Genomic DNA, 57,671 nt, shown 5'->3' with positions numbered 1-57,671 from the left:
TCCAACAGCAGCCCCAACCACCTTGACATTGGCTCCGGGTATTGGTTGACCGTCAGGGTCGATCACCGTTCCGGTTAGTACCGTCTGAGCCGAGAGTGTAGCCCCGATCAGAAAAGCACATACAATAAGTAATGTTCTCATCATTAAAATTTAGATTTTGTCGGGTAATATACAGAAAAAAATAAATCCCCGAGCATTTTTCTTACACTCGGGGACTATCAATTCTATAATATATTGAGCACTAATTCGCTACTCCACTGTAACAGATTTCGCGAGATTTCGTGGTTGATCTACATTGCATCCTCTCATAACCGCTATATGGTATGAGAGTAATTGCAGAGGAATAGTAGTTAACAATGGAGTGAGGAGCTCATGAGTTTCAGGAACCTCAATAACGTGGTCTGCCAATTTACTCACATCCTTATCGCCCTGAGTAACCACAGCGATGATCTTACCCTTTCTGGATTTGATCTCCTGCACATTACTAACCACCTTTTCATAATGTCCTTTTTTTGTAGCGATCACCACAACAGGCATCTGTTCATCAATAAGAGCAATAGGTCCGTGCTTCATCTCTGCAGCGGGATACCCCTCGGCGTGAATATAGGAGATCTCCTTTAGTTTAAGAGCGCCTTCAAGCGCCACCGGGAAGTTATACCCCCTACCCAGATAAAGACAGTTGGTTGCATCCTTATAAATGTCGGCAATAGTGGCTACATGAGCATCGGTCTTTAGCGTCTCCTGAACTTTAACGGGGATGGTTTCCAATTCCGCCAGGTAGTTATGGAATTCAGAATGCGTGATCTTCCCTGTACTTTTGGCAAGCTTAAGAGCAATAAGCGTGAGCACTGTGATCTGTGTAGTGAAAGCCTTGGTAGAAGCCACTCCGATCTCGGGACCGGCATGAGTATACGCCCCCGCATGTGTCTCCCTTGAAATAGAAGACCCTACTACATTACACACCCCAAATACAAAAGCTCCCTTTTCTTTGGAAAGTTTTATTGCGGCCAGGGTATCTGCGGTCTCTCCGGATTGAGAAATTGCTATAACAACATCATCCTGTGTTATTACAGGATTCCTGTATCTGAACTCAGAGGCATATTCCACCTCGACAGGGATCCTCATCAGTTCTTCAAAAATGTATTCGGCTACCAAACCTGCATGCCAAGAAGTTCCGCACGCTACGATAATGATTCGCTTGGCATTAAGAAATTTCCCAAGGTTATCTTCTACTCCGGCCATTTTTACAATACCGTCATTGATCCTCAGACGACCGCGGTAAGTATCCTTAATGGCCTCGGGCTGTTCATAGATTTCTTTGAGCATGAAGTGATCATACCCTCCCTTTTCAATCTGCTCCAGGTTCATTTTTAATTCCTGAACATAAGGGTTTACGGGTTTATCACTACGCACCTGTCTAACGCGAACATCACGGCCTCGCTTAACAATAGCCATCTGTTCATCCTCAAGATAGATCGCGTTGTTGGTATATTCTATAAAAGGAGAAGCATCACTGGCAATAAAGAACTCATCTTCCCCAACACCTATAGCCAGAGGACTACCTAACTTCGCCACAACGATTTCATCCGGTTTGGTCCTGTCAAAAACGGCAATGGCATAGGCTCCAACCACCTGGTTCAGGGCTATTTGAACAGCCTTCCCCAGTTTAACATTTTCATTTGTTTTGACATCCTCTATGAGGTTAACCAGTACTTCAGTATCTGTATCAGAATGAAACTCATAGCCTCTGTTTATCAAGGCTTCCTTAATAGAAGCGTAATTTTCAATAATACCATTATGGATAATTGCGAGGTCTCCGCTGTTCGAATAATGCGGATGCGCATTCTGATCATTGGGTTCCCCGTGAGTTGCCCATCGGGTATGACCAATACCAATACTTCCGTTTACAACACCTTCTTTATCTGCTTTTGCCCGAAGGTCTGCAACCTTCCCTTTGGTTTTACACAACTCAATGATTCCTTTGTTGTACAAGGCAATCCCGGCACTGTCATAACCGCGGTATTCGAGACGCTCCAATCCTTTTAAGATCACAGGGAAGGCCTCCCTGGCTCCTATATACCCAACAATTCCACACATAACTTCCTTCTTAAATCCTTTTAATTAGTCTACTTACTTTTTTGGCTCCGTGTAGATCAACTCAAGTTTAACTCGTTTTGCCTGATCTTCGGCTGAAACATTTGCTCCATAAAGCACCACACTATAAGGGTAGGCAGCTGCTCCCTGGGGCACAGAGACCTTACTACCATCCTGGTCAAAGGCGGATACTACGAATGAGTTAAAAATATTGGAAGTAACAGACAATCCAAGGTTCACATTGGTAGAATCATTACTTATAATATTCTTAATATGTTCCGTAACACGAAACTTGTACTTGGGAGTTCCATCTTCATCATCAAGCAGTCCTCCATAATACAAATAACTTGAGTTTGGAAAGGTAGTTACTGGACCAACAGCATCCGTTCTATAATCGACCAAAACTTCACTATTCTCGAAGTCATACAAAAATAATCTGTCAGGAAGGTTCTGATTACCAGTTAGTTGATCGTCTGCGTAAAAAATCAGATTAGCTTCATTGATCAACCATTCATTTGCACGGGCCTCATTAAGAAAAGCTTCCATATCCTGGCCGGCACTAAGGTCCACCTTGGCAATGGTTCCAGACTCACCTTTTAGGTAAAGGCGGTCTGCACCCACCCCTGCAGTAACGGCATCCATGACCTCCATAGGATAGGGCTCTTCCTCGTAAATATTAAAATTCTTGGTCTGGAAATTAAGGGAGAAACTATCACGGGCTACTTCAACAGCCTCGGTTTCCGCATTATAGGTATCATAATCGTATTTTATAGTAATATTTCCATCGTTGGTTCTAAGCAACATCTTCAGATTGTCTGAAGGGTGATCGATACCAATGTATATCCCCCGAAGGTAATCCCGGAACAACTCCTGATTACTCAAGACATCATCACCTTCTTTATCCAGAATACGCTCCTGGAAAAACTGAGAGTCTAATTCCAATCGAATACGGGGAGAAAATCTCGAAGATACATTCTGGGATTCATCCTCCTCGGTATCCGGATCATCCTCATTGTCGAAAAATATCAATTCCTCAAAGTTCAAACGGTAATCTCCCGAAAACAAAACAGTAGAAAGGAAAGGCTGCGCATCCTCATCCGAGAAATACTCCTGGATACGCTGGAAATTTGACTGGGGATCCCGGTCACGAAGGTATTTAGTATACTCCTGTACAGTTACTGTAAAAGGAGTTTGCACATCTCCAAAAACTGAGTCCACATCATAAGGTCTGGGTAAATTATCATCATCCAGGGTATCACTCACCGTGCTAAAAAATGGAATATCGAGATATACTTTTGTCACCCTTTCATTCTCATTGATCACAGCCGGGTCATCACCGGCTCCTGCATTAGCCTCATCCGCGGCAGAGAGATTCCCGAAGGTGGGAGGCGTAAGCTCTAATGACAACTGGGTAATAAAAGAAGCCTTTGACTTCCCAAATACCGCATCGGTATAGTCCGATAATTGATAGGTAGGAACAAGATTCAGGGTATTGGGATCGTTCGGCATAAAATCTGTGCGAACAGAAGCCAGGTTCACATTAGAGGCATTCACCTCATAAACCTGCTTTTTCACATCAAAATTAGCATCCTCAACCAGGTCTACTCCCAGGGTATTAAAATCCTTTTCACAGGAAGTAAAAAAAATAACACCACTCAATATGAGCAGTGTCTTCAACACATAACTCTTCTTAAAAATCATATTTCCTCGGTAGGTTAACTTAGCACTTCATTCTCATAAAACTCATTATAAGCTTCTTCAAACTCATAAATGGATTTATGCGGCAAGACTGGTTTGGAAAGCGAAGACAGATATTCCTGAAGGTCATCATCCAGGCTTTCAGAGGCAATTATAGCTGCATCAGAATTCTCTACAGCAACTTTGATAAGATTGGTATAGGTAGGGTTTTCCAAGGCACTAACAGAAGCTTCGTCAATACCATCAAATTTCACCTTGTTTATCATTTCTGGATCCAGAGTTCCTTCAAAGCCCTTACCGTACACAGAAGTGACAATCTTGCTTTCTGCAAACAGAGGCTCGTCGGCATAATACTGCCTTAGATATAGCGGCAACAGAGACGCCATCCACCCGTGAACGTGAATAATATCAGGATTCCAATTCAGTTTTTTAACGGTTTCCACCACTCCTTTAGCAAAGAATATGGCCCGCTCATCATTATCCGGAAAGAGATTCCCGTCTTCATCAGTAAATGTCGCTTTCCTCTTGAAATACTCTTCATTGTCAATGAAGTACACCTGAATTCTTTCTTTTGGAATGGAAGCTACTTTTATAATAAGGGGCATATCCATATCGTTCACCACCAGGTTCATACCCGACAAGCGTATCACTTCATGCAATTGGTGTCTGCGTTCATTGATATTCCCGAAACGAGGCATAAAGATTCGTATCTGCCCGCCTCTGTCATTCACCATCCGGGGACTTTCATAAGCCAGGGATGAAACTTCATTCTCCGGAAGGTATGGTATCATTTCAGAAGCGACAAATAATACTCTTTTGTCTGTCATATAATCACGTTGTTTCTTTTACACATTAGGTCTTAGGCATGCAAAATTACAAAAAATATGCCTAATTTATTTAAAATGCATAGTTTTGCACGCTGTTAATTTTTTCTCAAATGCTTGTTTTCAAACATAAAGCAGACCTAAAAAGACACCTTCTTAACAAAAGGGAAGAGGGCAACCGGATCGGATTGGTCCCAACCATGGGAGCCCTTCACGAAGGACACCTGTCATTAGTCATAAATTCGGCCAGCGAAAATGACCTGACAGTGGTATCGATCTTTGTGAATCCCACCCAGTTTGACCGAAAGGAGGATCTGGAGAATTACCCCTCCACCCTTGAGCGCGACCTGGAGCTGCTGGAAGGAACAGGCAGAAACATCGCAGTTTTCACCCCCAGCGTCCAGGAAATGTATTCGGAAAATATTCAGGCGGAGAGTTTTGACTTCGACGGACTGGAACATCAGATGGAAGGCAAATTCAGGGCTGGCCATTTTGACGGAGTCGGAACCATTGTTAAGTCGTTGCTGCAATTGGTGGAGGCAGACAATGCCTACTTCGGGGAAAAGGATTTCCAACAACTGCAGATCATAAAAAAACTCGTAGAAAAAGAAGGCATTCCTACACAGGTCATAGGGTGCCCTATCCTGAGAGAATCGAACGGACTTGCAATGAGTTCAAGAAATGAACGACTAAGTCCGGAAATGAGAAAGGAGGCAGCATTTATATATCAAACCATTTCCAAAGCAAAAACCCTCTTCCAGACGAAATCGCCAGAAGAAATCACGAAATGGACTGAAAATCAATTCGATAACCACCATTCCTTAACATTGGAATACGTGGAAATTGCTAATGAGTCTACATTAGAACCCGTTAAATCATTTAATAAAAAAGATCGTTACCGGCTGTTTATTGCGGTATTCGCAAATTCTATCCGGCTGATCGACAATATTGCTCTAAATTAATACCTTTGTGCCATGCAGATTGAAGTTGTAAAGTCTAAGATTCACCGCGTTACAGTAACCGGTGCCGACTTAAATTACATTGGAAGTATTACCATTGACGAAGCTTTAATGGAGGCTTCTAATATCATTGAAGGAGAAAAGGTGCAGATCGTTAACATTAACAATGGTGAGCGCCTTGAGACTTATGCTATTAAAGGAGAGAAGAACAGCGGAGAAATCACTCTGAACGGACCGGCAGCCAGAAAAGTGCAGCGCGGGGACGTGATCATCATTATCTCCTATGCCCTATTGGATTTTGAGGAAGCAAAGCAATTTAAACCTTCTCTGGTATTCCCTAACGAGAAAGACAACTCCTTAACCTAAGATTGAAAAAAAGGTTAAAAAATAAACTCAAGATCATACTCCCGCTCGTTGTGGGAGTTTTTCTTGTTTGGTATTCTTACCAGCAAACTACAGCAGAGGAGCGGCAACTGATCCTAAGCAATATCAGGGAAGCCAACTACCTTTGGGTAGGCCTGTCACTTCTTGCCGGCTTAATAAGCCACCTGATGAGAGCCTGGCGCTGGAATCTTTTGCTGGAACCCATGGGGTACAAACCCCGGTTTGGCAACAATGTTATGGCCATACTTATAGCCTATCTTGCCAATCTCGGCATCCCCCGATCCGGAGAGATCTTCAGAGCCACCACCATAAGCAGCTACGAGAAAATACCTTTTGAGAAAGGCTTTGGAACCATTGTGGCAGAACGCATTATAGATCTTATCATGCTACTTGTTGTAGTGGTTATTGCCGCATTATTTCAGACAGAGGTTATCGTCGATTATTTTGAAGCGAAAGGCATTAAACCCATTAACACCATACTGGTTCTTATTGCAGCCGGCCTGGCAGGCATTGTTTTCCTGAGGTTCCTTAACCGCACCCGAATCGGATTCCTGCAACGTATCAAAGGACTTATAAGGGGCTTAACAGAGGGGCTTACCAGTATTTTCCGCATGAAATACAAGACCGCCTTCCTGCTTTACACTCTTGGGATCTGGTTCCTCTACGTAGCGATGTTCTGGTTAATCAAATACAGCATCCCTGAAACCACAGATCTTTCCTTACCCGTTATCCTCGTGGCATTTGTTGCAGGAGCCTTCGCCATGAGCACCACCAACGGAGGCATTGGGTTATACCCACTTGCCGTAAGCAAGATCCTGGTGTTTTACGGGATATCCAAAGTATCGGCAGATGCATTCGGATGGATCATGTGGACCTCACAGACCCTGATGGTAATCCTTTTTGGAGCCCTGTCATTCCTGTACCTGCCTTTTTACAATAAAAGCAAATAATTTCTTATCTTCCTCTTCCAAATCGATCAACCATGAAAAACATTATCTACCTGTTTCTCATCAGCTTACTTTATGTAACACCCATGTCAGGCCAAACCTCGTTAGGGTCTATTGACTCATATAAGTTAGGTGAAAAGAGAGGTTATCGTCTTTACATCCCTGAAGACTACGACCCTGAAAAAAAATATCCGCTTCTTGTAGTGCTTGATGGAGACTACCTCTTTGATTTAACCGTTTCTACTGTAAAATTCTACAGGTACCGAGATGAAATGCCTTCCTGCATTGTTCTCGGAATAAATCAAAAAAACAGCCGCAACCAGGATATCATGTACAATCCCACCTCCGGACTACCGGAAAAATCCGGTGCTGATTTTTTTGAATTCCTGGGCATGGAGCTCATTCCAAAAATTGAAAAGGAGTATGAGATCGCTCCATTTAAAGGAATACTGGGATACGGCCTTACCGCGAATTACCTGAATTATTACCTGTTCAAGGAAAATCCTTTGTTTGACGCCTACATCAGCATCTCACCCACCCTGCCGGTGCAGATGGAACAGTACATCCCGGAACGGCTTTCTGCCGCCACGAGCCACCTGTACTACTTCCTCGCTACGGCAGAGAACGACACCAGGGAGAACCGGGAAGCTTCAATCAGGTTAAATGCCGCCCTGAAAAACATCAACAATGAAAATATTGAGTTTCATTATCGCTCATACGATCATGCAGATCATCACGCCGTGGCTTCCTATGCCATCCCGGAGGCTATTGATAAGATCTTCGAACTTTACAACCCGATAAGCGTCGTGGAATACAGGACCAAACTCATGACTTACGTCGGAGAACCCTATGAGTATCTGGAGAACAAATACAACACCATAGAAGAGCTCTACGGTTTTCGCAAGCAAACCATTCTCAACGATTTCATGGCTGTATACGCTGTTAGCAAGAAAAAGGAAAACCTGGAATCTTTAAAATCCCTGAGTGATCTCGCTAAAAAGGATTTCCCGGATACCATGCTCGGATTTTTCATTGAAGCCGAGTACCTGGAACTTTCCGGAGAACCCAAAAAAGCGATGAGGACCTATGAAAAAGCATTCAGCATGCCTGAAATCGATTTTCTCACAAAGGATCTCGCCTTGGAACGGATCGACAAGATCAAGGAAGATTTTGGCTGGTAAAAAAACCAAAATCACGAATTAAAGTTTATCACCCCGTTCCTGCGGGGTATTTTTGTACCCGGACAAACCCAGTATCACATCATGGCTAAAGTAAAAACCACATTTTTTTGTCAGAACTGCGGAACCCAATTCGCAAAGTGGCAGGGACAGTGTACCTCCTGCAAGGAATGGAATACCATTGTGGAAGAATTGGTTCAAAAAGAGGAAAAAAGAACCTGGAACCAGGAGAGTCATAGTCCTTCGCGAAGCAACAAACCGCTAAGAATACACGAAATAGACGGTGCCAGTGAAATGAGGATTCCATCGGGAAATGGCGAACTGGATCGTGTTTTGGGCGGGGGTATTGTACCCGGATCTGTCACCCTTCTAGGCGGAGAGCCCGGTATAGGGAAAAGCACCCTTTTACTCCAGATCACCCTCAGGCTCCCTATAAAATCGCTTTATGTTTCAGGAGAAGAAAGCCAGAAACAGATTAAGATGCGGGCAGAACGTATTGATCCCGGTAATAATAACTGCTATGTCCTTACGGAAACAAAAACCCAGAACATTTTTAAACACATCTCAAAAGTTGAACCGGAGATCGTAATCATCGATTCCATTCAGACCCTGCAAACGGACCATATTGAATCGTCTGCGGGCAGCATTTCACAGATCAGGGAATGCACCTCGGAACTGATAAAATTCGCAAAAGAAACCAACACCCCCGTGCTGCTTATCGGACATATTACCAAAGACGGGCATATTGCCGGTCCAAAAATCCTTGAACATATGGTAGACACCGTATTGCAGTTCGAAGGTGATCGCAATCACGTTTACCGTATTCTCCGTGCCCTTAAAAACCGTTTCGGATCTACGGCTGACCTCGGGATCTACGAAATGCTGGGGGATGGCCTTAGAGAGGTGACCAACCCATCTGAGATCCTGATCAGCAAAAATGCCGAGGAACTAAGCGGGACTGCCATTTCTGCCACCCTGGAAGGGATGAGGCCGTTAATGATAGAGATACAGGCACTGGTGAGCACCGCGGTTTACGGAACACCTCAGCGCAGCTGCACCGGTTTTAATTCAAAACGGCTGAACATGCTTCTTGCAGTGCTCGAAAAGAGAGCCGGTTTTCGTTTAGGAGCAAAGGATGTTTTTCTCAATATCACCGGAGGTATCAATGTGGATGACCCCTCGATCGACCTCGCCGTGATCGCCGCGGTACTCTCTTCCAATGAAGATATCGCGGTGGGTAAGGATATTTGCTTTGCTGCAGAGGTTGGACTCGCAGGAGAGATCAGACCTGTGCAACGCGTGGATCAAAGGATCCTGGAGGCAGAAAAGTTAGGCTTTTCAACTATTCTGGTTTCCGGTCACAACAAGATCACCCTGAAAAATCACCAAATACAGATCAGAAAGGTCAACCGAATAGAAGATGTGGCCCAATTCCTATTCGGCTAACCATACCGCCCACGGTTTATGGTGCAGGGTTTGGGATCTCGTTATGAATAACTTCAATAGCCTCTATTACTTCGGGGGATAAGCTCACATCAATACTGTCTATATTTTCCTTTAGCTGTTCCAGAGATGTTGCCCCGATAATGTTAGAGGTCACAAAGGGTTGCTGATTCACGAAAGCGAGTGCCAGGTGAGTCAGACTTAAACCATGGCGAGCTGCCAGATCAGCGTATCGCTCCGTAGCCTTGACTCCCTGTGGCTTGCTGTAACGGTTGTAATTAGGAAAGAGCTTAATCCGTGAACCTTCAGGCATCTTCCCTCCCAGGTATTTACCGCTAAGGGTACCAAATCCCAAGGGTGAATAGGCCAGCAATCCTACTCCTTCCCTCATGGAAACCTCAGCATTCCCGGCTTCGAACAACCTGTTCAACAGGTTATAAGGGTTCTGTATGGTCAACATACGAGGCAATCCCGATTTACGGGATTCTTCCAGAAATCGCATTGTTCCGAAGGGATTTTCATTAGAAACCCCAACATGCCTGATCTTCCCCGCCTTGATAAAAGTATCGAGACTTTCCAAAATGGATTTAAAATTATCTTCCCAACGTTCGGTCTCATCGTGCTTATAGCCCCGACTCCCAAAATAATTCGTATTTCTCTCCGGCCAATGCAATTGATACAGGTCGATATAGTCGGTTTGAAGACGCTGCAGACTCTTATCAATTGCATCCTGCAAAGCTGCTCTTGAAAAGCCATCTTCCCGAATGTGACGGGTCATTTCAGCAGGGCCCGCGATCTTGGATGCCAGAATAATCTCCTGCCGCTTGCCTGTTTTCCTGAACCAGGAACCAATAATTCTTTCTGTCTCTCCCTGGGTTTCCTTTCGGGCCGGTACCGGGTACAATTCGGCAGTGTCAAAAAAATTAATCCCCTTTTCTACAGCATAATCCATCTGGGCATGCCCTTCTTCTTCGTTATTCTGCTGCCCCCAGGTCATGGTTCCAAGGCAGATCTTACTTACCCGAATATCGGTGTGTGGTAAAAATGTATATTTCATAGCGCAATTTTATAAAAGTAAAAGTCCCCTGGCTTGATCAGCCAGGGGACTTCAAAATTAACAATTCTATTTCAGGTTTAGATCTGACTGAGCAATTTACTCACTTCATCCAGTTTTGGAGTTAATACCACTTCGATACGCCGGTTTCTGGCCTTTCCTTCGGCGGACGTATTATCTGCCACTGGCACGAACCTGCTTTTCCCTGCCGCAGTAAGGTTGGATGGCTCTATTTCCCTATTCTCCAGCAATAGCTTAACAATAGTAGTGGCCCGTTTCACCGAAAGATCCCAGTTATCTTCAAGCGCACCGTTACCACCATAGGGAACATCGTCTGTATGCCCTTCAATAAGCACCGCTATGTCCGGATTCGACGCCAAAACACCGCCCAGCTGATTCACAGCTCTTCTTCCATCCGCATTCACTGCCCAGCTACCACTGTTAAAGAGCAATTTATTCTCCATGGAGATATATACCTTCCCATTTTTATGCTCCACAGTAAGGCCTTTTCCTTCAAAATCAAGCAATGCTTTAGAAATAGCCTCCTTAAGCGTTCTCATGGCCTGATCTTTAGACGCCAGCACCCCTTCCAGTTCGGCTACTCTTCCTGCCTGCGATTCCATCTTTTGCCTGAGTGCCTCCAGTTCCATTCGCTTCTGATCCAGCACCCGTTCCTGGGCTTCCAGATCTGCCAGCAAGTCCCTGTTGCGCTTTGCATTTTCGGAAATAGCTGCACTGCTTTGCTGTTCCAGGGCGTCATATGAAGCTCTCAATCCGGAGAGGCTCTTTTTTGCAGCAGCGTATTCCTGCTGCAATCGGTCGCGCTCCGCCTTCAATTCATCGAGGGTTTTGTTCAGGCCGATCTTTTCATTGGCCAGCTTATTATTATCCTTCTGCAATTGGTAATTCTCATCGGCCAGCTGCGCGCTTTCTGACTTCAATTCATCATAACGGGATTCCAGGTCTTTGTACACCTTAGATGAAACACAGGAGGTGAGCATCAGCCCGGCTCCCAACAAAGCTAAATAGGTTTTCATACTTTCAGATTAGGTATTAGTTCATAAATTCGAAGCAAGGATCATTCCAATTCCAGCAATACAGGACAATGATCACTGTGTTTTGCCTCCTTTAGCATTACTGCCCGCCTTATTTGATCTTTTAGAGGTTCTGCCACCATATTGTAATCGATACGCCAGCCCTTATTATTAGCCCTGGCATTAGCCCTGTAGGTCCACCAGGAGTATTCGTCCGGCATTTCAGGGTGTAATGCCCGGAAGCTATCTGTAAAACCGCTATTGATAAAATTATCGATCCATGCTCTTTCCACCGGCAAGAACCCGGATACTTTCGCATTTCGAACCGGATCGTGAATATCAATAGCGCGATGACAGATATTATAATCGCCACAGACAATAAGCTTCGGATGTTCCTTCCTCAATTCATCAGCATAACGCTGAAAATCGTCCATATATTGCAGTTTCAGGTCCAGCCTGTCCATATTTGTTCCTGAAGGCAGGTACATACTCATCACCGAAACATCCCCGAAATCGGCCCTTATATTACGTCCCTCATCGTCCATATAGTCTATTCCGGTACCGTACTCCACATGATCAGGCTTTTGTTTGGAAAGAATCGCTGTACCGCTATAGCCTTTCTTTTTGGCACTAAACCAATAATGATGTGCATAACCGGCTTCTTCAAAAAGATGAAGGTCAAGTTGCTCCTTATGAGCTTTGGTCTCCTGGATACAGACCACATCGGGATCTGCGGCCTTTAACCAATCGAAAAACCCTTTACGGATCGCTGCCCGGATTCCGTTTACATTATAGGATATGATTTTCATGTCAGCTTTGGTTTTGGAGCTAAAATAAGGATTATATATGTCTTTTTTTAAAGCCCCTCACTCCCGCTAAATTGTTATCAGATTGCATATTTTATCCTTATTTTCATCCCATGAAAAAGTATGCCCTGTTCCTTTTCCTGAATCTTTTCCTGACCCATGGGTATTCACAGCAAACAGCAGATACGCTCAAGGCTGTGATCTTAGAATCAGAACGCCTGGAAAGACCCCGGCAGCTCATCCCGGAAAGCGAGGTTACCCCTGCCACCCTAAAACGGTATAACCCGGCTGACCTTATTTCTCCGTTAAATGAAACCCCCGGACTGTACATATTCTCAGGGAGCCTGAACACCAACCGGCTAACCATCAGAGGTGTTGGCTCAAGGACTCCTTTCGGCACCAATAAGGTAAAGGCCTATATCAACCAGATCCCCGTTACCAATGGTGTAGGAGAAACATCTTTCGGAATTTTTGACCCGGAAGCCTTAGGATCCATTCAGGTGGTTAAAGGTCCCAAGGCCACCGTATACGGGGCAAACCTGGGAGGCACGCTACTGTTAAACCCACTACTTCCTTCTCAAGGCCAGGGGTATATCAGCACCAGTCAGACCCTGGGCTCTTACAACCAATACAAACAAAGTACCCAGGTAGGAATACATGAAAATGACCTGAGCGTGTTCTTAGGTTACGACCACCTTCAGCAAGACGGATACCGGGAAAACAATGCCTACAACAGAAACGGCTACTTATTGAATATGAAAAAATCGTTTGGGAACGATTTCAACCTCAAATTTCTTTTTAACCATATCAACTACAGTGCTCAAATTCCCAGCTCCCTCAATCGTTCAGATTACCTGAATAATCCGGAAAAAGCAGCCGATAATTGGGCGGCAGCACAGGGTTATGAAGATGATAACGCTACCCTGGCGGGAATTACCGCGGAGACCCGGATATCCGGGAAGCTCCTCAATACCACAAGTATTTTCACCACCTACAACGACCACTACGAACCCCGACCGTTTAATATCCTGGATGAGAACACTTTTGGAGCAGGCTTCAGGAGTTTATTACAATATGCGATTAACGAACATATCCTGGTGAATTCCGGTCTTGAACACCTTCGCGACCGATACAGCTGGAGGACCTACGAGAATCTGTACGAAGAGAACAACGGGATGGGAAGCCTGCAGGGTATTCTCTTAACCGATAACCGGGAAAAACGCAGTTTCACCAATGTTTTCACTGAGATAAAAGTTGAATATGGCGATCTGAGGGTACAGGCCGGCATTAATTATAACAACACCCGATTTCGTTTTACCAACCTCCCGGGCAGCATGGAAGAAATTGAAATTGAGCGCGATTTTAACCCGGTGTGGTCCCCCAATATCACCCTTACCTACCAGGCGGCCCCACAACTCAATATCTTTCTGAATACGGCTCATGGATACGCTTATCCGAGCCTGGAGGAAACGCTGAATCCGGAAGGATTACTCAATCCGGAAATAGCTCCGGAAAAGGGATGGAATTACGAAACAGGCATTTTATATGACAAATCAGGTTTCCGGGTACAAACCTCTGTATATTTTATGCGAATCAGAAATCTTCTGGTGGCCGAACGCACAGCAGAAGACCAGCTTATAGGGCGTAATGCAGGAGTTACCCATCATTTCGGCCTGGAATATTCCATCGAAAAGCAATTACCTGACCTCGCCGGGATTCGGCTCAATTTAACACTTAACGGAACTCACAACTGGCATCGTTTTGAAACTTTTGCCGATGATGGCAACGATTTTGCCGGAAATAAACTTACCGGAGTTCCCGAATACATCCTGGTTCCCGGAATACAGGCACAGTGGTCATCAAAATTCTACACTAATCTCACCGGGCAGTTTATTGGAAGCATTCCGGTTACAGATGCCAATACGCTCTATAGTGATCCTTATGGCATATTTAATTTAAGAGCGGGATACACGCAACCCCTGATTGAAGACCTTGTATTAGAACTTAACGGAGGCATCAACAATGTATTGAACAAGAAATACGCGTCTTCCATACTGATCAATGCTTCGGGCTTCTCGGGTGCGGCACCCCGTTATTATTATCCCGGTTTACCGGTGAATTTCTACCTGAACGTACACCTTCGCATGACGCTATAAAAAAACCCCCATGCTTTGGCAAGGGGGTTGAACTTTAACTAAGCGCAATCAGCTTATGCGTTTCAGCCAATGGCTCATATTGGTTTCTTTTGATATCATGGCATGCAAATCGGATATTGCCACCCGCTTTTGCTCCATACTATCGCGATATCTCAAGGTTACTGTATCATTCTCCAGGGTTTCATGATCCACCGTTACACAGAATGGGGTACCTGCAGCATCCTGCCTTCTGTAGCGTCTTCCTACCGCATCCTTCTCATCATAGTCTACCTGCATATCCCACTTAAGATCGTCAAATATCCTGCGGGCCACCTCGGGAAGGCCATCTTTTTTAATCAGAGGGAGAATTGCCACCTTGGTAGGTGCTAATACTGCAGGAATACGAAGTACGGTCCTGGTTGAACCGTTTTCCAGTTCTTCCTCCTGCAGGGCACTGGAGAACACCGCAAGGAACATCCGGTCTAAACCAATAGAGGTCTCCAGGACGTAAGGGGTGTAGCTCTTATTTTCTTCAGGATCAAAAAACTGAAGTTTTTTACCGCTAAACTCTTCGTGTTTGGCCAGGTCGAAATCTGTTCTGGAATGAATTCCTTCGAGTTCCTTAAATCCAAAGGGAAATCTGAATTCTATATCTGCAGCGGCATCTGCATAGTGTGCCAGCTTCTCATGGTCGTGATAACGGTAGTTCTCTTCTCCCAAACCAAGGGAAAGGTGCCATTTTAGCCTGGCTTCCTTCCAGTACTCATACCATTCCTTTTGAGTACCTGGTTTGATAAAGAACTGCATCTCCATTTGCTCAAATTCGCGCATACGGAAAATAAACTGTCGGGCAACGATCTCATTCCTAAAGGCCTTTCCGGTCTGTGCGATTCCAAACGGGATCTTCATTCTTCCCGTTTTCTGCACATTAAGGAAATTCACAAAGATACCCTGGGCGGTTTCCGGGCGCAGATACAGGTCCATTGCAGTATCGGCGCTGGCTCCTAATTTCGTTCCGAACATCAGGTTAAACTGCTTTACATCCGTCCAGTTCTTGCTTCCCGTTTCCGGGTCTGCAATGCCCAACTCCTCGATAAGTGCCTTAACATCAGCGAGATCTTCCTTCTCCAGGGATCTCCCCAGGCGTTTTAATATGGCTTGAATTTCTTCCTGATACTTCAGGACCCTTGGATTAGTAGCAAGGAATTGCTCCTGATCAAAGTCATCCCCAAAACGCTTGGCGGCCTTTTTCACTTCCTTTTCGATCTTAGCCTCGATCTTGGCAGTATGATCTTCTACCAACACATCTGCCCGGTAGCGTTTTTTAGAATCTTTATTGTCAATTAACGGATCGTTAAAGGCGTCTACGTGTCCTGAAGCCTTCCAGGTAGTGGGATGCATAAAGATCGACGAATCAAGTCCGACGATATTTTCATGCAGCTGTACCATGGCCTTCCACCAATATTCCCGGATGTTTCTTTTGAGTTCGACTCCGTTCTGGCCGTAGTCGTAAACGGCACTTAAGCCATCATAGATCTCACTGGAAGGAAAAATATAGCCGTATTCCTTCGCATGGGAGATCACTTTTTTAAATTGATCTTCTTGTTTTGCCATGGCGCAAAAATATGTTATTTGGAAAAATTTATGCCTATTTCAGGGTAAAAACCGAGGAAGCCAGTAGATTTTCACCATAAAACACGTTCACCCTGTAATTGCCTTCGCGCTGGAGATTCTCAACCACGATATAATCACAAATATTCATGGGACGATTCTCGTAGTCAATCACCAGTTTTTTACTGTATGGGAGTTTTTTGTTATTCACATTATCTGCCGTTCCCTGACCCAGGATCTCATTGGAGGGATCTACAAACTGCAGGTAAAAAACCTTCTCTCCGGGCTGTAAAAGGGTATTGGGAGCAAGGTTAAAGCAAGCCCTTAGGCGCTCGGCACTGCCCAGCCGGGAGGTTTTTACCGCCTTTCCGTTAGATCGCACCTTATAGGCTGATCCTTTCAGAGAGCTCACACTCAGGGCTGCACTCCCCTTCACCTTAGCTGTTAACTGGATATTTTCGTTTATAAGAGAATCTGTGAATTGGGTGAGGTCTTCATTAGCGATCTTTAAAGCTTCAGAATATCGCTCCAATTCAGTATACCGGAGTTTTGCACTGTCTATTTCCTGGGCCAGAAGAAGGTTTTGCAGCCGCACCGAATCCAGGGTTTTATGCAGCGCCCTGTTTTCCAGTCGAATCGAAGCCAACTCCTTGCGGTACCTGCCCAGGATCTGGTAATCTACTTCCATTCTTTTTATGGAGTCCATTAAAAGCGCGATTCGCCTTCTGCTGGATTCGATCTCCTGCGCATAAGCCTCATTCTCCTGTGCCAGACCATCAAGATCAGATTCTATTTCTTCCAGGTCATCCATGATCATGCCCTTGGCATTCTCGAGGAAAGACACCTTCTCTTCGGTTTGAATATAATTGAAATATGAAAATCCTGTTAGGGCTATAATGCAGAGTAGCAGGACTCCCAGGACTATTTTTTGACCGATTTGCTTCTTTTGGGAGCTCATTAAAAATAATTAGCTTTGAGAATAACTTATATGTTTTCCTATTGCAAGGCGCAGTAAAGATACTAAATGATCTCCAAAACCTGTTCTTTCCGGGAGCATGTCTTTGTTGTCGCTCCTTACTTCCTGCTCCCGAGCAATTTATCTGTGTAAAATGCCGGCATCACCTACCCTTAACCGACTTTACCAACCGAAGAGACAATGCCACAGAACGCATCTTTCAGGGACGCTTCAGACTGGAAGAAGCCACCTCCCTGCTCTGGTTCCATAAGAAAGGGCCCGTACAAAATCTGATCCATCAGTTAAAATATCGCGGACATCAAAAAGCCGGGGAATATCTTGGCCATTGGTTAGGAGAAGAAATCCGGTTGTCATCGCGATTTAAGGATATTGATCTCGTTATACCCATGCCCTTGCAACCCAAGAAATTACGAAAGCGGGGATATAATCAAACGGAAAAGTTTGCTTCGGCCCTTGCCGAGCACTTAACCGTTGCTTACAGAAATGACCTGTTGCGAAGAACCGACAGGAGTACTTCCTTTTCTCTTCGGGGAAGGATTAAACGGGTTATGGAGTCTCAACCCCTTTTTGAAGCCAATACCCCCGAATTGCGCCGGTATAAACATGTGCTTTTAACAGATGACGTGATCACTACGGGAATTACCCTGGAAAGCGCTGCCCGTGCCATTCAGGAAAGGTCAGGGATCAAGGTCAGTTTTGCGACGATTGCAATAACAGCTTGATTTTATCTTTAGTAAAAATAATCGTTATTTTGCACCACTAAACAGCTTCGATGAGATCCAGTAAATTTCTTTATTACAGCTTGTTCTTCGGGCTGATGTTTTCTCTTATCAATTGTGCCAAAAGAGGAACGCCAACGGGAGGGCCAAAAGATGAAATGCCTCCAGAGATCATCTCTACCAAACCGGATAATTACTCCGTGAATTTTAAGGGGAATGAAATTACATTGAATTTCAATGAATATGTTACCCTGAAAGACCTCCAGAAACAGCTGGTGGTGTCTCCACCGCTAAAATATCCGCCGGAAGTAAGTCCGCAGGGCGGAGCAAGCCGAAAGATCACCATTGAAATGCTGGATACCCTGAAAGACAACTCCACCTATGTGTTCAATTTCGGGCAGAGTATTGTTGATCACAATGAAGGAAACCCCTACCCCTTCTACCGCTATGTGTTTTCCACCGGAAGTTATATCGATTCCCTGGAACTGGGAGGTACCGTTAGCGATGCCACCCAGAAGGAACCTGATAATTTCATAAGCGTTATGCTTTACGAAATCGACACCGCATTTACCGATTCTATCGTCTACAAATCTCAGCCCACCTATATTAGCAATACCCTCGACAGTTCAGTTACCTTCAGCCTTACCAATCTTAAAAAAGGAAGTTACAGGCTGGTAGCCATAAAGGACGAAGGCAATGACAACCTGTTTACCCCACGGACAGACAAAATTGGTTTCATCGCAGACACCATTGAGATCCCTACGGACACCACTTACCATATTACCCTTTTTAAGGAGGTTCCCGAATTCCGGATCGCCCGCCCTGTAATGCTGAACAAGAACAAGATCGCCTTTGGATACGAAGGGGAGGAAGAGGGAATGAAGATTGAACTTCTGTCGGATATACCCGACACCTTCAGAGCAGCCACCATCAGGGATGCAGCAACCGACTCGATCAACTATTACTTTACCCCCGTTGAAGCAGACTCCCTTTTATTCCGTGTTTCCCGGGAATCGGTGGTAGACACATTCACGGTAAGAATCAGGGACCTGTACAATGACAGTCTTCAAATTACAGAAGCCCCCCAAAGAAGTATGCAGCTTTCTGACACCTTCAGGATCAGGGGTAACATCCCTTTAGTATCATACCGGGCAGAAAACATGCAAATTCTCGACCGGGATTCGTCTGCAGTAGATTTCGATCTGAAGCTGAAGGAGAAGGAAAATGAACTGCTCTTTCTCTGGAACGTTCAACCCGGGAACAAGTATGATATCACCCTTTTACCGGGAGCGGTGACGGATTTCTTCGGAAACGAGAACGACAGCCTGCAATACAGTCTTACAACAAAAGAACTCGGGCAGCTGGGTTCTGTTCGGGTCCGGCTTCAAAATACCGAAACCTTCCCGCTGATCCTGGAACTGACAGACCAAAAAGATAATGTAAAACAATCCCTGTTTATCGATAAACCCGCTTTGAGCTATAATTTTGTCAATATCGATCCGGGAACCTACTACATCAGGGTTATCCATGATACCAACGGAAATGGGAAATGGGATACGGGAGATTACCTGGAAATGCGCCAACCGGAGAAGATCAGTTACTATCCTGACCCCATAGAATTGAGAGCGAACTGGGAGATCGAACAGACTTTTATTTTAGATTAAACAGGTCGCGATCTTCAAGAAACCGGAGCTTTGCTCTGGTTTTTAACATCTGAGACCGGTTCAGGCTCACATAGACCACCTCCTCCCCGCTGGTATGTACCAGGGTTTTTCCAAGCTCATCATAAGCCCCGCTATGCCCGGGATAGGCATAATCATTCCCGTCTTTCCCAATGCGGTTTACACCAACAGAATATGCCATATTTTCTATGGCACGGGCCTTGAGTAAAGTATCCCAGGCATCGATCCGTATCTCCGGCCAGTTGGCCACGTAAATAAGAAGGTCGTATTCCATATCATTTCTGGAAAACACCGGAAACCTCAGATCATAACATACCTGAGGAAAAATTTTCCAGCCCTTATAAAGGATCAGTTTACGGGTATCTCCCCTTTTATATTTCTTATCCTCACCGGCATAGGTAAAACTATGCCGCTTATCATAATAATCCACTTTTCCTTCCGGGTGAACGAACAGGAATCGGTTTCTGAATACTTCTCCTTCCCTGATCACCAGGCTTCCGCAAATAGCAGCTCCATGTTGTTTTGAAAGATCCTTCATCCATTCCAGGGTAGGCCCTTCCATGGTTTCGTAAACCCTTTCGGGATGCATGGTAAAGCCTGACGAGAACATTTCAGGAAGTACAATAAGATCGATATCCCTGTCGATCTCCGAAATACGTTGCTGAAACTGCCTGCGATTGGCATCCACATTTTCCCATATCAGATCTGCCTGTACCAGGGCAAGTTTTAAATTCTCCATAAGTTTTTCAGAAATGAATCTGAATATAATCAATCCTGTTTGCCCTTACAACAATGTCTGCCCTGTTTTCTAATGATGCACCCCGGGATCAAAATCCTGGGGGGCACTTAACAGCTGTTTGTGGGTTCCCAGCTCTCCATGACCGTTAAATACCTCCCATTGCTGTGCATTAAACAACGGGCTTCCCATAATAATCCCTGTTTTCCTGACAGCCCTTCCATCCTGGAAGTCGTGAGAAGTCCCTGTACCGTCCTCTCCGGGCACCCCAAAAACATCCATCAGCTCCCCGGAAGGTCCCACCAGTATCATATTGTCATCGCCATTGCTGTCGGCTGCAGAGGAAGAACCTCCCTGTATAGCAGGTGGGAAGCCATATACCTCTTCAAAATCCATGGCATTGGCTGCAATAACAAGAACTGCATTTCCTTCTAAGCGGATATTGTTAAAAGTGATCACTGTACTTTCCGTATAGGCCTGATTCCCGTTGGTATACCTCCTTAATTCCCAACCGGAAAGATCGACACCCATTTCGCTGTTGTTGTACAACTCTATATACCGTGAATTTAAATCGGATGAGGAATTCAATGGATCTGCAATTTCAGAAATGATGACTCCATGCCCTTCGCCCAATCCGGAACACTGCAGCGCGTCTTCATTAAACCCGATATCCGAGGGCCTTCCGACCACAAAATATCCGTCGTAATAAAAACCCGAAATCGCGCCACTACCTCTCTCTGCGATATAACCGTTCAATGCCGAATCTTCCAAAACACGTAAAGCAACCGAATCAAAGCAGTCTCCAACCAGGGTCCCATCTGAAATAGTCCCGATATCTCCTAACAGGGATACGGGATAGAGATTAAGCCATTGCCCTGCATAATCATTGTTATTTAACTCCGAAACAGAGATCTCCATCGGCCCCGGCAGCACCCCGCTTTCCAACAGGACGATCTGGAGAGGAAGAAGGCCTTCCACCGCCGGTATACCCGCGTGATGCAGCAGGTGCCCACCCATTAATGCCACCCTAACCCTGCTCCCCCTGCTTATCTGGTGCTTACCGGTTAACTTAACCGAAAGACTTCCAGTATCACATTGAATCAGAATTTCATTATTGGGAAAACTACCAAACTCCACATCACTTATTACCACGCCCTCCACAACCGTATTATCCATAATTAAACCGGGGGTATTTATGCTCATCTGTGTCATATCAATTGCCGGAACTCGTTCCGATCCTGAAAAATATAAACAGTGATCACCCTTCGGTTCAAAATAATCGTTTGGGGAAATCGGCTTAAGCTGATACCCATCATTAAAGGTGAGAATCCCGGTAGCACTGCCACTCCCCTGTTCATTATCTCCCGGGGTAATATTCTCAGGGAGAATAACCGAAAGGGAATTTCCGTAACAGTCCGTAAGAAGCCTGTAGCGCAATCCTTCCCGAAGGATTCCGGAACCGGCAAATTGAACGTCTTTTAAGGTAATCAGCTCTCCAACCAGCGCTTCATTAATTTCGACAACAGAGTGAACTTGTGGTTCAACCTCCTCCAAAGGTTCATCTGCCAGATAGATAAAGTAGGGCAAAAGATCTCCGGGTACAGGCTGCCAGGAAGTATCCCCGGGATATGCAAGGACGAACTCTCCGTGATCCCTGATTAAAACCAATCCCCTCAGATCCACAACAATCCTGCTACCTGAGGTATACCCATCCTTGTACAGCTCCTTTTTACCCGTTTGAATACGAATTGCACCGGAGGAATCCCGTATGTAAAGTTCCCCTTTAAAAGGTGCTGAACTATCATCCGCAATGACAACAGCCCCCAGCACCCGGCCCTCAAGCTCCCCTGTCATACTTCCTTCTGAATACATATTCTTTATCTCTGCTATACTGCTGTTGGGATCCGGAGGAGAACAATTATAAGCGTACCCATTGCAACGATCATGGTCAAAAACCAGATCTTCAGCCTTATTAATGAGCAGTTGTGGCTTGCTCCCACGTAATTTCAGCACTCCTGTAGCCCTGCCCATCCCTTCCGGAAGGGACAAATTGTGAAAGTCGGAATACCCACTGGTTAAAAGTTCCACACCGGATTTCCCGCAGCCATCCAGTTTTCTGACCGTACTTTCCTCAAAATCTGCATAGGTCTTACACAGATCTGAAGCGGCCACCTCAACCCCTTCGAACAAGACGTAAAGAAACTGCCAATGGGCATCGAGACTATCAGGATGCACCACTTTTGGATGCATTTTAACCAGGGGGTTACAGGATCGAAAAAGGTGCTTTTCTGTGACCTGCTCGGGGATCCTTGCCAGGGTTGTAACCCCAAAGCTATTTTGTTTAGACCCCACCTGAAGGGCACCATCAATCGACCTTACGAACAACCCTTTCAGATTCAGGTATACCTCAGCCCCCTGGGGATATTTCAAGTGGGCATTTCTAAGGTCGGTCCTTAATTCCACCCCCGTTTCGGGGTTCTCCGGAGCGTCCTGCAAATAGATCGCCCCATAAACATTGCTCTGGCGATCATCCGAGCTCACATACAATCGTATGATCTTTTCTGTACCCACCAATACAGGTTCAGCACCGAATTCCCGGGAAATGGCCGATACGTTTTCAAAACTGTCCGGCATGGCATCACACTCACCAAGGGCTCCGAAATCGTCTCCGGGAATACACCCCCAAAAAACCAGAATCACCATTACCTGCAACAGCATCTTCCACAGTACTTTCATAACAGTCATGAATTAAAAATTAACAGCAAGATTCAGGAAATACGTTCTTCCTGCTCCATACCAGTATTTGGAGCCAAACGAAGGTGAACCGCTTAAAGCGTCATTGTAAAGATCCCTCAGATTGGCATTTCTGTTCTGTTCATACCCACCCGTTTCATAAACCGCATTAAAAAGATTGTTCACACTTAGAAAAACGGATATATACAGATCATGGATAAGCCAGGATTTCCCTCCGTTAAGATCGAGATAATGAATGGGCTGTAATTTCTCCTGGCGCAAAAGCGCATCAGCGGTTTCCATGGATATATCATTTACCTCTTCATTTGTCTGAGGATCTGTAAAGAAACTTTGAGTTCTTCTAACCTTTGACACCCCAACATAATTCCGGTCCAGGTAACTGGCCACTACCCCGATCCACCAGTAATCTGCTGCCCTGTAGTTTAGTCCTGCAGATATGGCAGACTGCGGGCCCTGCGACAAATAAAGCCCCTTCAAGGAGGAGGGTCCCAGTGCATACTGCCCTTCAGCATTGATCACCTCTTCCTCGTTTACAGTATTAAAACTAATGAGGATCTCAGGGTCTGCAGCATACCTGTATACCCCGTGGGCAACAACGAGATCGAATTTCACCTCACTGCTGATATCATATTCCAGGCTGAACTCCCCCCCAAAGTGCATTTTTTGGCCTCCCTGGCTCAGCTCCTGTACAAAAGCATTCCCAACCCCACCATCGTAATAGTAAAAGTTGATCTCATTAAACCGGGAAAATTCTGTAAAAAACAACGATGTCCTGCCTTTTATTCTTGGCAAATCCATCCTGTAACGCAATTCAGCTGCTGCTATACTTTCCGGACGGACCTGATCAACCGTAAGCTGGTTTTCCCTGGGATTAAGGTATATGGATCTCAGATCTGGAATTCGCTCCATATACGATAAGTCCAGTCCAACAATATGCCTTCCTGTAATTCTGTATTCCCCACCACCCTTAAAAGATTTGGCCGCTAGTTTTACCGGGGCTCCCTTCCCTGATGAGTTTTCGGGATAGCGCTCATTGGCAAAAAACCCTGATCGATAAGTATTAAAATAAGATCCGGCAACCGAAGAATAGGCCGATCCTCCCGGAAAATTAATGGTATACCTTAGAAAGCCATCCGTTCGGAACGTGTTCAAGGCATATGAATATGCAAAGACATCTTCTTCATCTTTTAATCCTGAATAACCAAGGTCATTATTAGTTTGTGAGAAGGGATCCATATCCGGGTGGAATTCTGCCCCTAACATGTCCCTTATCGCAGCAAAATATTCCGAGTTGGTAAGCCGCGAATATATCCCGGCAGAAAATACACCTCCGGGTCCAAGCCTGTATGAAGTACTAAGGGAAAATGTTAGATCTTCTGTGCGCTGCACGTCGTCATAAAGCAGATAAGAAGCATTCCCCATGTTGCCCGGAGAAGTATTTACCCGGTACAATTCGTCCCAGTTCAGCTGGGGATTGCTTAGAAATTCATCCTTCGTCAAAAGGGCATTGTCATAATTAACCCGATTTCCGTTAAGATAATACGAGGGAAGATACCGGTAATATACAGGATCTGGGTTGGAAGCATTATAATAACCCAGCCTTCCTGCAGATCGGGTTCCCCGGGAATACAGCAGGCCCAACTGATAACTTCCCTGTGCAGCCTCATGAAAATAATTTAGCAGAAAAAGTGGCCGATTCATTCGCCTGATACGACTGTTTCTTTTCTCCTTCCCGTGATAGCCCCAGAATGGATTGTATCTCGGTCCTGCCAGGGTCGCGACTTCCCTGGTCAAAGCGGCCCTGCTGCCCATCCGCCTTGGAGCATAAAAGGCATTAAACACCAGGGCGTCTTTGGGACCCAGGTTGTATTCAACAGCGGCGAAAAAGGAAATGGCATCGTACAAGGTACCGTCTACATAGCCCTCTGATGCCCATCTTCTTGATGCTGACAAGCTATAGGAAAAATCGGCACCTGTGTCCCCTGAATTATAGGAAGCCATTAACCGCCCTCCGTAAAAACGGTTGGAAGCGGAGGAACTAATTCTCAATCCACGCCGGTTTAAGGAAGGTTTCAACATAAAATTAACCCCGCCTCCTACACTCCCAAAATGGACAGGAAGAGGTGAAAGTCCCGTAGTAACTTCCCGTTCCCTGAACATATCATTCAAACCACCCCAAAGGGCAAACCCAGCCCTCCCATTTTCAGGTTCATTTACAGGTATCCCGTTCAGGGTAATTTCCCTGTATTTGGAGTCGTAACCCCTGACCCGGTAAAAGGCCTGACTAAAATTAAAGGCACTTCGATTCTGATACACATCATCCAGCGCATTCAGTGGCACAAAATCAGTGCTAAGGTCAAAGGCCTCACCGGAAATATCAGGAGTCCCGGGAACCTGGTCAAAAGGTGGCCCCAGACCAATTTCAGGTATAAGGTAAAGCTCCCCCAGCGCTACCTGGGTCCCGGGGGTCAAATGGATCGGATATACTGCACTACGATATCCTTCGAAGGATAACCGAAGATCATAATTGCCGGGAGGAATCTCTTTCAGGGTGAAATCGCCATGACTATCCGTTTCGATCACATAAGAACACGTATCCATACAAACGCGAGCCCCGGACAACTCCTTTCGGGTTCTTTCATCCAGGATCTTACCACTTACAGATGATGGGATTTGGCATTGAAGAGGGCTAAAACAACATAAGCAGGTAAGCCACAAAACGAATCGTAACATACCTAAATTTTAAGAATTAGATTAAATGTATAGATTATTTTCTATATTTAATATAATAAATCGTATAAATTTAAAAATGAGGTACTTAGCTATCTGTTTAATCCTGTTTGTTACGAGGCTGGTCGCCCAGGACGTTTCCTCAAAAAACATTCTTATTGCTTTTTATAACACCGAAAACCTGTTTTTACCGTCCAACGCAGTTTCTGAAGACAGTTCGGGATACCGCTACGACAAACCCGGTTGGAGTGAAGCGAAATATCTCAAAAAACAGGAGAACCTGGCTATGGTAATCCGCCATCTTGGGGAAATTTACAACAAATGCGGACCGGACCTTATCGGACTGGCAGAGGTGCAAAACCTGAAGGTCTTAAAAGACCTGGTGCATCAGCAGTTGCTAATACCCGCAGATTACGGTATTATTCATTTCGACTCTCCGGATTATCGGGGAATAGACGTTGCCTTGCTCTATAAGAAAACAGTTTTTATTCCCATAGCTACAGCCTCGAGAAGGCTTCTCCTGTATAACAGAAAAGGGGGCCGGGATTACACCCGGGATGTTCTTGTTGTTTCCGGGTATTTGAACCAGGAGTTAATACACATTCTCGTGAACCACTGGCCATCCCGAAGAGGAGGCAAGGAAAGGAGTGAAGCGCACAGGATAGCGGCTGGCAAACTTAACAAGCGTATAATTGATTCTTTGCGCTGGCGTTACAGCGAGCCCCTTATACTTTCTATGGGGGATTTTAATGACGATCCTTCAGATCCCAGCATATTCCACCATATCACCGCAAACGTGCCCGGGCAAACCGGGAAACTTGTGAACCCTATGTTAGCGCTTTATAAAAAAGGGTACGGTTCGCTGGCCTACCGGGATCGTTGGCATTTATTTGACCAGATCCTGATATCCGATACCATCCACAACAAAAATCCCCGCTTCATGTCATTTGAAAAAGCGGGGATCTTCATGCCTTCATGGCTTAAAAATAAAAAAGGCAAATACAAGGGTTATCCCCTGCGTACGTATTCCGGAAACCGTTATACCGCGGGTTTCAGCGACCATTTTCCGGTATACGTTGTGTTTAGGGAAAAGTCCTTAAATCCGGAGTCAGGAAAACCAAATATCGTAAGGGATCCTGGAGAGGATAAGCACTAATCCAATTCCATAGAATACGGCGATCTTCATGAATTTACCCTTGGAGGTTTCTTCCTTTTTATGCTTACTCCACCCGATAGTGATCAGGGCAATAGCTATGATATTCACAAAAGGGTGCTCGACAAGTAAAAGTCTGAGCAAGCTATCCCCCATTACACCTCCGGCTTCCCATGCAGAGAACCTCGGGGAGACGAAATAAAGGATAAGTCCAAGAACAAGCTGAATATGGCTGAAAATTAATGCAAACAGCCCTATACGCAGATCTTTAGCCATGGTATACTGCTTATTGGAACTAATTCCCACAACGGCATTAAGCACAGCGACAACAAGGATGAATAGGGTGAAATACGCCCAATAGGAGTGTAATACATTAAGATAGGTATACATTTTCTTTCAGATTATAATTGCTTCTCAAATGTAAGCATTTTACTTATAAAAAAGCCCCGCTTTCCGGCGGGGCTTTTGGCATATCTTTCCGATGAAAGATTAGAAGTTATAACGAACACTCATATTCCAGGTAAGACCGTTTCCGTAGAAATACCCAAAATTATCGCGTTGATTGATATACTCATTATCAAAAAGGTTGTAGATATTACCTCTTAGCGTCAGGTTATTGTCGCCAAGATTAAAGATATAGGTTGCACCAAGATCGAAAAGAGAATAGTTATTCAACTTTTCTGACTCATAGGCTTCTCCATTTCTTGAAGCTTCCACCACATCCTCTACATCTACAAATCCGTAAAGATTCGCATATCCGTTCCAGTCAACATCAACCGTCAGTTTATTTGGAATGAAGCTGTAAGAAGCTCCAATTCCATAGGAAGTTTGAGGAGCCTGCCCCACTTTAGTATCTGTCAGGTTAACTGTTTCCTGTGCAATTTCTTCATTGGTATCGTTGTTAAAGATACGCAGCGGTGTAGTTCCCTCTAATTGCCAGTCACCAGCAGTAAAATAACCTCTTAGCATCAAGTCAACAGATGGCTTATACTTGGCATCGATTTCAAACCCTTTGTGAACCTGCCCGATATTGCTGAACTGGAAGTTTGCAAACACTACATTACCAGCTCCATCTTCGTAATCTCCGCTGGATGCAAGGAACCTGTTATCCCACTTGGTATAATATCCATTCACGTTTAACCTGAAGTCAGAACTCTGAAAACGGTATCCTCCTTCAAATCCGAAGATCTCTTCATTTTCCACCTCAGGATCGGCCAATTCGGTCTGATCATTCCTGTTAGGGAAAATATTATCCAGGAAAGGTTGTCTTGAGTACTTACCTGAGTTCACAAATACGGTATGACCCTCGGTGATATTCCAGGAAGCCCCACCTTTGATATTGTAACCTCCTTTGTTTACTGTAGGAGACGTCTTTGGATTATCTGAATCAAAGTTACCGCGATCCTCTCGCTTATAAGATTGGTTGGATACCGACCCCTGAACGAAGGCAGTAAAGCCTCCGTTGGAATACTCCACCTGTCCAAAACCTCCCTGGTAGTTAATGTTCTCTGAGTAGTCGTAATTGATACGCTCTCCCTCATCGGCATAATCAAACAGTGCCGCCCATGGGTTAGCTTCGAAAGTAGCGCTAACCACATAATCGTCAGGACGTCCTGAAATTGGCTCAATACGCCCGTCTAGTCCTAAAAGATCGACGATCTGACGGAAGTGGTCTCCCTTGTAGAAACGGAAATCGGCTCCTACGTTAAAAGTAAAGTTCTCCAGGGTATCGTAGCTGTAATTAAATACAGATCCATACCAGGCGTGGTTATTTACCGAAGACCTTAAAATTGTTCCATTAAAGCCTTGACTCAGGTTATTGGGTAAATTGGCGTTCGAAGTATTTACGATATAATCCCAATCGATCAATCCGTTCTCAGGATTGTAAGCCCCTCGCTGGATATCCGGATCTCCATCAGGATAATCTATAAATCGGATCCCATTTCCATAATCTCCGGTTCCTCCTCCACGACCAAAGGAAGCATACACTACAGTAGAGAAGTTGGATTTCTCAGAAATATTCCAGTCCCAGTTCAGGTTAAGAACAGGTTTGTGGTAATAATTACGACGAAGCGAGAGGTACTCCCCATTAAGAAAACCGTAGTTGTTGTTGTATTTTAAACCATATCGGTCATACAGGTCAAGACCTTTGGAAAAGTTCTGATCGTGCCACTGAGGCGCACCGGTGATCAAAAAGTTAAAGTTGTGGTCTCCCGCTTGCTTTCCTACAGAAAAGAAGTAGTTCTGTCCTTGTCCTTTGGTACCGTTAGCCCATTTGCTATGTGCCTGCCAATGATCAAAAAGGAAAGAGAATCCCCATCCGTTTTCATTAATCCCGGTATCATAGGATGCTGTTGTCTTAAAATAGCTTCCGTTACCCACCATAAAACGGGCAAAACCTCCCTCGTTCCTGTCGGTAGCCCGGGTTACGATATTCACCGTACCTCCCACAGAGGAGATAGCCAGTTTAGAAGATCCCAGACCCCTTTGGATCTGAATCCCATTAGCGATATCTGACATACCGGACCAATTGGACCAGTACATTCTTCCGTCTTCCATACCGTTAATTGGCTGTCCGTTAAGCAGGAAAGCAGTATTGGTCTGGTCGAATCCTCTCACAAACATCTGAGAATCACCAAAACCACCGGCCTGGTTGGAAACATAAACGTTAGGCGTATTCTTTAGAATTTCAGGGAATTCGACATTCCCCACCGCTTTTTGCTGAATCTCAGCGGCGCTGATCGAAGAAACAGCTATAGGTGTTTGTCGGTCACGTGCCAGGTCAATAACCCCGGATCCAACAACAACCACACCTTCCAATTCCTCTGCATCAGCAGAAAGCCTGATGGTTCCGATATCCAGGGAACTGCCTGTCATGGTAAAGGGCACTTCCTGAGCTACAAAACCTATATAACTAATTACAAGTGTTCCTGAAGAAATTCCTACCTCCAGGCTGAACTTCCCATCGAAGTCGGTAGAAGTTCCTGTACCTGCACCCTTAACGGTCACATTAGCTCCCGGTAAAGGTTCATTTAACTCCTGGTCTGTCACCGTTCCGGTGATAACTCCCTGAGCATAAATTGAACTACTGGTAAGTAAGACCAGCAGTACCATTAAAAAGTTGTAAAATGTTCTCATTAGAATGATATTAGATGAATAGCTGCGTAAAAATCGCATTTTGCGTTACAAAATTTCACTTTGCAATATTAACAAAATTTTAAATAACAAAAGGCTGACAATCAAATTGATAAGATTGTCAGCCCTTTTGTGAGAAAAATTAAATTTAACTTTCCTAAATGTTAATTTTCTATAAATCTTCGTATCAAATTAGCCGTAGAAGCATCGTGATCCGCAACAGCGCCCCCCTGGAAATCTTTTAATATTTCGTTAGCAAGTTGCTTACCAAGCTCCACTCCCCATTGATCATAACTGAAAATGTTCCAGATTACTCCCTGAACAAAGATCTTATGTTCGTACAACGCGATCAGGGCCCCAAGGGACTGTGGGGTAAGCCTGTCAATTAAAAACGTATTCGTAGGTTTATTCCCTTCAAAGATCTTAAACGGCAATAGTTTTTCTATTTCTTCCGAACTCTTCCCCTGGGCCTTTAGCTCTCCGATGACCACCTCTTTATCCTTACCATTCAACAGGGCTTCTGTCTGGGCAAAGAAATTGGACATCAGTTTCCTGTGGTGATCCATATCTCCGTGGAGAGGTTCTGCATACCCGATAAAATCGGATGGTATCAGTTTAGTACCCTGATGAATCAGCTGAAAAAAGGCGTGCTGAGAATTGGTTCCGGGCTCACCCCAGATAATGGTTCCGGTCTGATAGCCGACCCTTTTCCCGGATCTGTCAACACTTTTCCCGTTACTTTCCATGATGCCCTGTTGCAAATACGCAGAAAACCTATGCAGGTATTGGGTATATGGAATAATGGCTTCACTCTCGGCGTCAAAGAAATTGTTATACCAGATATTGAGAAGAGAGAGAATAACGGGTATATTTCTTTCGAATGAGGCTTCCCTGAAATGATTATCCATTGCCCTTGCTCCGTCCAGCAACCTGGAATAGTTCTCATATCCTACGGCAAGTGCAATAGATAGTCCCACCGCACTCCACAGAGAAAATCTTCCCCCAACCCAGTCCCACATAGGGAACACGTTATCGCTATGAATTCCGAATTCTTCAATTTTCTCCAGGTTGGTAGATACAGCCACGAAATGTTTTGCCACATCTTCCCCGGAAGCTGACTTCAGGAACCATTGCTTAGCCGTGTTGGCATTGCTCAGGGTTTCCTGGGTGGTAAAGGTTTTGGAGACGATCACAAACAGGGTAGTTTCAGGATTGAGGCCTTTCAGACTTTCCTGAACATGATCTCCGTCTACATTACTGATAAAACGCACTTCCAGGTGATTCTTGTAATATGCAAGTGCCTCCGTTACCATGGCAGGTCCCAGGTCAGATCCTCCGATCCCAATATTTACCACATGGGTGAACGGTTTGCCGGTATACCCCTTGCGGTTCCCATTTATTACCGAAGCCGAGAATTCACGGATCTTGTTGCGAACCTTATACACCTCGGGAATAACATTTTCCCCGTTTACCTGTACCTCATCAGTCTCAGCAGCCCTCAGCGCCGTATGTAAAACCGCCCTTCCCTCGGTCTCGTTAATCAGATCTCCACCGAAATATTTAGCAATCGCATCTTTTAGCCCCACTTCTTTTGCCAGCTCCAGCAAAAGACTCATGGTTTCACCAGTAATGCGGTTTTTGGAATAATCGATAAAGAAATCATTCCATTCTATTGCCATTTCTTCAGCTCTTTGAGGGTTTTCCCTAAAGAGCTCCATCATATGTGTATCCTTTATCTCATTATAATGAGCTTCAAGCTTTCTCCAGGCACCGGTAGTGGTTGGATCTATCGATTTTAAAGCCATAATTTGCTATTATTCGTTCATTGTTACTAATTCATTCTGTTCACCTTCCCCAGCACGTTCGGCAGGAAAAGCGATCGCATCCAGGCGCTCTTTGATCGGGGAGATATGCTTCAGGTATTCTTCCTTAAGGCTGTCTGTAATAGGTTCTGCATCGGGAAGGTCCTGCCTGAAAGGATCTACCTGTCGGCCATTCTTCCAGAATCGGTAACACACATGAGGTCCCCCGGTATTTCCAGTCATTCCAATGGTTCCGATCACATCACCCTGTTTCACAAAATCCCCCACCTTAACCAGGCGTTTCTGCATGTGCAGGTACTGGGTTGTATAGGTTCCGTTGTGCTTTATTTTTACGTAATTTCCGTTACCGCCCTTACGCGCCGATTCGATAACGGTACCATTGGCTGTTGACAGGATGGGGGTGCCGATAGGCGCAGCGAAATCTGTCCCTTTATGAGGCCTTACTTTATAGCCGTAATAAGCGATTCTTCTTTTTAGGTTGTAGCGGGAAGAGATCCTGCTAAATTGTACGGGAGCGCGGAGAAAGGCTCTTCTCAAATTCTTTGCATCCGCATCGAAATAGTCAACAATATGCTTCACTGAATCTACCTCAAAAGGAAAAGCGTAAACCGGCTCTCCCTTATGCTCAAAATAAGCGGCCTTCACTTCACCTACCCCGACAGAAATACTATCTTCCACAAATTTCTCCGTAAAGATCACCTTAAAACGATCGCCCTCCTGTATTCTGAAGAAATCGATGGTCCAGGCATAGATATCCGACATTTTATAGGCCACCAGCAGATTCACATCGTTTTCAAGAAAACTTTCATACAAGGAACTGTTAATAACTCCGGATACTTCCCGCTCCACTATTTTCACAGGCTTACTTTCCTTTCTAACCCTTGTGGAATCACTGAAATCAATAACCACATAATCTACCCTGTTCGGTTCATAAATAAAACTCACAGGTCGTTGCAGGCTGTCTTCCTTAGAACACAGCAGGGTATAGGGTTTACCTGCCTGTAAACTGGCAACGTTAAATGAATCCTTTGCCCCTTCCACGATGTGGTAGATCTGCGGATATTCAAGCTTATATCTCTGGAGGATCTCCCCAAAACTATCCCCGCTCTTAATGGTATCCCGCACCACTTTAAAATCATTCAGGTTATAACCATATTCGAATTCAGGTTCAGGCAGGGCCTTCACCTCTGCCTTGGCACTCGCTTTAATGGTCTCTCCCTTTTTCTCTTCATTTTTACATGCCACTACTGCCAAAAGCAGCAGGGCTCCAACCATAACATTTTTAAGCATTCTTTTTGATTTGAGGATTAAAAATATGTTCTACCCATTGTTTCCCCCAGTCGTCCTTTTCCTGTTCACTCCAAAAAGCGGGAAAAAAGATGACTTTTTGAAAACTTGGGGGCAGGTATTGCTTCCAATTGGTACCACCGGTAGCTTCAATAGTCATTTTTTCTTTACTCAGGTGGCGGTAAGCCGCGCCCATATGCATCAGGTTCCAGTTGATGTTAGCATTCTGGTCCAGGGTGCGCATGGATCTTATTAGGCGCTCATCCTTTTGCGCCTCCTCCGGTAAGGCGAGGTATTTTTCATAAAGGGTACTCCCTTTCACCTGATTGGCAATCCTTAAAAAGCGGGGTGTATACCGATATTCAAATTGCTTCAGGGTCAGGGTTTTTTCCCCGGTTCTTGAATCAACAGCCCCTTTTTTCCAATAAATATTCTCGTATAAGGTCTCCAGACCGGTATCGGCATCAAATTGACCCTGTACCGAATTATGCAACAGGTTCTCCAGGGGGGTGGCATAAAGTTCTATCATCCGGAACTGTGCACTTTGGAATCCGCTTGCAGGTAATAAAGACATGCGGTACTGCAGGAATTGTTCCCGGTCCATCCCCTTGATCATGATATCGAAAGAGGTGATCAGACTTTTGTAATAATTGTTGATGCGATCGATCTTCCGGATATAGAACTCCACGTCCTGCAGGCGGTCATCAATGATCTGCTTTTGCTCATGGATGATCAATTTAAAATAGAGCTCAGTTATCTGGTGATACATGATAAAGATCTCTTCATCGGGAAAATGGGTTTTGGGAACCTGCAAACTCAGCAGCGTATCCAAATGAATATAATCCCAATAGGTAAGATACCTGTCGTGGAGAAGTCCGTCAAGGTATGAGCCAAGATCCTGACCGGAGTTCCTGTACTTCTCCTCAAGCAACGCTATTCTTTTTTCAATTTCCGGCGAAATGCCCATTCCTACATATCTATTTTAAATTGATATTTCAACCCTTTAAAGGCATCCAGATCAGCCTTAAGCGAACCGATCACCAGGTCAGCCTGTATGCGAACCGGGATCTTATTCATATCATCAGACACCCAAAGGGTGAGACTCTCTTCTTCCTTAAACACGCGTCCGGAGTACACATATGGCCTGAATTTCAGGCATTTGATATCTCCAAACTTCGTTTCTACGATCTCTTTGCCCAAAAATTTAAGCCTGAACTTAAACACCTCATCTTCATCGTACAAAAGATCCAGTTCGATCTCCTGCCCTATTCTTAAATCCTCTGATTCATAATTATTCCTCAGATAATAAAAAGCAGACAAGAGGTCCTGAATGCCCTCGGTGGTCGGGATCACCGATTTTGAACCGTGTTTCCGGTTTACCACAAGGGCTTTATGATCATTATGGTCAAAATCGATCAGGAGGTCTTTGGTATAGCCTCCTTCATCGATCTGGCGAATAAAACGATAGGGTTTCCCGGTTTCTTTATCAAAGTAGGTCTCATAAACATCATCTACTTTAAAAAACCACCTGGCCAACCCGGTTGTTCTCCCTTCGCCAACCACATGAAAAACATCTTGTCCTTTAAACTGCTCCTCTCTTAAGGAAAGGGTGGCGTAACTGGCATTAAATAAGCCGTAATGAATGCGGAAGCGAAACCATTCGCCTGACTTAAAAATATTATCCACATTCCCGTTATCTCCCTGGTTCACAAAAGAGGAGAACAGAAATATCAGAATAGCTAAAGTGCTATATCGCAGGTTTCTGAACATGGTGCAAAAATATAAAATTCGGTAACATACTAGTGCTAACGGATTAATAAACAATTATTATTCCAAAAACCAAAAAAAAAGCCCGGCACAGAGCCAGGCTTTTCCATTAACCAACCAAAAACTTTAAATTATGAAAACTTTACTTAAAGTCAGCAAAAGGGCACCACCCTCTTTTGCGGGTGCAAATATACGTCACCTTTTGAGATTTAAAAGTCCTCACTTACAGTTTAACTATTTTTATAACATCTGTATAATAATAGCTTGGGTTGATTGTGATATTTTTAATAATAAATTGATTTTACAGTGTTCCCCTCATTTCCTGTTCGCGCTCAATGGCTTCGAACAGTGCTTTAAAGTTTCCTTTTCCAAAGGATTTAGCTCCTTTTCGCTGAATAATCTCGAAAAACATGGTTGGCCTGTCCAAAACAGGTTTGGTAAACAGCTGTAAAAGATAGCCTTCGTCATCACGATCGATAAGTATACCCAGTTCTTTTAACGGCTCAAGGTCTTCATCGATTTCCCCAACCCGGTCAAGAACCGTTTCATAATAGGTTTCAGGCACATATAGAAATTCCACTCCTCTTGCCTTAAGGGCCTTTACCGTTTCAATGATATTGTCTGTGGCTACTGCTATGTGCTGCACCCCGGCGCCATTGTAGAAATCAATATACTCTTCAATCTGTGACTTTTTACGCCCTTCTGCAGGTTCATTGATCGGAAACTTGATCCTTCCGTTCCCGTTGCTCATCACCTTACTCATCAGAGCGGTGTATTCGGTAGAGATGTCCTTGTCATCAAAAGATACCAACTGAGCGAATCCCATGACCTTGGCGTAGAACTCACACCATTTATTCATTTCATTCCACCCTACATTTCCCACCATATGGTCTATATATTTTAAACCGAGCGGTTCTGGCTTATATTCCGGATCCCATTTTTTGAATCCGGGCATAAATGGTCCGTTGTAATTCTTGCGCTCTACAAATACGTGTACGGTCTCTCCATAGGTATGAATACCGGACAAAATCACTTCTCCGTTCTCATCCTTAATCGTTTTGGGTTCCATATAACTCTCTGCACCGCGCTTGACCGTTTCCCGGTAACTCTTTGCAGCGTCATCCACCCAGAGGGCTACGGTTTTCACCCCGTCTCCATGTTTGTCGATATGCCGGTTAATATCACCCCCCTCCTGAAGCGGTGATGTTAATACCAATCTTATTTTATCTTGTTGGAGCACGTAAGACACCCTGTCTTTTACCCCGGTCTCCAGTCCGGCATACGCGACCGGTTGAAATCCCCAGGCAGAACGGTAATAATGAGCCGCCTGCTTGGCATTCCCCACATAAAGCTCCACGTAATCGGTGCCGAGAATGGGTAAAAAGTCTTCTGCCTGTTCTATTTCCTTATTCAAATTTAATGATGATGTATCTGTTGCCATTTTCTTCTGTTTTTAGGTTAAAAATTAATTGCTTCAGGTCTAACCTTCCCTCACCACATGGCGCGTAAGTGTGCGGTAATATCCACTCTGTTGTTCAACATATTGCCTGTATTTATTCCAGCCAGGATTTATAGTAATCGTTATCTGCGATCTTCATCGCTTCTTCTGTAACCATTAAGGGCTTAAAGGTATCTACCATAACTGCCAGCTCTTCGGTCTTTTCCTTCCCGATACTTCGCTCTACCGCTCCCGGATGCGGACCATGTGGTATCCCGGCAGGGTGAAGCGAAATATGCCCGGCTTCGATGTCATTTCTGCTCATAAAGTCGCCATCCACATAATACAAGACCTCGTCAGAATCAATATTACTGTGATTGTAAGGCGCAGGAATTGACTCCGGATGGTAATCGTAAAGTCTGGGCACGAAACTACATACCACAAATGCATCGGTCTCGAAGGTCTGATGCACCGGTGGTGGTTGATGGATTCGCCCTGTTATAGGCTCGAAATCATGAATGCTGAAGGCATACGGAAAATTAAATCCATCATACCCCACCACATCAAAAGGATGGGTGGCATAAACCATATCGAAAATCTCGTTCTGCTTTTTAATCTTCATCAGGAATTCTCCCTTTTCGTCTATGGTCTCCAGATGTTCAGGAGCCCTCAGGTCGCGTTCACAGAAAGGAGAATGTTCCAGCAACTGTCCGAACCAGTTCCTGTAGCGCTTAGGGGTATAAATCGGTCGCCGCGATTCAACAATAAACAACCTGTTGTCTTCAGTTTCAAAATCTATCTGATAAATTATTCCGCGGGGCAGCAGCAGGTAATCTCCGTACTTAAATTCCAGGTTTCCCAGCATGGTTCGCAGGGTACCACTTCCCCGGTGAATAAAGATCAATTCATCGGCATCTGCATTTTTAAAAAAGTAATCTTTTACCGATTTCTTAGGCGCAGCCAGGTAGATCGTACAATCGCTGTTGGTGAGTACTGCCTTACGGCTATTGAGGTAATCATCCTCCGGCTTCACCTTAAAGCCGTGAAACCTGAACGATTGCATGTTGTTAGAGACAGCCACCTTTGGAGTTACATCCTTTTTCCCGCGAATTTCCTTCACCTGTGTAGGCCGGTGCAAATGGTACATATTTGTAGCCATGCCGTCGAAACCAATTGTCCCGAACAATTGTTCGTAATACAGGGATCCGTCCGGCTTTTTAAAAATGGTATGTCGCTTGTGTGGGATCTTACCCAACTTATGGTAGAAAGGCATAACTCAATCGTTTGAAATTTTAACAAATATCGGAATAATTGATGTGGATTTCAATAATGAAATCTTAAAACCAGAACCCGATGCTAAACATCCAGAGTCCGTCATTTAATTCCGGTGACCAGGAATACTTCACTTCGGCAGGCCCTATGAATGATTTAAATCCATAACCTACTGCATAGCCTGAATAATCAGGAAGTGTGAACCATTCTCCATTATCAAAGATCCCATCCCCTGCATTGGAATAATTTGCAGTAAAATTCAGGTGATGACTGCCGATAAAGTTCCAGTCGGTCCTTAAGGTTCCCTTAACATAACTATCCCCTCCAAAGCTTATAAAGTCGTAACCCAGAAAATCGGTAAGGTTATTGATATACGCCGCCCCATAACCTCCCAAAACAAAATCCAGAGAGTTCACATCGGCTTCTCCCAGATTAAACCCTCCCTCTGTAAAGAGGTTAAATGCCAGGCCGGAAGTAATTGGAAGTGCAAATCCCATTTTTGCTTTAGCTATCGAAAAACTCCCCAGATCAGACGGGTCAAACTGGGTGGCTATCATATACAGGTGAAAGTCGCCATCGAAGAAAAATCCCCGTGTAGGAAAATACAGGTCATCCAGGGTGTCCAGTTTTAAAAAACCATACGTACTGAGATAGTTGGAGTTATCTATATCCACAAATTCCCCCTGGGCAGTTGTAGCTGTCTCAGATCGCAGTCGCAACCACTTATGTTCCAGCCCAAGCCCGAAAACGAATTCTTCTCCCCAGTTGGTCTGCACATAGACCTGGTTGGTCAGGTCATTCAGTCTGATATCGAGCTTATTCACCTCGGGAAGCTCCACGCGGATATCGCGGCTCGCAAATTCGAAATCGACATCCTTTTGAAAGGTATTGAAACGGGATCGGACTCCAAGACTCCAGTAACTCCCCTTGTCGAGATAATAATCGAAATTGTATCGAATCTGGTCGCCCAAAATAAAATCAAAAGACATCACGTCATCGTGCATCAGCAAATGCTTCCTGGTGAAATTTATTAATCCCCCCGTATTGTATAACCCATCGTAATGCACCCCGAGCTTTAAAAAATTCTTGGTTTTCTCTTCCTTGAGCTGCAACTCCATGTTGTACCTATTCTCTTCCCCGTTGGGTCTTAAAACATATTTTACACTACTGAAATTATTGGTGGCTGCTAGATTGTTAAAACCCTGGTCCAATTCCTCAAAATTTGTAACCTCGTTCAGCTCGTACCTCAGCTTCCCTTTGATATACCTCCTGGAGTAATCGTGATTCCCGGTTATTTTAACGTTGCTGATCACAAAAGGTTCTGCAGGGGGAACTTCAGGACGTACCGGAGGTACTCCTCCCTGTAACAGTCCCAGACTATCCAGAGGTATTCTTTGCCTGAGGGCCGCATCATAGCCGTTTTTAATTATGCGGGCGCCATCGTTAAAAGAGATTACACTGAAATCTGTAATATCGGGCTCGATATAGATGTCGGTTTTCCTGATCTTTTCGTCCATCGACCTTACGGTTCTGTAATTGTTGATCTGCAACAATACCTGAGTAGCAGAACGCAGTTCATCGGCGGTAGCCAGGGCATCCTGAACATCCACCCCGATAATCACATCTGCGCCAAGAGCTCGTACTTCATCTATAGGATAATTGTTGACCACCCCGCCATCCAAAAGGATCCGATCCCCGATACGAACGGGTTCAAAAAGCGAGGGAAATGCACCCGATGCACTGATGGCCAGTGGCAGGTAGCCCTTATCGAGCTTTACAACTTCCCCGGTCTCCACATCGGTGGCTATACAAAAAAAAGGGATCGGCAGTTCATTGAAGTCTTCAACATCACTAACGTGAAAAAGCAATTTCGAGAAAAGGCTGTACACATTCTGGCCACTGGAGATCGAAGAGGGGAAACTAATTCTGAACCTGTCAAAAGGAAGGCTCAGCGCATATTTTTCATTGTTCTGTTTTTCGTAGAAGTTCATGGAACTTCTGGGCACATACCCCTGGATAAGCTTATCGAAATCTACTGCCCTGAAAATGGAATCCAGTTCCTTTGCCGAATACCCACTTGCATAGAGGGCTCCTACAATGGCCCCCATTGAGGTACCTCCAATATAATCGATACGAACGCCGGATTCTTCTATAGCTCTTAAGGCTCCAATATGAGCCAGGCCCTTGGCACCTCCGCCACTGAGCACAAGACCCACCTTGAGATCGCCCTTACCGGAATTCTGAGGAAAAACCAATAATGAGGAACCGATCAATACCAGGATAAGGAACCACCATTTCATAAAATAAAGATACTGCGAATTTTATTGAAAAGCCTTGAATATTTTCGATGCTTTCGAAGATCCAACCACCTCAGACAATTCCTCCAGAGAAGCTTCCCGGATTCGCTTTACAGACCTGAATTTCTTAAGCAGTTCTTCAGCGGTTTTTTTACCTACGCCATCTATAGCTGTAAGTTCGGTATCAATTGCCGCCTTCGAACGCTTCTTTCGATGAAATGTGATTCCAAATCGGTGTGCCTCATTCCGAAGCTGCTGTATGATCTTAAGGGTCTCCGATCGCTTATCTAGATACAGGGGCACGGAGTCTCCTGGGTAGAAAATTTCCTCCAGTCTTTTAGCGATACCGATGATCGCGATCTTACCCCTTAACCCCAAACGGTCAAGGCTCTTCAGGGCTGCATTTAACTGGCCCTTCCCTCCATCGATAACGATTAACTGAGGAAGGTCCTGATCTTCTTCCAGCATTCGCCGGTAACGACGGTGCACCACCTCTTCCATTGAGGCAAAGTCGTCCGGCCCTTCCACGGTCTTTATGTTGAAATGGCGGTATTCCTTCTTACTGGGTTTTCCATCTTTAAATACCACACAGGCTGCCACAGGATTGGTTCCCTGAATGTTCGAATTATCAAAACACTCAATGTGCCTGGGCTCTGCAGAAAGCCGAAGATCCTTCTTCATCTGCTCCATGATACGCTTCACATGACGGTCCGGATCTGTAATCCTGATCTGTTTGAATTTTTCCTGCCTGTATAGTTTCGCATTGCGTTCCGACAACTCGACGATCCTTTTCTTATCCCCGAGTTTAGGCACTGTTACCTTGATATCTTCCCCAACCTCTACCTTAAAGGGGGTATAGATCTCCCGTGATCTCGAGTGAAACTTATTTCGCATATCCGTAATGGCAAGCTCCAGCAATTCCTTGTCAGATTCATCGAGTTTCTTTTTGATCTCCACCGTATGTGCCCGTATAATAGACCCATAAGACAATTGCAAAAAATTGACATAGGCAAAACCCTCGTCAGCAACTATACTAAAAACATCTACATTGCTGATCTTAGGATTTACCACTGTTGATTTTACCTGGTAATTCTGGAGTACTTCCATCTTTTCTTTGATGCGCTGTGCATCTTCGAATCGCATCTCTTCCGCGTAAGAGTTCATAAGCGCACGGAAATGCCGGAGTGAATCCTTAAAATCCCCTTTGATGATCTTCCTGATCTCTTCCACCTGTTGGTTGTAATCGGCTTCTGAGTGCAACCCCTCGCATGGCCCTTTACAATTTCCCAGGTGGTATTCCAGGCAAACCTTATATTTTCCTGAATCCACCTTCTCCGAGGCCAGGTCGTAGTTACACGTTCTCAGGGCATAGAGTCCCTTTATAAGATCCAGCAATGTTCTTATGGTTTTCATACTGGTATACGGCCCGAAGTATTCTGAACCGTCACGTACTACCTTCCGGGTGGGAAATATTCTTGGGAAACGCTCATTTTTTATACAGATCCACGGGTAGGTCTTATCATCTTTAAGCATGACATTATACCGCGGCTGGTATTTCTTAATGAGATTGTTCTCCAACAGCAGGGCATCGGTCTCTGTGGGAACGACAACATGACGGATACCTCTTATCTTTTTAACCAGCACCCTGGTCTTTCCACTGTCATGGGTTTTCTGAAAATAGGAAGCGACCCGCCTTTTAAGGTTCTTTGCCTTACCGACATAGAGCAATTTCTCATCCTTATCATAGAATTGGTATACGCCCGGACTCTCCGGTAAGGTCTTTAATTGTACGTCTAAATTGGCATTTGTCATTTTTACACCTCCTGTTAAACGTCGGGAGCATGTTCCCGGGCAGCATTCCCCGAGGGCAGTAATCCTCATGCTCTTGCAACCCTTTAAAAATAGAACATCAGGATTGATAAATAAAATCAACTTGACACGATCCTCCCTATAATTTCCAACTTCCCTCTGCAGGCTTCTGTACCCTGCACCTATGTATACTCAATATCTTTTCAGGGAGAACCTGTAAAACCTAGATCAATTTCATCCTTAATTTGTACTTTCACCCCATTAAAATGGCGGGATCGCGTTTCTCAACAGATCAGTCATCAGATAATTGTACGCTTTTAACTATGAATAAAACAGCACTGAGAAAACTTTATAAGGAGAAACGTCAGACTCTGGATCAGGACACTCTGGAGGAGTTAAGCATTCACATTGCCAACCAGGCGCTCAGGGCCAAAATATGGCACAATAATACCTTCCACCTGTTTCTTCCTATTGCAAAGCACAGGGAAGTGGACACGACCTTCCTGTTAACTGCCATCCAGGGGAAAGACAAGAATGTCGTGATTTCAAGATCAAATTTCGCTGATGGAAGTATGAAACATTACCTGCTTACCGACAGCACTTCAATAAAGAACAACAGTTTTGGAATTCCGGAACCTGTATCGGGTATCGAAATAGCACCAACAGAGTTGGATGTGGTGTTCGTGCCGCTCCTGGCTTTTGACCGATCTGGAAACCGGGTAGGTTATGGCAAGGGTTTTTACGACAGATTTCTTAATTCTTGCCGTAAGGACACACTTAAAATAGGGGTGTCTTTTTTTGAACCGGTTAAAGAGATAAGTGATCTGGACGAATACGACATCCCACTGGATATGTGTATTACTCCGGACGGGATCTTTGATTTCAGAAATTAATCCTGCTCCCTGTCTTTGGGAAATGCCTTTTTATTGAACACAATCAGGATACCCACTCCAATACTGATCGCAGCATCTGCGATGTTGAAAACCGGCTCGAAGAACCTGAAGTTGTTTCCGCCCACCACAGGCACCCATTCCGGCCAAACAGTATCTATAAGAGGAAAATGCAACATATCCACCACCTTTCCTTTAAGCAGGCTCCCGTAGGGGTCCTCGGCAAAAAAGGTGGCCACCTGACCGTAACTGTCGTTGAAGATCACTCCATAGAACACAGAATCAATAATATTCCCAAGAGCCCCGGCAAAGATGAGGGCAATAGCCAGGATCAGAATCCGGGTTCCCCCTTTTTTAATGGTATCCAGCAGCCAGTATCCAATACCTGCGATCGCAAATATGCGGAATACGGTCAGGATCAGTTTCCCCGTCCCGTCTGAAACCGTGGGAATGATATCACTGAGTTTCGTACCCCAGGCAGCGCCTTCGTTCTCGATAAACAAAATTTTAAACCAGCTGAATACCTCAGTATATTCACCCAGCACATAATTTGTCTTTATGTAAATCTTTGATAACTGGTCTATAAGGATAACCAGAAAAACAATTAACCCAGCTTTTTTTAACGACATCGTTCTTTGATTCAATTTATTGAGAAGCCCCGGAGTAAAGTGTCTGGAAGCGACCCAAAAATAAAAATATTATTCTTCTTTATTTATGTATATATCTCCGTTAACCGATTCCAGGGATATACTTGAATTGCCAGACCTTACTTTTCCCCGATACACCTTTCCATAAGAGGTTGCAGCCTGCACATATCCACTTAGACGGGTTGCCCTGATCTCCGCATTGGCAGTTTTTACTTTAACCAGGCCCTCTACATTTTCCAGGAAAACAGGACCTTTGCGGGTACTTATATCCAGATCGTTGTAGTTCCCTTTAGCCACTACGCGGGTTGACGAACCAAAAAGCTCAACCATCAACTGCCGGGGCACCTTTACCTTAAGACTAACAGAGAGCACCTTATGCGCACTCAGTTTATCATTTGGATTCTCGAAAGAAGGAATAAATACCCCCTCCAGAAACAAGGTACTCCCTTCCTGTCGGGAACTTACAGTTAATTCTGCCTGGTATTCTCCTTCGATAAAAGTCTCTACCCACACCTGATGTCCCACCTCTACAGATTCCAGTTCTACCTGATAGATTTTTTCTGCATCGATCTGAATTTTGGTCAGAAACTCGACATCATATACACGCTCCAGGCGCTTTTGAGCATGAAGGAACACCGAAAAGCAACAGAGGCAACACAACATAAAAAAACGCCCTTGTTGAGGGCGTATTCTTTTATGAAACATACCTTCAGGCATTAACGTTTCTGCAGGTTCTTAGCTTCAATACTTAAGGTTGCATGAGGCACCAGCTTTAAGCGCTCCTTATTGATAAGCTTCCCGGTTACCCTGCAAATGCCGTAGGTTTTATTTTGAATACGCACCAAGGCATTCTTAAGGTCACGGATAAACTTTTCCTGACGCAGGGCCAGCTGCGTATTGGCTTCCCGACTCATGGTCTCCGAACCTTCTTCGAAAGCTTTGAATGTGGGAGACGTATCATCTGTACCATTATTCCCGTCGTTCTTGTAAGAACTCTTGAGCAGGTCCAGATCCTGTTTGGCCTTCTCTATCTTATTTTCAATAAGTACTCTGAATTCCTCCAGGTCCTTATCAGAATATCTTACTTTAATATCTGCATCCATAGTACTAGTGTTTTTGAATCAACAATTTGGTATTTACCTCATCAAATGCAATTTCCGTTCCACGATCAAGTGCTTCCTCAAAACTCAGGTTTGCGGTAAGCGTTTCATTCTTGATGTACTCCAGATTACTCTCAACGGCATTTTCAATAATCCCGTCCTTCTGAAGCAAAACATCTATTTTATCAGTCACTTCAAATCCTGAATCCTTACGTAAATTCTGAATTCTGTTGACCAATTCCCTGGCAACACCTTCCTTGCGTAAATCATCTGTTATAGTAACATCCAGAGCAACGGTAATCGGACCTGAACTGGCTACTAACCAACCTTCAATATCCTGTGATGAGATCTCCACCTCATCGATTCCTAAAGTAATACTTTTTCCATTAATATCAAGAGAAATGGAACCTTCACGCTCAATTTTTTGAATATCATCCTGCGAAAAAGCATTTACTTTACTGACAATCAACTTCATATCCTTCCCGAAACGCGGACCCAACACCTTGAAATTGGGCTTGATCTGCTTCACCAGAATACCGGAAGCATCATCGAGAAGTTCCACTTCCTTTACATTCACCTCAGATCGGATAAGGTCTTCAACAGCCCTGATCTCTTCCTTCTGCTTGTGGTCCAGCACGGGTATCATCACCTTCATCAAAGGTTGTCGTACCTTTATCATTTCCTTCTTCCTTAAGGAAAGGACCAGGGAAGAAATGATCTGCGCCTTCTCCATTCTGCTTTCCAGGTCTTTATCCACAAGTTCCTTGTTGTACTGCGGGAAATCTGCCAGGTGCACACTTTCATGTGCTTCTTTGTTTGTTGCTCCAACAAGATCCTGATACAACCTGTCCATATAGAAGGGCGCTACAGGCGCTCCAAGCTTAGCCACTGTAATCAGGCAGGTATACAGGGTCTGGTAGGCCGAGATCTTATCCTGGCCATAATCTCCCTTCCAGAAACGTCTTCGGCACAACCTCACATACCAGTTACTCAGGTTCTCCTGGACGAAATCTGAAATGGCCCTTGCGGCCTTTGTTGGCTCATAATCTGCATAGGCAGCATCTACCCTGTGTACCAGGGTGTTGAGTTCAGACAGGATCCATCGGTCTATTTCAGGACGGTCTTCCACGGCGATATCTTCTTCTGAATAGTTGAAGCCATCGATATTGGCATAGAGACTAAAGAACGAATAGGTATTGTAGAGCGTTCCGAAGAACTTACGCCTCACTTCTGCCACGCCTTCAAGATCAAACTTCAGGTTGTCCCATGGATTTGCATTGGCTATCATATACCAACGGGTAGCATCAGGTCCGTATTCCCCGATGGTCTCAAAAGGATCAACGGCATTACCCAATCGTTTGGACATCTTCTGACCGTTCTTGTCGAGTACCAATCCGTTAGAAACCACATTCTTGTAGGCAACCGAATCGAACACCATTGTACCGATTGCATGAAGGGTATAAAACCACCCTCTGGTCTGATCGACCCCTTCGGCTATATAATCTGCAGGGAATGCTTCTCCCTGATCTATTTTTTCTTTGTTCTCAAAAGGATAATGCCATTGCGCATATGGCATGGACCCGGAATCAAACCAAACATCGATAAGATCGGCCTCCCGCTTCATAGGTTGTCCGGAGTCGGAAACCAGTACAATGCGATCGACCACATTCTTATGGAGGTCCACCTTTTCGTAGTTTTCCTCGCTCATATCCCCTACCTGGAAATCGGCGAAGATATCCTGTTGCATCAGTCCGGCTTCCACAGATTTGGCCATTTCGGCTTTAAGTTCTTCTACAGAACCGATCACCTTCACTTCCTTTCCGTCTTCGGTTCTCCATATCGGAATAGGAATCCCCCAGAATCTCGATCTCGAGAGGTTCCAATCGTTCGCGTTCTGCAGCCAGTTCCCGAAACGACCTTCCCCGGTAGCCTTAGGCTTCCAGTTAATGGTCTGGTTCAACTCAAACATCCGGTCTTTTACCTCCGTAACTTTGATGAACCAGGAATCAAGAGGGTAGTACAGCACAGGTTTATCGGTTCTCCAACAGTGTGGGTAGCTGTGCACATATTTTTCCACCTTAAAGGCCCTGTTCGTTTCCTTCAGCTTAATTGCGATTTCAACATCTACCGAACGCTCAGGCTCTTCTCCTGCATTATAATATTCATTCTTAACGTACTTACCACCAATTTCAGGTAATTCTTCCCGGAATTTTCCCTGAAGATCCACCAGGGGAACGGGGTTTGCATTTTCATCCAGCACAAGCATTGGCGGAACTTCAGGCTCTGCCTCTCTCGCTACCTTGGCATCATCTGCACCAAAGGTTGGAGCCGTATGCACGATACCCGTACCATCTTCTGTGGTAACAAAATCTCCGGCAATGACCCGGAAAGCATTTTCCGGATGCTGATATGGGCTGGCGTAATCCAGCAACTGCTCGTACCTGCAGCCTACCAGGTCTGCTCCCTTCAGCTCACTCACCACCAGGTAAGGAACCTTTTTGGCTCCGGCCTCATAGGCGTCAAGTTCTTCCTGCTCTTTTACACGAATAAACTTCCCACTGAAAATAGCACCCGTAAGTGCCTTGGCCAGCACTACGGTTATCGGTTCATAGGTATATTGGTTATAGGTCTTAACAACGACATAATCGATGGCTTTCCCAACGGTTAGGGCGGTATTCGAGGGCAGCGTCCATGGCGTGGTGGTCCACGCCAGGAAGTACAGCGTTCCCATTCCCCTCAGGATTTCCGGAAGACTGTCTTCAACGGCTTTAAACTGTGCCACCACCGTTGTATCAGAAACATCTTTGTAGGTTCCGGGCTGATTGAGCTCATGCGAACTCAATCCGGTTCCTGCTTTCGGAGAGTATGGCTGAATGGTGTAGCCTTTATAGATAAGCCCCTTACCATAGATCTGCTTCAGCAGCCACCATACACTTTCCATGTATTTAGACTTATAGGTCACGTAAGGGTCTTCCATATCCACCCAGTACCCTATCTTACGCGTCATATCATTCCAGATATCGGTGTAGCGCATTACGGCAGTTTTACAGGCCGCATTGTACTCTTCCACAGATATTTTTGTCCCGATATCCTCCTTGGTGATCCCAAGCTCCTTTTCCACCCCAAGCTCTACCGGCAGACCATGGGTATCCCATCCGGCCTTGCGCTTTACCTGGTACCCTTTCTGGGTTTTATACCTACAGAATATATCCTTAATGGCACGGGCCATCACGTGATGGATCCCGGGAAGTCCGTTTGCCGATGGCGGGCCCTCGAAGAACACAAAAGGTTCCTTTCCTTCCCTCTCACTTATGCTTTTCTCAAAAATCTTATGCTCTTCCCAGTACTTTAGAATTTCTTCTGCAGTATGTGAAAGATTCATTCCTTTATATTCTGTAAAACTCATTTTAAAATACCTTCTCGTATTAAAGTTGGCAAAATTACTAAATTCCAGTCAATTGAAGCACCTCCCACCAGGATAAATAAACCCGGAGGGTAGTCCTCCCCCTGCAAAGAAGACCCGATCTGCTCTATTCTTAAAAAGTTTGCCTCAGGGCCAGGATCAGATTGATACCCGGAGCGGCAATTCCAGACGAATAGGTCCGGTAGCGCTGGTCTGTGAAATTTTCAAGAGCGAGCTGTAGCCTGGTGTTTTCAAACAGTTCATAAGCTCCCCGGAAATTAAGGGTATACCAGGAAGGAGCAAAAGGGTTTCCATTGGCATCCTCAGCATAAATATAGGCCTTGCCGCGTTCAGATACCGCCAGGTCATCATACGCCACCTCAGCATTGTATTGCATCCCGAGATCCAGCTTTATCCGATCCTTCTTCCATTCCAGGTTAGCGTTGGCAAATAACGGAGCTGCATGCCGCAAAGGCGATTCTGATCCGTCATCCAACTCCTCGACCCCCTTCACATAAGCCACAGATGCCTTCGCATGGAGGGTGTTACTGATCCGCCAGCTGGCGCCTGCTTCAAATCCATAAACCCGGGCCTTCGATGCGTTCTGAATGGCCTGTATATCTGATAGCTCGCCGTTGTATTCTATTTGGGAGCGTCCGTCATAGGTGAAATCTCTTCTCACCATGGCATCCTTTAGCCAGGTTCTGTACACCGAAATATCCAGTTTTAACTTCTCCTGCAGGTTGAGCTGAAACCCAAGGTCCATATTATAAGCATATTCAGGCTTCAGCCCGGGGTTAGGCACCACTACAGATCCAGGTTCCGAATCAAAGATCTTACCAATATCATCAATATTGGGCGCCCGGAAAGCCGTGGATGCCTGCAGCCTGGCCTGGAAGATCCTGCTCGGTCTCCAATGCACCCCTGCACTTCCTGTTAGCGCATCGGTTCTGGTATTGGCTTCCTCAAAAGGGAAGTCATAAAAAACATTATTATCGCGGAAATCGGCATAGATATCAATGTAGTTGTAGCGAATTCCTCCTCTGAAATTTATCCTCCTGTCCGGATGGTAGTCAAAATTTGCATAGGCAGCCAGAGAAGACCACCAGGACCCGTCAGGATACCGGGAAGCGATCGTTTCCCGGACCTCAGTGAAAATATTTTCTGAATACCCTTCAGATGCTATGGCGTTGTAAATGAATTCTGCTCCATAGTGCAGGGTCACATAAGGCCCCAGGTCTTTCTCAAGATCCAGATTAGACGACCAGGCGTGCACTTCCTCCATGGTATTAAAGCGCAGGTCATCGCCAAAATCCCGGTCGTGACGACTCTCATTAAATCGTTGATATGCGTTGGTGAATCGGATATGGTCATACAACCCTCCCGATGCTTTATGTTCAGCCGTAACATTGGCCATCAGCCATTTCTGCGGTCCGTAATACCATTCTGCAGCACGAGGCAAACCGTTCCGGTATCGAATTAGCCTGTCATATCGGTCATAATCGCCCGTAGCGGTATAGATAAGGCTGGCTTTAAGTGTAAAATGTTCCCAGGGCAGAAAGGTGAATTTCTGAAGCAGGTTCACCTGCCCGTATCCGGTGGGCACCTGTTTTCTGGGGTTGGAATTTGACACCACCACATCCTGACCATTTTCCGGACGCACATACTCCGGTCGGAGGTATTCTTCCGGACCATGGCTTCCCATCACCAGATCATCAAAGTCTGAATAACTCACAGCCGTTACCCCACCCCACTTCTTGCCGTTATAATTCAACAGGGTATGTGCCGTTTTTTCAGTATTGGCAGAGGCATACCGAACCAGAGCCCTTCCGTTGATCCCGGGTTTTTCTTCATCGATTTCCGGCGCTACCGTAAAGAAACTCATCACCCCTCCTATAGCATCGCTCCCATAGGTTACCGATCCCGGTCCGAAAATAATCTCGGAGGAACCTATAGCAAGCGGATCGATGGAAATTACATTCTGAAGGTTCCCTCCCCTGAAGATGGCATTGTTCATTCGCACCCCATCCACAACGATCAGCAACCTGTTCGTAGAGAAACCACGGATCATCGGGCTACCACCCCCCAGCTGACTTTTCTGCACAAATACATTTCCGGCAGATTGCAGGAGATCGGCAGAAGTCTGAGCGTTGGAAAATAATACTTCTTCTTTACTGATCACCTCTACCCGCTGCGTAATGCGTTCCGGAGCTTCTTCCCATTTACTGGCAGAAAGTACCACTTCTTCCAATTGTTCAGAAAGCGGTTGCAGTTTGATCCAGCACCTTCCTGCGCATCTCTGCCGCGTTTCCACCACTTACTTTCATACCCTATATGGGTTAAACGAAGCAGATCATTCTCCCCAAAGCCATCGAGACTGAATTTACCATCAGGACCTGTAACCTTATAGTCCTTCCCATTCTGGGCGGTTACGTATACGTTCATTACTGGCTCACCGGTCTCGGCGTCCAACACGGTAATCTCCTGGCTAAAAGAAAGGGTTGTACAGGCTATCAGAAAAAAAAGGGCAAGCAGGTTTTTCATGAATAATCTTAATTAAAGATCTCGTTCAACACGATCAGGGACTTGGGTTCGCGGAACCCCTGCAAATGTAATTGAAAATAGCTAATTAGTGATTTTAACAGGGATCTCCGTTGCATTTTATTCATTTTAACGGTTTCAATTGCATCAAAATTTATGCCTAAAAACGCTTTAAAGCACTCCAATTCTTCCCCTTCGATACACTCGTTAAGGCTATGTGAGGTAAACTCTCCTTCCCGAAGATCAAAAAAGGAGTTTTCCATATTGCTCCCTTCAGGATAGAAACCGAGGTAGCGGGTAAGTTGTATGAGAAAGGCGATATGAAAGTTAGCTACCTTGTCATGGTGATCAAGCCACTCGAAGGCCGCCTGAAGAAAATCGAATAATCCCGGATTTGATTCCTCTTCCTGCAAGGCAGAATTTAAAAGCTCCGAGAGAAACATGACCATGGTGCTTTTTTTGATATCGGTTTGCAGGGTGGTATAGTGCTGCAGTAATTTAACTTCGCGGAGGTATTCCAGCCCCCCTTTATCCTTATGATTGGCAACAATCTCCAGAAGGGTGAGCGGCTGGAAATAGCCGGCCTTAAATTTTCCTTTCCTGGAGCTAAGCACTCCCTTGACCAGATACGAACGCACGCCTGAGCTATGGGTAAGCATTTTAACGATAAGGCTGTTATCTCCATATTTAAGAGCCGAAATCACAATAGCATGTGTTTGCAGGATCATCTGAACCGGTTATTTGTGGAAAGCAGCGCTAAAAATATAAAAAAAAAACTCCCCCATGTAACATGGAGGAGCTATCTCATATAGGATTTAAAGACCGGCGTTAAACAACACCCTGAGCAAGCATTGCATCGGCTACTTTAACGAAACCAGCAATATTTGCACCTTTAACATAGTTCACATAATCTCCTTCTTCCTTACCGTATTCGATACAGGAAGTGTGGATATTCTTCATGATGCCTTTCAAGCGGTCATCCACCTCTTCCCTGGTCCAGCTCACCCTCAGGGAGTTCTGAGACATTTCCAGACCTGAAGTGGCAACACCACCGGCATTAGAGGCTTTTCCGGGAGCAAAAAGGATCTTTTTCGCCTGGAAGGCTTCAACAGCCTCCGGAGTACAAGGCATATTAGCCCCTTCGCTCACACAAATACATCCATTAGCCAGGAGTTTTTTAGCGTCATCACCTTCCAGCTCGTTCTGAGTAGCACATGGAAGCGCTACCTCACAGGCTACACTCCAAGGAGTTTCCCCTTCAAAGAACTCCGCATTAGGATACTCTTTTACATATTCAGAAATACGACCTCTCTTTTCATTCTTAAGGCGCATCACGAATTTGAGTTTATCAGCATCAATTCCTTCCTTATCATAGATGTATCCTGAGGAATCAGACAGGGTAACTACTTTTCCGCCCAGCTGAAGGACTTTCTCTGCAGCATACTGCGCCACATTTCCGGAACCTGAGATCACCACCGTTTTACCTTCGATCTTTTCTCCTCTGGTCTCCAGCATATTCTCAGCAAAGTACACCGTACCATATCCGGTAGCTTCCGGACGTATCAGGGAACCTCCCCAGGACAAACCTTTCCCGGTAAGCACCCCGGTAAATTCATTCCGGATCTTTCTGTACATCCCGAAAAGGAATCCGATCTCACGGGCTCCTACCCCGATATCCCCGGCAGGAACGTCGGTATTAGGACCGATATGACGGAACAACTCTGCCATAAAACTGTGACAGAATCTCATGATCTCATCATCCGACTTTCCTTTAGGATCAAAATCAGAACCTCCTTTACCACCTCCCATAGGAAGTGTAGTCAGACTATTTTTGAACACCTGCTCGAAAGCGAGGAATTTAAGAATACTCATATTTACGGTCGGGTGAAAACGAAGTCCACCTTTGTAAGGGCCGATAGCCGAATTCATCTGGATTCTGTATCCCCTGTTTACATGGATCTCACCTTTATCGTCTACCCAGGGCACGCGGAACATAATTGCTCTTTCGGGCTCCACCATCCTTAGCAGGATATTTTTTCCGTTATAGATCTCTTGTTCAGCGATATACGGAAGTACGGTTTCCGCCACTTCCTGTACCGCCTGGAGAAACTCCGGCTCATGGGCATTACGGAGACGTACCTCGTCCATAAATGCCTCGATTTTTTTGTCCATTGAGTTCATAAAAATCAAATAATGAAAGATTTATAATTCAAGGCCAAAATTATATAAATAATTAATTTTAACACCCTACTTTTTAAGAAATTCTCAAACGTTGTAGTTAAAATGCTCCCAGGGCACTATCAAGGTCTGCAATAAGGTCCTCAACATCTTCTATACCAACACTTAACCGCACCAATGCATCGACCACCCCACTCTTCTCCCGTTCTGTTTTCGGAATGGACGCGTGGGTCATACTTGCAGGGTGTCCTGCAAGCGATTCAACCCCGCCAAGGGATTCGGCCAGGGTAAATACTTTTAAGGCTTCAACAATGGCAATGGCATCCCTGAATTCCCCACCTTTGGGGATAAAGGATATCATCCCTCCGAAATCCTTCATTTGCGCTTTGGCTACCTCGTGATTCGGATGATCTTCAAATCCCGGCCAATACACCTTTCCCACCTTGGGATGCTGTCTTAAAAAACGGGCAACCGCAGCCCCGTTCTCACAATGGCGCTGCATTCTTACATGCAGGGTCTTGATCCCTCGAAGCACCAGAAAACTATCCATAGGTCCCGGAACCGCTCCACTGGCATTCTGAATAAAGAAGAGCCTGTCTGCAAGATCCTTATCATTTACCACAAGCGCACCCATAACCACATCGCTGTGCCCTCCCAGGTATTTGGTGGCCGAATGCATCACGATATCCGCCCCCATATCCAACGGTTGCTGCAGGTAGGGCGTGGCAAAAGTATTATCTACCGCCAGGAGTAACTTGTGCTTCCTTGCTATGGCAACCATTGCCGAAACATCGATCACGTTCATCATCGGATTGGTAGGGGTCTCCACCCAGATCAGCTTTGTATTTTCGTTTACAAGGGCTTCTACCGCTCCGGCATCCTGCATCCCAACAAAATGAAATTTGATACCAAAACCTTCAAATATCCTGGTAAACAAACGGTAACTCCCCCCGTACAGGTCATTGGTGGAGATCACCTCATCCCCGGGCGAAAGCAATTTCATCACCGCGTCAATAGCAGCCAATCCGCTCCCAAAAGCCAGACCGAAACTACCGTTCTCTATACTGGCCAGACTCATCTCCAATGCATGCCTGGTGGGATTCCCGGATCTGGAATACTCATACCCGCGATGTCCCCCGGGAGTTGACTGGGCATAGGTGGAGGTTTGATAAATTGGAGGCATTACCGAACCGTATGCCTTATCAGGTTCTTGTCCGCCGTGAATGGTTTTGGTATTGAAGGCCATTTTTTTATCGCTCATGGTGATCTTTGTTTTTAACAAATGTATATTTTGTTTTTCCCAATACAAAGAAGGATGTATCTTTATCCGCCAACAGTTTAACGCCCCGGATCATGAAGAAGAAACTGCTGATCGCCATACTCTTAAGCGCGGTCATTACTTCCTGCAACAACTCCACCACCCTGGAAATTGTTCCATTCTCCATAACCGACCAACCCTGTGATTCCTGCGCACGGGTAGCATTGAATTACCCCCAGACCCCGGGTAAGAACCGGCAGGAGCGAAAAATCAACGCTGAACTTAATCAATGGGTCATCAGGGCCATTGACCTTTCCGCAGACAACACCCCTGAAACCGTTGAGGAAGCGGTGACCCAATTTAAATCGGCCTATGAACAGATCAAAAATGATTTCCCGGATGAATACAACATGAGTTGGGAGAGCACCGTGGAAGGCACTATTTGCTATGAAGACAACAGACTTTTCGCCGTGTGCATGGAAACCTATTCCTTTACGGGTGGAGCCCATGGATACGGAAGCTCACACTACCTGCTTTTTGACAAAACACAGGGGGAGATTATAAAAAAGGAAGATCTGCTCACGGACGAGGATGGATTCATTTCCCTGGCTGAAAAAAAATTCCGCTCCAGCTTCAATATGGAAGATAACCTGCCTCTTAACGAACAGGGATTCATGTTTGAAGGCGATCGTTTTCATCTTCCAAACACTATTGGCTACACCCAAACAGGACTTAAACTCATCTACAACCCCTATGAGATCGCACCCTACTCTGAGGGACAGATCGTGATCGACATTCCTTACGAGGAGGTCAATAAATACCTCAAATACCAGGGGAAGATGAATTCGAAACAAAACCGTTCCTAATTTAACACCGTAACAAAATGGGATTTTAACACTGCAGGTATTAAATTTGGGCATGAAAAAATTCTACTATCTAGGCACTTGCGACACCTGCAAAAGAATTCTGAAAGAACTGGATCTTCCTGCTGATACAGAAATGACGGACGTCAAAAAATCGCCGCTAACTGCCGGGGATCTTGAGCACCTGTACCAGCTTTCCGGGAGCTACGAGGCCCTTTTAAACAAGAGAAGTCAGCTATACAAGCAACGCGGTCTGAAGGATCAAACGCTTACTGAGGAAGCCATCAGAGATCTTATTCTGGAGCACTATACGTTTCTGAAACGACCCGTACTGGTAGTAGATGACAAGATATTTATAGGTAACGCCAAGAATACCGTTGCAGAAGCAAAAGCCTGCCTTTCCAAATAGTTTTTACAGCATCAGGAATGAATAACAGAACCCTGGCTTTGCTTGCAGCCTTTGGAGCAAGCGCTATCTACGGCATGAACCACACCATTGCAAAAGGTCTCATGCCATTGTATATCAAACCCTTCGGATTGATCCTGCTAAGGGTTACCGGGGCGGCACTTCTTTTCTGGATCTTTAGCTTCTGGGGACCCAAAGAAAAGATCGACCCCAAAGATTGGAAGCGCCTTGTTGCCTGTGCACTTTTCGGTATGGTGATCAATATGCTGATGTTCTTCAAAGGCCTCTCCTTATCCACCCCTATCAACAGTTCGGTGATCATTACCATCTCTCCCATAATCGTTTTCATTCTTTCTGCCATCCTGATCAATGAAAAGATCAACCTGAGGCGAAGTGCAGGAATTATCATGGGCTTTGCCGGAGCCTTATTACTGGTACTTTATGGACAGGAGGTAAGACAGGATGCCCCAAATATCACATTTGGGAACACCCTTTTCATCATTAACGCCACCAGTTACGCGATATACCTGATCCTTGTGAAACCCCTGACGGCAAAATATCACGCCATTACCCTAATGAAATGGTTATTCCTGATCGCCATCTTTATAAACCTTCCGGTAACCATAGGTGAATTCATGGAAGTGCAATGGGCCAGCCTTCCCTTTGAGGCTGTCTGGAAAATGACCTTTGTGGTGATCGGAACCACCTTCCTGACCTATCTCCTTAATATCTTTGCCCTGAAAGAACTCAAGGCATCCACCATAGGGGCCTTTATCTACCTTCAGCCCATCATTGCAATCTCCTTTGCCTTGCTGGTGGGTGCAGATAAATTGAGCCTGGTAAAAGGCCTGGCTTCCCTGATGGTGTTTTACGGGGTATACCTGGTTTCCAGTAAAAAGAAAGTTAAGCCTTAAGGTCGGCAGGACGTTTCTGATGTCTCCTCGTATCCTCCCTGGTCAGCACTCTGAAGTCCTCTGACCTGTCCTGTTCATTTAAAAACCCGAGCACATCCTCCGGCAAACCGATAAGCTTCCGGGTCTCCAGATCTATCCACGCTCCCATAATTTCACAATGCGCTACGTTGCGCCCCTTGTAGTCGTAATAATTATGCCTGAACTCAAAGAACATTCCATCCTCGCTCAATCCGCTTAACTCCAGCGATACCCTCACCGGCTTCCCGGCAAAAACCTCTTTGAAATAATAGATGTGTTCGTAAAATACAACAGGACCAATATTAAGTTTATCCAATAAATGATGATCAAAACCCCGTTCGATCAGAAACGACATCCGCGTATGGGCGGCAAATTCAATATAGGCTTTATTGGCAAGATGCCGGTTGGCATCCAGGTCGTTCCATCGAATCTCAAACTCTTTAAAATACATAGATTTACTTTGTTATGCACGCATAATAATAGGTCAAAATTAGAATCTTTTTACTAAAAGCTTGTTATCTTTAATTTAAAATTGCCAGATGCCAGTTATTTCTTCTTCATATACCCCCCCGTTTCTGTTCAAAAGCGGTCATTTTTCCACCATTTACTCCGGGGTTTTCCGCGTGGTCCCCAATCCCGGTCAGACCAGGGAACGCATAGAGCTTAAGGATGGGGATTTTATTGATGTTGACTGGAGTTTTGCAAAAAAGAAAAACCACCGCCTGGTTATTTTACTCCATGGCCTGGAAGGCAATGCTCAACGTCCTTATATTCTTGGAGCAGCACAGGCTTTTCTCCAGTCCGGTACCGATGTTTGCGCCGTGAATTTCAGGGGGTGCAGCGGGGAAACCAACCGACTTTACAGATCCTATCACTCCGGGGTAACAGAGGACCTCCACCATGTTATTGAACATATTTTAGCAAATTACCAATATTCCCATATCGTAATCAATGGCTTTAGCCTCGGTGGGAATGTAACTCTGAAATACCTGGGCACCCAGACCGATATTCCGGAAGAGATCAAGGCCGGGATCGCCTTTTCGGTACCCTGCTCCCTGTATTATTCCATGAAAGCACTTCACCAGGCGGAGAATTACCTGTATGCGCGCAGGTTTAAGAAACACCTGATCGGCAAACTCCGGGAGAAACAACCTTATTTCCCGGAATTGATACGGGATGAAGATGTACAAAGGATCAGAGTTCTCCGGGATTTTGACGAAGTATATACGGCCAAAGCCCACGGTTTTAAAAATGGAATGGATTACTATGAGAAAGCAAGCAGTTTCAGGGCATTAGAACAGATCAGGGTACCCACTTATATACTTAACGCGGCCAATGACACCTTCCTGGGTCATGGCTGTTACCCGGAACAGGAAGCGCAGCGTAACCGGGCCCTGTATCTGGAAATTCCGAAATACGGGGGACATGTTGGGTTCTATGACAACAACAACGTGTACTACAACGAACACCGTGCCGTCAGGTTCATGAAAGAAAAGACCGAAGGTTCCCGAATCAGCTAAACCGGCACCCCGAATGAAGGTAATGTATTATATAGCCATTTTACCTCCGTCCACTGTACGCGAAGAGATCAGGGTGTTCAAGGAGGAGGTCAGAAGTCGTTTCCAGTCTCAGCACGCCTTGCGGTCTCCAGCGCATATAACTCTTCAAATGCCTTTTCATTTTGAAGAAATGAAGGAAACCGCATTGA

The 57,671-nt window shown here is 45.1% G+C and carries 47 protein-coding genes (2 of these 47 only partly in view); 15 read left to right on the top strand and 32 right to left on the bottom strand.

From position 1 onward, the window contains the following. The 4 genes from K7R11_RS02955 to K7R11_RS02940 all read right to left on the bottom strand — a co-directional run. Window positions 1-141: the beginning of a TonB-dependent receptor gene (locus tag K7R11_RS02955; RefSeq protein ID WP_224489138.1), read on the bottom strand. Its footprint begins 2,646 nt before the window's first position; 141 of the gene's 2,787 nt are visible here — the first part of the coding sequence; its start codon is at window positions 139-141; its stop codon lies beyond the left edge, outside the window. A gap of 108 nt (window positions 142-249) precedes the next feature. Beyond that, a complete protein-coding gene (gene glmS, locus K7R11_RS02950; RefSeq protein ID WP_224488525.1) occupies window positions 250-2,097 on the bottom strand; it encodes a glutamine--fructose-6-phosphate transaminase (isomerizing) in 1,848 nt (615 codons plus the stop codon). Between the two features lie 33 nt (window positions 2,098-2,130). Next, window positions 2,131-3,795 (bottom strand): DUF4270 domain-containing protein, encoded by a 1,665-nt coding sequence (locus K7R11_RS02945; RefSeq protein WP_224488524.1) that lies wholly within the window; start codon window positions 3,793-3,795, stop codon window positions 2,131-2,133. Window positions 3,796-3,809: 14 nt separating this feature from the next. Continuing rightward, a complete protein-coding gene (locus tag K7R11_RS02940; protein WP_224488522.1) occupies window positions 3,810-4,619 on the bottom strand; it encodes a glycogen/starch synthase in 810 nt (269 codons plus the stop codon). A gap of 110 nt (window positions 4,620-4,729) precedes the next feature. Between K7R11_RS02940 and panC the strand changes: the two genes are divergently transcribed. The 5 genes from panC (at window position 4,730) to radA (ending at window position 9,530) form a co-directional block, all read left to right on the top strand. Next, the gene (gene panC / locus K7R11_RS02935) at window positions 4,730-5,578 is read left to right on the top strand and encodes a pantoate--beta-alanine ligase (protein ID WP_224488520.1); all 849 of its coding nucleotides are present in this window, start codon (window positions 4,730-4,732) and stop codon (window positions 5,576-5,578) included. Window positions 5,579-5,590: 12 nt separating this feature from the next. Beyond that, window positions 5,591-5,941, top strand: coding sequence for an aspartate 1-decarboxylase (panD, locus tag K7R11_RS02930; protein WP_224488519.1), 351 nt, complete (start codon window positions 5,591-5,593; stop codon window positions 5,939-5,941). A gap of 2 nt (window positions 5,942-5,943) precedes the next feature. Beyond that, the gene (locus tag K7R11_RS02925) at window positions 5,944-6,909 is read left to right on the top strand and encodes a lysylphosphatidylglycerol synthase transmembrane domain-containing protein (protein ID WP_224488518.1); all 966 of its coding nucleotides are present in this window, start codon (window positions 5,944-5,946) and stop codon (window positions 6,907-6,909) included. Window positions 6,910-6,941: 32 nt separating this feature from the next. Next, the gene (locus tag K7R11_RS02920; RefSeq protein ID WP_224488517.1) at window positions 6,942-8,087 is read left to right on the top strand and encodes an alpha/beta hydrolase; all 1,146 of its coding nucleotides are present in this window, start codon (window positions 6,942-6,944) and stop codon (window positions 8,085-8,087) included. Between the two features lie 81 nt (window positions 8,088-8,168). Beyond that, window positions 8,169-9,530: a DNA repair protein RadA gene (radA, locus tag K7R11_RS02915; protein WP_224488516.1), complete on the top strand. Its 1,362-nt coding sequence runs from the start codon at window positions 8,169-8,171 to the stop codon at window positions 9,528-9,530. Between the two features lie 16 nt (window positions 9,531-9,546). On the opposite strand, the gene K7R11_RS02910 is transcribed toward radA, so the two are convergent. The 3 genes from K7R11_RS02910 to K7R11_RS02900 all read right to left on the bottom strand — a co-directional run bounded on the left by K7R11_RS02910 (window position 9,547) and on the right by K7R11_RS02900 (window position 12,424). Beyond that, a complete protein-coding gene (locus K7R11_RS02910; RefSeq protein ID WP_224488515.1) occupies window positions 9,547-10,584 on the bottom strand; it encodes an NADP(H)-dependent aldo-keto reductase in 1,038 nt (345 codons plus the stop codon). 77 nt (window positions 10,585-10,661) lie between these two features. Next, complete coding sequence (locus tag K7R11_RS02905) at window positions 10,662-11,618, bottom strand: OmpA/MotB family protein (protein WP_224488514.1); 957 nt, start codon at window positions 11,616-11,618, stop codon at window positions 10,662-10,664. Window positions 11,619-11,659: 41 nt separating this feature from the next. Next, the gene (locus tag K7R11_RS02900; RefSeq protein ID WP_224488513.1) at window positions 11,660-12,424 is read right to left on the bottom strand and encodes an exodeoxyribonuclease III; all 765 of its coding nucleotides are present in this window, start codon (window positions 12,422-12,424) and stop codon (window positions 11,660-11,662) included. Window positions 12,425-12,534: 110 nt separating this feature from the next. Here K7R11_RS02900 and K7R11_RS02895 point away from each other — a divergent pair, with 110 nt between their 5' ends. Further along, window positions 12,535-14,577, top strand: a complete 2,043-nt coding sequence (locus K7R11_RS02895) for a TonB-dependent receptor (protein ID WP_224488511.1) — start codon at window positions 12,535-12,537, stop codon at window positions 14,575-14,577. Window positions 14,578-14,625: 48 nt separating this feature from the next. Here K7R11_RS02895 and K7R11_RS02890 read toward each other — a convergent pair whose 3' ends face one another. Beyond that, entirely contained in the window at window positions 14,626-16,170 is a 1,545-nt protein-coding gene (locus tag K7R11_RS02890) for a glycine--tRNA ligase (RefSeq protein WP_224488510.1), read from the bottom strand. Between the two features lie 34 nt (window positions 16,171-16,204). Then, on the bottom strand, window positions 16,205-17,125 hold the full coding sequence (locus K7R11_RS02885) for a coiled-coil domain-containing protein (RefSeq protein ID WP_224488509.1): 921 nt from the start codon (window positions 17,123-17,125) through the stop codon (window positions 16,205-16,207). 41 nt (window positions 17,126-17,166) lie between these two features. Between K7R11_RS02885 and K7R11_RS02880 the strand changes: the two genes are divergently transcribed. After that, window positions 17,167-17,865, top strand: coding sequence for a ComF family protein (locus K7R11_RS02880; RefSeq protein WP_224488508.1), 699 nt, complete (start codon window positions 17,167-17,169; stop codon window positions 17,863-17,865). Between the two features lie 50 nt (window positions 17,866-17,915). Beyond that, window positions 17,916-19,526 (top strand): Ig-like domain-containing protein, encoded by a 1,611-nt coding sequence (locus K7R11_RS02875; RefSeq protein WP_224488507.1) that lies wholly within the window; start codon window positions 17,916-17,918, stop codon window positions 19,524-19,526. Here the strand turns inward: K7R11_RS02875 and K7R11_RS02870 are convergent. From K7R11_RS02870 to K7R11_RS02860, 3 genes are all read right to left on the bottom strand, one after another. Next, the gene (locus K7R11_RS02870; RefSeq protein ID WP_224488506.1) at window positions 19,513-20,283 is read right to left on the bottom strand and encodes a nitrilase family protein; all 771 of its coding nucleotides are present in this window, start codon (window positions 20,281-20,283) and stop codon (window positions 19,513-19,515) included. The two genes, K7R11_RS02875 and K7R11_RS02870, sit on opposite strands and share 14 nt — an antisense overlap. A 69-nt stretch (window positions 20,284-20,352) precedes the next feature. After that, entirely contained in the window at window positions 20,353-23,016 is a 2,664-nt protein-coding gene (locus K7R11_RS02865) for a DUF5689 domain-containing protein (RefSeq protein ID WP_224488505.1), read from the bottom strand. Between the two features lie 12 nt (window positions 23,017-23,028). Next, window positions 23,029-25,767: a carboxypeptidase regulatory-like domain-containing protein gene (locus K7R11_RS02860; protein WP_224488503.1), complete on the bottom strand. Its 2,739-nt coding sequence runs from the start codon at window positions 25,765-25,767 to the stop codon at window positions 23,029-23,031. Window positions 25,768-25,843: 76 nt separating this feature from the next. On the opposite strand from K7R11_RS02860, the gene K7R11_RS02855 reads away from it, so the two are divergent. Beyond that, window positions 25,844-26,920, top strand: a complete 1,077-nt coding sequence (locus K7R11_RS02855; RefSeq protein WP_224488500.1) for an endonuclease/exonuclease/phosphatase family protein — start codon at window positions 25,844-25,846, stop codon at window positions 26,918-26,920. Here K7R11_RS02855 and K7R11_RS02850 read toward each other — a convergent pair. The 10 genes from K7R11_RS02850 to uvrC all read right to left on the bottom strand — a co-directional run bounded on the left by K7R11_RS02850 (window position 26,873) and on the right by uvrC (window position 41,748). Continuing rightward, window positions 26,873-27,307: a hypothetical protein gene (locus K7R11_RS02850; protein ID WP_224488498.1), complete on the bottom strand. Its 435-nt coding sequence runs from the start codon at window positions 27,305-27,307 to the stop codon at window positions 26,873-26,875. The two genes, K7R11_RS02855 and K7R11_RS02850, sit on opposite strands and share 48 nt — an antisense overlap. A gap of 99 nt (window positions 27,308-27,406) precedes the next feature. Continuing rightward, window positions 27,407-30,055: a TonB-dependent receptor gene (locus tag K7R11_RS02845; RefSeq protein ID WP_224488496.1), complete on the bottom strand. Its 2,649-nt coding sequence runs from the start codon at window positions 30,053-30,055 to the stop codon at window positions 27,407-27,409. Between the two features lie 161 nt (window positions 30,056-30,216). After that, window positions 30,217-31,857, bottom strand: a complete 1,641-nt coding sequence (gene pgi / locus K7R11_RS02840) for a glucose-6-phosphate isomerase (protein WP_224488495.1) — start codon at window positions 31,855-31,857, stop codon at window positions 30,217-30,219. 9 nt (window positions 31,858-31,866) lie between these two features. Beyond that, entirely contained in the window at window positions 31,867-33,165 is a 1,299-nt protein-coding gene (locus tag K7R11_RS02835; protein WP_224488494.1) for a M23 family metallopeptidase, read from the bottom strand. After that, window positions 33,158-34,129: a tryptophan 2,3-dioxygenase family protein gene (locus K7R11_RS02830; RefSeq protein WP_224488493.1), complete on the bottom strand. Its 972-nt coding sequence runs from the start codon at window positions 34,127-34,129 to the stop codon at window positions 33,158-33,160. The genes K7R11_RS02835 and K7R11_RS02830 overlap by 8 nt, the downstream gene beginning before the upstream one ends. Window positions 34,130-34,131: 2 nt before the next feature. Next, the gene (locus K7R11_RS02825; protein ID WP_224488492.1) at window positions 34,132-34,932 is read right to left on the bottom strand and encodes a DUF3108 domain-containing protein; all 801 of its coding nucleotides are present in this window, start codon (window positions 34,930-34,932) and stop codon (window positions 34,132-34,134) included. Window positions 34,933-35,230: 298 nt separating this feature from the next. Next, window positions 35,231-36,370: a 4-hydroxyphenylpyruvate dioxygenase gene (gene hppD, locus K7R11_RS02820; RefSeq protein ID WP_224488491.1), complete on the bottom strand. Its 1,140-nt coding sequence runs from the start codon at window positions 36,368-36,370 to the stop codon at window positions 35,231-35,233. Between the two features lie 112 nt (window positions 36,371-36,482). After that, on the bottom strand, window positions 36,483-37,640 hold the full coding sequence (locus tag K7R11_RS02815; protein ID WP_224488489.1) for a homogentisate 1,2-dioxygenase: 1,158 nt from the start codon (window positions 37,638-37,640) through the stop codon (window positions 36,483-36,485). Between the two features lie 64 nt (window positions 37,641-37,704). Further along, window positions 37,705-39,939, bottom strand: coding sequence for a patatin-like phospholipase family protein (locus K7R11_RS02810; protein WP_224488487.1), 2,235 nt, complete (start codon window positions 39,937-39,939; stop codon window positions 37,705-37,707). A gap of 21 nt (window positions 39,940-39,960) precedes the next feature. Next, window positions 39,961-41,748, bottom strand: a complete 1,788-nt coding sequence (gene uvrC / locus K7R11_RS02805) for an excinuclease ABC subunit UvrC (RefSeq protein WP_224488486.1) — start codon at window positions 41,746-41,748, stop codon at window positions 39,961-39,963. 320 nt (window positions 41,749-42,068) lie between these two features. Here uvrC and K7R11_RS02800 point away from each other — a divergent pair, with 320 nt between their 5' ends. Continuing rightward, window positions 42,069-42,638 carry a 5-formyltetrahydrofolate cyclo-ligase gene (locus K7R11_RS02800; RefSeq protein ID WP_224488485.1) on the top strand — a complete coding sequence of 190 codons (570 nt, stop codon included), beginning with the start codon at window positions 42,069-42,071 and terminating at the stop codon, window positions 42,636-42,638. On the opposite strand, the gene K7R11_RS02795 is transcribed toward K7R11_RS02800, so the two are convergent. The 9 genes from K7R11_RS02795 to K7R11_RS02755 all read right to left on the bottom strand — a co-directional run bounded on the left by K7R11_RS02795 (window position 42,635) and on the right by K7R11_RS02755 (window position 53,765). Continuing rightward, a complete protein-coding gene (locus K7R11_RS02795) occupies window positions 42,635-43,264 on the bottom strand; it encodes a lipoprotein signal peptidase (RefSeq protein ID WP_224488484.1) in 630 nt (209 codons plus the stop codon). The two genes, K7R11_RS02800 and K7R11_RS02795, sit on opposite strands and share 4 nt — an antisense overlap. 69 nt (window positions 43,265-43,333) lie before the next feature. Next, complete coding sequence (locus tag K7R11_RS02790) at window positions 43,334-43,987, bottom strand: DUF4097 family beta strand repeat-containing protein (protein WP_224488483.1); 654 nt, start codon at window positions 43,985-43,987, stop codon at window positions 43,334-43,336. An 11-nt stretch (window positions 43,988-43,998) separates the two neighbouring features. Continuing rightward, window positions 43,999-44,385: a TraR/DksA family transcriptional regulator gene (locus K7R11_RS02785; RefSeq protein ID WP_224488482.1), complete on the bottom strand. Its 387-nt coding sequence runs from the start codon at window positions 44,383-44,385 to the stop codon at window positions 43,999-44,001. A gap of 4 nt (window positions 44,386-44,389) precedes the next feature. Then, entirely contained in the window at window positions 44,390-47,788 is a 3,399-nt protein-coding gene (gene ileS / locus K7R11_RS02780; protein ID WP_224488481.1) for an isoleucine--tRNA ligase, read from the bottom strand. A gap of 130 nt (window positions 47,789-47,918) precedes the next feature. Further along, complete coding sequence (locus tag K7R11_RS02775; RefSeq protein WP_224489136.1) at window positions 47,919-50,027, bottom strand: TonB-dependent receptor plug domain-containing protein; 2,109 nt, start codon at window positions 50,025-50,027, stop codon at window positions 47,919-47,921. Beyond that, window positions 49,970-50,329 (bottom strand): carboxypeptidase-like regulatory domain-containing protein, encoded by a 360-nt coding sequence (locus tag K7R11_RS02770; RefSeq protein WP_224488479.1) that lies wholly within the window; start codon window positions 50,327-50,329, stop codon window positions 49,970-49,972. The genes K7R11_RS02775 and K7R11_RS02770 overlap by 58 nt, the downstream gene beginning before the upstream one ends. A gap of 8 nt (window positions 50,330-50,337) precedes the next feature. Continuing rightward, on the bottom strand, window positions 50,338-51,054 hold the full coding sequence (gene recO, locus K7R11_RS02765; protein ID WP_224488477.1) for a DNA repair protein RecO: 717 nt from the start codon (window positions 51,052-51,054) through the stop codon (window positions 50,338-50,340). Window positions 51,055-51,154: 100 nt separating this feature from the next. Then, window positions 51,155-52,498, bottom strand: a complete 1,344-nt coding sequence (gene gdhA, locus K7R11_RS02760; RefSeq protein ID WP_224488475.1) for an NADP-specific glutamate dehydrogenase — start codon at window positions 52,496-52,498, stop codon at window positions 51,155-51,157. Window positions 52,499-52,604: 106 nt separating this feature from the next. Then, window positions 52,605-53,765, bottom strand: coding sequence for a cystathionine gamma-synthase (locus tag K7R11_RS02755; RefSeq protein ID WP_224488473.1), 1,161 nt, complete (start codon window positions 53,763-53,765; stop codon window positions 52,605-52,607). Between the two features lie 92 nt (window positions 53,766-53,857). Here K7R11_RS02755 and K7R11_RS02750 point away from each other — a divergent pair, with 92 nt between their 5' ends. From K7R11_RS02750 to K7R11_RS02740, 3 genes are read left to right on the top strand one after another with little or no spacing between them, the layout of a single operon-like run. Continuing rightward, window positions 53,858-54,628: a DUF3298 and DUF4163 domain-containing protein gene (locus K7R11_RS02750; protein WP_224488471.1), complete on the top strand. Its 771-nt coding sequence runs from the start codon at window positions 53,858-53,860 to the stop codon at window positions 54,626-54,628. 52 nt (window positions 54,629-54,680) lie between these two features. Continuing rightward, window positions 54,681-55,034, top strand: coding sequence for an arsenate reductase family protein (locus K7R11_RS02745; protein ID WP_224488469.1), 354 nt, complete (start codon window positions 54,681-54,683; stop codon window positions 55,032-55,034). Window positions 55,035-55,051: 17 nt separating this feature from the next. Further along, window positions 55,052-55,945: a DMT family transporter gene (locus K7R11_RS02740; RefSeq protein ID WP_224488468.1), complete on the top strand. Its 894-nt coding sequence runs from the start codon at window positions 55,052-55,054 to the stop codon at window positions 55,943-55,945. On the opposite strand, the gene K7R11_RS02735 is transcribed toward K7R11_RS02740, so the two are convergent. Next, window positions 55,935-56,414 (bottom strand): acyl-CoA thioesterase, encoded by a 480-nt coding sequence (locus K7R11_RS02735; protein ID WP_224488467.1) that lies wholly within the window; start codon window positions 56,412-56,414, stop codon window positions 55,935-55,937. The genes K7R11_RS02740 and K7R11_RS02735 overlap by 11 nt on opposite strands. A gap of 88 nt (window positions 56,415-56,502) precedes the next feature. Here K7R11_RS02735 and K7R11_RS02730 point away from each other — a divergent pair, with 88 nt between their 5' ends. Continuing rightward, a complete protein-coding gene (locus K7R11_RS02730) occupies window positions 56,503-57,483 on the top strand; it encodes a YheT family hydrolase (RefSeq protein WP_224488466.1) in 981 nt (326 codons plus the stop codon). 13 nt (window positions 57,484-57,496) lie between these two features. Continuing rightward, window positions 57,497-57,671, top strand: the 5' portion of a protein-coding gene (locus tag K7R11_RS02725; RefSeq protein WP_224488465.1) for a 2'-5' RNA ligase family protein. The gene runs 362 nt beyond the window's last position; the window shows 175 of its 537 coding nt (coding positions 1-175); its start codon is at window positions 57,497-57,499; the stop codon falls past the right edge of the window.

The sequence above is a fragment of the Robertkochia flava genome (genome assembly GCF_020166515.1).
Taxonomy (GTDB): Bacteria; Bacteroidota; Bacteroidia; order Flavobacteriales; family Flavobacteriaceae; genus Robertkochia; species Robertkochia flava.
Note: the sequence above shows the minus strand (reverse complement) of the source record. Positions and strands in the feature narration are given on the sequence as shown.

Bases quoted from the DNA above. Each gene is read 5' to 3' on its own strand.
- glmS (WP_224488525.1), bottom strand. From the start codon at position 2,097: ATGTGTGGAATTGTTGGGTATATAGGAGCCAGGGAGGCCTTCCCTGTG.
- K7R11_RS02945 (WP_224488524.1), bottom strand. From the start codon at position 3,795: ATGATTTTTAAGAAGAGTTATGTGTTGAAGACACTGCTCATATTGAGT.
- K7R11_RS02940 (WP_224488522.1), bottom strand. From the start codon at position 4,619: ATGACAGACAAAAGAGTATTATTTGTCGCTTCTGAAATGATACCATAC.
- panC (WP_224488520.1), top strand. From the start codon at position 4,730: ATGCTTGTTTTCAAACATAAAGCAGACCTAAAAAGACACCTTCTTAAC.
- panD (WP_224488519.1), top strand. From the start codon at position 5,591: ATGCAGATTGAAGTTGTAAAGTCTAAGATTCACCGCGTTACAGTAACC.
- K7R11_RS02920 (WP_224488517.1), top strand. From the start codon at position 6,942: ATGAAAAACATTATCTACCTGTTTCTCATCAGCTTACTTTATGTAACA.
- radA (WP_224488516.1), top strand. From the start codon at position 8,169: ATGGCTAAAGTAAAAACCACATTTTTTTGTCAGAACTGCGGAACCCAA.
- K7R11_RS02910 (WP_224488515.1), bottom strand. From the start codon at position 10,584: ATGAAATATACATTTTTACCACACACCGATATTCGGGTAAGTAAGATC.
- K7R11_RS02905 (WP_224488514.1), bottom strand. From the start codon at position 11,618: ATGAAAACCTATTTAGCTTTGTTGGGAGCCGGGCTGATGCTCACCTCC.
- K7R11_RS02900 (WP_224488513.1), bottom strand. From the start codon at position 12,424: ATGAAAATCATATCCTATAATGTAAACGGAATCCGGGCAGCGATCCGT.
- K7R11_RS02895 (WP_224488511.1), top strand. From the start codon at position 12,535: ATGAAAAAGTATGCCCTGTTCCTTTTCCTGAATCTTTTCCTGACCCAT.
- K7R11_RS02890 (WP_224488510.1), bottom strand. From the start codon at position 16,170: ATGGCAAAACAAGAAGATCAATTTAAAAAAGTGATCTCCCATGCGAAG.
- K7R11_RS02885 (WP_224488509.1), bottom strand. From the start codon at position 17,125: ATGAGCTCCCAAAAGAAGCAAATCGGTCAAAAAATAGTCCTGGGAGTC.
- K7R11_RS02875 (WP_224488507.1), top strand. From the start codon at position 17,916: ATGAGATCCAGTAAATTTCTTTATTACAGCTTGTTCTTCGGGCTGATG.
- K7R11_RS02870 (WP_224488506.1), bottom strand. From the start codon at position 20,283: ATGGAGAATTTAAAACTTGCCCTGGTACAGGCAGATCTGATATGGGAA.
- K7R11_RS02865 (WP_224488505.1), bottom strand. From the start codon at position 23,016: ATGAAAGTACTGTGGAAGATGCTGTTGCAGGTAATGGTGATTCTGGTT.
- K7R11_RS02860 (WP_224488503.1), bottom strand. From the start codon at position 25,767: ATGTTACGATTCGTTTTGTGGCTTACCTGCTTATGTTGTTTTAGCCCT.
- K7R11_RS02855 (WP_224488500.1), top strand. From the start codon at position 25,844: ATGAGGTACTTAGCTATCTGTTTAATCCTGTTTGTTACGAGGCTGGTC.
- K7R11_RS02850 (WP_224488498.1), bottom strand. From the start codon at position 27,307: ATGTATACCTATCTTAATGTATTACACTCCTATTGGGCGTATTTCACC.
- K7R11_RS02845 (WP_224488496.1), bottom strand. From the start codon at position 30,055: ATGAGAACATTTTACAACTTTTTAATGGTACTGCTGGTCTTACTTACC.
- pgi (WP_224488495.1), bottom strand. From the start codon at position 31,857: ATGGCTTTAAAATCGATAGATCCAACCACTACCGGTGCCTGGAGAAAG.
- K7R11_RS02835 (WP_224488494.1), bottom strand. From the start codon at position 33,165: ATGCTTAAAAATGTTATGGTTGGAGCCCTGCTGCTTTTGGCAGTAGTG.
- K7R11_RS02830 (WP_224488493.1), bottom strand. From the start codon at position 34,129: ATGGGCATTTCGCCGGAAATTGAAAAAAGAATAGCGTTGCTTGAGGAG.
- K7R11_RS02825 (WP_224488492.1), bottom strand. From the start codon at position 34,932: ATGTTCAGAAACCTGCGATATAGCACTTTAGCTATTCTGATATTTCTG.
- hppD (WP_224488491.1), bottom strand. From the start codon at position 36,370: ATGGCAACAGATACATCATCATTAAATTTGAATAAGGAAATAGAACAG.
- K7R11_RS02815 (WP_224488489.1), bottom strand. From the start codon at position 37,640: ATGCCTTTCTACCATAAGTTGGGTAAGATCCCACACAAGCGACATACC.
- K7R11_RS02810 (WP_224488487.1), bottom strand. From the start codon at position 39,939: ATGAAATGGTGGTTCCTTATCCTGGTATTGATCGGTTCCTCATTATTG.
- uvrC (WP_224488486.1), bottom strand. From the start codon at position 41,748: ATGACAAATGCCAATTTAGACGTACAATTAAAGACCTTACCGGAGAGT.
- K7R11_RS02800 (WP_224488485.1), top strand. From the start codon at position 42,069: ATGAATAAAACAGCACTGAGAAAACTTTATAAGGAGAAACGTCAGACT.
- K7R11_RS02795 (WP_224488484.1), bottom strand. From the start codon at position 43,264: ATGTCGTTAAAAAAAGCTGGGTTAATTGTTTTTCTGGTTATCCTTATA.
- K7R11_RS02790 (WP_224488483.1), bottom strand. From the start codon at position 43,987: ATGTTTCATAAAAGAATACGCCCTCAACAAGGGCGTTTTTTTATGTTG.
- K7R11_RS02785 (WP_224488482.1), bottom strand. From the start codon at position 44,385: ATGGATGCAGATATTAAAGTAAGATATTCTGATAAGGACCTGGAGGAA.
- ileS (WP_224488481.1), bottom strand. From the start codon at position 47,788: ATGAGTTTTACAGAATATAAAGGAATGAATCTTTCACATACTGCAGAA.
- K7R11_RS02770 (WP_224488479.1), bottom strand. From the start codon at position 50,329: ATGAAAAACCTGCTTGCCCTTTTTTTTCTGATAGCCTGTACAACCCTT.
- recO (WP_224488477.1), bottom strand. From the start codon at position 51,054: ATGATCCTGCAAACACATGCTATTGTGATTTCGGCTCTTAAATATGGA.
- gdhA (WP_224488475.1), bottom strand. From the start codon at position 52,498: ATGGACAAAAAAATCGAGGCATTTATGGACGAGGTACGTCTCCGTAAT.
- K7R11_RS02755 (WP_224488473.1), bottom strand. From the start codon at position 53,765: ATGAGCGATAAAAAAATGGCCTTCAATACCAAAACCATTCACGGCGGA.
- K7R11_RS02750 (WP_224488471.1), top strand. From the start codon at position 53,858: ATGAAGAAGAAACTGCTGATCGCCATACTCTTAAGCGCGGTCATTACT.
- K7R11_RS02745 (WP_224488469.1), top strand. From the start codon at position 54,681: ATGAAAAAATTCTACTATCTAGGCACTTGCGACACCTGCAAAAGAATT.
- K7R11_RS02740 (WP_224488468.1), top strand. From the start codon at position 55,052: ATGAATAACAGAACCCTGGCTTTGCTTGCAGCCTTTGGAGCAAGCGCT.
- K7R11_RS02735 (WP_224488467.1), bottom strand. From the start codon at position 56,414: ATGTATTTTAAAGAGTTTGAGATTCGATGGAACGACCTGGATGCCAAC.
- K7R11_RS02730 (WP_224488466.1), top strand. From the start codon at position 56,503: ATGCCAGTTATTTCTTCTTCATATACCCCCCCGTTTCTGTTCAAAAGC.